The following is a 42,328-nucleotide window of genomic DNA, read 5'->3' as shown; positions in this document are numbered from 1 at the left end:
TCCCAGCAGCAGTGGTACACCCGCGACAGCTCCGTCGGCGGCTGGACCAACGGCGTCTGGAACATGACCTTCTCCGGTGTCGAAGGCGCCCCCGCCCAGGGCTTCCCCAACCCGCCCTACACCACCCTCAACACCACCCCCGTCTCACGCGAGAAGCCCTTCCTCTACCTCAACGGCGCCGAGTACAGGGTCTTCCTGCCGGAGCTGCGCACCAACGCGCGCGGCACCACCTGGGGCAACGGCACGCCCAGGGGCACGTCCCTGCCGCTCACCCAGTTCTATGTCGCGAAGCCCGGCGTCTCCGCGGCCACCCTCAACGAGGCGCTCGCGCAGGGGCTCAACCTGCTGTTCACGCCCGGCATCTACCACCTCAACCAGACCGTACGCGTCGAGCGCGCGAACGCGGTGGTCCTCGGCCTCGGCTACGCGACGCTCGTGCCCGACAACGGCGTGACGGCGATCAGGGTCGCCGATGTCGACGGGGTACGGCTCGCGGGCTTCCTGATCGACGCCGGTCCGGTGAACTCTCCGACGCTTCTGGAGGTCGGCCCGCAGGGCGCCTCCGCGAACCACTCCGCCAACCCCATCACCGTGCAGGACGTCTTCATCAGGATCGGCGGCGCCGGCCCCGGCAAGGCCACCACCAGCATGGTCGTGAACAGCCGGCACACCATCATCGACCACACCTGGGTCTGGCGCGCGGACCACGGCGACGGCGTGGGCTGGGAGACCAACCGGGCCGACTACGGCGTGATCGTCAACGGCGACGACGTGCTGGCGACCGGTCTGTTCGTCGAGCACTTCAACAAGTACGACGTCCAGTGGAACGGCCAGCGGGGCCGCACCATCTTCTTCCAGAACGAGAAGGCGTACGACGCCCCCAACCAGGCCGCCATCCAGAACGGCTCCATCAGGGGCTACGCCGCCTACAAGGTCGCCGACCACGTCACCACGCACGAGGGCTGGGGCCTGGGCAGCTACTGCTACTACAACGTCGACCCGTCCATCCGCCAGGCCCACGGCTTCGCCGCGCCCGTGGTCCCGGGTGTGAGGTTCCACGGCCTGCTCGTCGTCTCGCTCAGCGGCAACGGACAGTACGACCACGTCATCAACGCCATCGGCGGCGCCACCTCCGGCACGACGACGGTGCCCTCGACAGTGGTCTCCTTCCCCTGACACCGGTCGGCGCGCGCCGCGAGCGGTGCGGACCGCACCCCGTGCGGACCACACGCGGCGCGCGCCGTCACGGCGGACCCGCGCGGCGCCCGGACGGGGTGCCGGGCGGGGTGCCGGGCGGGTCCGCCATCCGTACGGTCCATCACCGCGCGCGGACGGCCGGGCGCGGGCGTGCAATGGACGGGTGACCGCGCCTCCGGACGACTGCCTCGCGCGCAACGAGTGGATCTGCGGCGACTACCTCTCCACCCGCCGCACCATCCTGTGGGACGCGGTGCTCCAGCATCTCCACCTGACCTTCCTCGCCATCCTGCTCGCGCTGGTCATCGCCGTCCCCCTGGCCCTGGCGGCCCGCCGCTGGAACTGGGCGGTCGGGCCCGTGCTCGGGATCACCACCATCCTCTACACCATCCCCTCGCTCGCGATGTTCTCCCTGCTGCTGCCGGTGTACGGACTGGCGGCCTCGCTTGTCGTCGCCGGGCTGGTCCTCTACTCGCTGACCCTGCTCGTACGCAACATCCTGGCCGGACTGCGCGCCGTACCCGAGGAGACCCGGCAGGCCGCCCGCGGGATGGGATACGGACCGGTCCGGCTGCTGCTCACCGTCGAACTGCCACTCGCCCTCCCCGCCGCCATGGCCGGGCTGCGGATCGCGACCGTCTCCGCCGTCTCCCTCGTGACCATCGGCGCGATCGTCGGCTACGGCGGGCTCGGCAATCTCATCTACGCCGGGATGAACACCTTCTTCAAGGCGCAGGTGCTCACCGCCTCCGTCCTCTGCGTGATCATCGCCGTCGCCGCCGATCTCCTGCTGCTCGGACTCCAGCGGCTGCTCACCCCCTGGGCGAGGGAGCGCCGCGCGTGAACACCCTCGCGGCGGCCTGGTCCTGGCTCACCAGCGCCTCGAACTGGTCGGGATCAGGCGGGGTCTGGAACCGGCTCGGCGAGCATCTCTTCCTCACCGTCGTCTGCCTGGTCATCAGCTGTGCGATCGCGCTGCCCGTCGCACTGGTCCTCGGCCATCTGGGCAGGGGAGGCGCGCTGGCCGTCAACATCTCCAATGTCGGCCGGGCCGTCCCGACCTTCGCCGTCCTCGTCCTGCTGCTGCTCACCCCGATCGGCACGCACGGCCAGTGGCCGACGATCATCGCGCTGGTGCTGTTCGCGATCCCCCCGCTCCTCACCAACGCCTATGTGGGGATGCGCGGGGTGGACCCAGATGTCGTCCAGGCCGCCCGCGGCATGGGGATGACGGGCGGTCAGCTGCTGTGGCGGGCCGAGGTGCCGCTCGCCCTGCCGCTGATCCTCACCGGCGTACGGATCGCCGCCGTCCAGCTGGTGGCGACCGCGACCATCGCGGCCCTGGTCGGCGGCGGCGGTCTCGGCCGGATCATCACCGCGGGCTTCAATCTCGCCGACACGCCCCAGGTGGTCGCGGGCGCGGTGCTCGTCGCCGTGTTCGCGCTGCTGGTGGAGGGGGTGTTCGAGCTGGTGCGACGGCTGGGGCCGCGATGGGTGAGGGGCGGGGGATGAGAGCGGCGCGTCGTACCGCCGCGGCCCTGGTCACCTCGTTCCTCCTGGCCGCCGCCTGTGCCACGGGACCGTCCCTGGAGAACCGGGGCGACGTCACCGCACCGCCCGGCGACAGCAAGCACCTGACCATCGGCTCCGCCGGCTTCACCGAGAGCGATCTGCTCGCCCAGATGTACGCGCTCCTGCTGAACCGCGCGGGGTACCACACCCGGATCCTCTCCGTCACCAACCGGGAGATCTACGAACCGGCCCTGGAGAGCGGCCAGATCGATGTCGTACCGGAGTACGCGGCGACCTTCGCCGACTGGCTGAACGCCAAGGTCCACGGCCCCGACGCGAAACCCGTCGGCTCACCCGACCTGGGCGCGACGATGAGGGCACTGCGCTCGCTCGCCGCGCCACGCGGGCTGACCGTCCTCGACCCGGGCCGCGCCGTCGACCAGAACGCCTTCGCCGTCGCGGCCTCCTACGCCCGGAAACACCGGCTCAGGACACTGAGCGACCTGGGACGATCCCGGCTGCCCGTCAGACTCGCCGCGGGCGACGAGTGCGTACGCCGCCCGTACTGCGAACCCGGGCTGAAGAAGACGTACGGCATCGACATCACCGGCATCGACCCCAAAGGTGTGGGGACGACCCCGGCGAAGCGGGCCGTGCAGAACGGTCAGGACCAGATGGTCCTGACCACGACCACCGACGCGACACTCGGCCAGTTCGGGCTGGTGCTCCTCGCCGACGACCGGCATCTCCAGAACGCCGACTACATCGTGCCCGTCGTCAACCGCGCGCGGGCCGGGAGCAAGGGCGTCACGACCGCCCTGGACAAGCTGAACACCGTGCTCACCACCAGGGATCTGGCCTCGATGAACCAGCAGGTGGACAGCTGGCGCCGGCTCCCCGAGGACGTCGCCCGCACCTATCTGGAGACGAAGGGACTGATTCCGGCGTCGCACTGAATCACCGGCGCGGGGACCGGCTCCGGGCGGGGACCCCGCGCAGCTCGACCGAGACGGCGGCCAGCGCCGGCGGCCCGGCCGCGAGCAGGGCGAGCGGCGGCAGCGCCCAGACGATCGCGGCGCAGAGCGCGAGAGCCACCGCGATCAGCAGGGACCCGGCCGGATCGGCGGCCGAGCGGCGCGCGGCGCCCCGTACGGCGGCGGGCCAGCTGCGGCGCGCCGCCGGGTGCGCGGCGGCCCGTACCCCCACGACCAGCGCCCCCGCCCCGACGACGGCCAGCGCGACCGAGACGGCGGTGGCCCCCGGCAGTCCGGCCCCGGCCAGCGCCAGATCCACCAGGATCAGCGCGCCGAGCCCGAGCGGCACCGTACCGGCGGCCAGGGTACGGGCGACGCCGTGCGCCCGGAGCGCGTCCCGGTACCGGCCGGCGGTCGCCGTCCGTTCCGTACGGGCGGAGTCCCGCAGGACGGAACAGCCGGCGGCCAGCGCGGCCGGCGCGGTGAGGAGCGGCAGGCTCGCCACCGTCGTGAACAGACCGACGGCGAGCATGTCGGCGAAGAGCGCGAAGCGCGGGCCGAACAGCTCTCCCGGCTCGCGGCGGCCGTACGGCGAGGACGCGGCAGGACGGGTACCCATGGCGCTCACCCCTTCAGTCCCGAGGTCGCCATGCCCTGCACCAGATAGCGCTGGAACGCGGCGAAGAAGAGCACGATCGGCAGCAGCGAGATCACCGACATCGCGAACATCGGGCCGAACGCCGACTGGCTCGACTGGTCCACGAAGTTCCGCAGGGCCAGGGTGATGGTGAACTTCTCCGGGTCGAAGAGATAGATCAGCTGGGTGAAGAAGTCGTTCCAGCTCCAGATGAACGTGAAGATCGCCGTGGTGATCAGCGCCGGCCGGGTCAGCGGCAGCACCACGGACCGGAAGGAGCGGAACGGCCCGCAGCCGTCGATCATCGCCGCCTCCTCCAGCTCGCGGGGCAGACCCCGCATGAACTGCACGATGAGGAAGACGAAGAACGCCTCCGTGGCCAGGAACTTCGGCAGTACCAGCGGCCAGTAGGTGTCCACCATGCCGAGCTGGTTGAAGATGATGTACTGCGGGATCAGCACCGCGTGGTGCGGCAGCATCATCGTGGCGACCATGAAGCCGAACATGACACCCCGCATCCGGAACCGCAGCCGGGCGAAGGCATACGCGGCCAGCGAGCAGGAGAGGACGTTGCCGAGCACCGAACCCGCCGAGATCAGCAGCGAGTTGGTGAGCAGCGTGGAGACCTCCACCCCGCTCACCCCGTCCAGGGCGGTGCTGTAATTGCCCCACTCCAGCCGGCTCGGCAGCAGCCTCAGACTGGTCAGGACCTCGTCGGCCGGCTTGAGCGAGGTGGCCAGCAGCCACACCAGCGGATAGAGCAGGACCAGCAGGATCAGACCGGCGGTCAGATGCAGGGCGATCCGGCGGCCGCGGTTGCCGGTACCGGTACCGGCACGGGTACGGGCGTTCCGCTTGCCGATGGCGGCGGTGGACATCAGGCCCCCTCGTTGGCGTAGAAGACCCAGGAGCGTGACGTCCTGAAGAGCACGATCGTCACCGCTCCGATCCCGAGCAGCAGCGCCCACGCCATGGCCGAGGCATAGCCCATGTGCGAGGCGGAGAAGCCGCGTTCGTACAGATAGAGCGTGTAGAACATGGTCGAGTCGGCGGGACCGCCCTTGCCCCCGCTGATCGCGAAGGCGGGGGTGAAGACCTGGAACGACTGGATGGTCTCCAGCACCAGATTGAAGAAGAGGACCGGGGAGAGCATGGGCAGGGTGACGGAGACGAACTGCCGCCACCGCCCGGCGCCGTCGAGCGCCGCCGCCTCGTAGAGATCCCCCGGTATCTGCTGGAGCCCGGCCAGGAAGATCACCATGGGCGCGCCGAACTGCCAGACGGCCAGCAGGGCGACCACGAGGACCGACAGATCGGGGTCGGCGACCCAGCCTCCGGTGTGGACGCCGATCCGGGAGAGCAGGTCGTCGACCGTACCGCCGTCGTTGTACAGCGCCCGCCACACCAGCGCGATCGACATACTGGCGCCGAGCAGGGACGGGGCGTAGAAGGCGGAGCGGTAGAAGCCCCTGCCGGAGCGCATGTTCTTCAGGAGCAGCGCGACGCCGAGGGCGAGGGCCAGCTTCAGCGGGACCGCCACCACCACGAAGACCAGTGTGGTGCCGGCCGAACGCCAGTAGCGGGGGTCCTCGAACAGCATGTCCGTGTAGTTGCGCAGCCCCACCCAGGTGGGGGCGTCGAAGAGGTTGTAGTCGGTGAAGGAGAGATAGAGCGAGACGGCCATCGGCGCGAGCGTGAGCAGCACGACGCCGAGGATCCAGGGGGAGAGGAAGACATAGGCGGGGCCCTGGCGTTCGCGGCGCGGCGCGCGCCGGGACGCGCGCCCGGTGGCCGGGGGCGGCGGGGGCGGGGAAGCGGTCCCGCGTGGATCACCGGTGAGGCTCATCGCAGCTCCCTCTCCGCCTCGGCGACGAACTCCCCGGCCGCCTCGGCGGGACTCTGCATGCCGTGGATCACCCGCTGGTAGACGCGGGTGAAGGAGACCTGGAGCACCACATCGCCCCGGGGCGGTGCCATCGGCGGCGGATCGACGCCGTACGCGGCGATCTTCCTGCCGTACTCGAAGACCTCCTTCTCGGGTCCGCGCAGGTCCTTGCCGATCGAGCGCGCGATGTCGCGGTTGGGCGGGGTGGAGCGGGTGACCCCGAGGATCTTCCCGGCTTCGGGGTCGTTGAGCAGGAAGTCCGTCAGCGCCGCCGCCTCCTCGGGGTGTTCCGTGTTGGCGCCCGCCCCGATCAGCACGCTGGGCTTGAAGTACTGTCCCGCCGTGCCGTCGACCGTGGGGACGGGCGCGAGACGCACCGTGTCGCCCATCAGCGGCGCGTAGCCGAGGAAGGGACCGTCCCAGGTGAAGTCGGTGGCGGCCAGACCGCGCCCCATCGGTCCGTCCTCGACCGCACCGCCGATCTGCGAGGTGTCCTTGGCGTGCGAGGCCGTGCCCTCCTCGCGCAGGCCGTTGGTGAACGTCCAGAACGCGGTGAGGTCCTCGGTGGTGAAGCCCAGCCGGTGCTGGGAGGCGTAGAGCTTCTTGCCGTGGCCGCGCAGCCAGTTCTCGAACGCGTCCTCGTTCACGCCGATATCGGTGAGGCCGGTGTACGGGCGTCCGTCCGGGCCCGTCAGCCCGAGGGCGCTGATCGCGCGGCCCGCTTCGGCCCACTCCTCCCAGGTCCAGCCGGGCTCCGGCGCCTTGAGGCCGGCCTTCGCGAACACCGCCGCGTCATAGGCGAATCCGGTGGAGCCCTGTCCCATCGGCAGCGCGTACTGGCCGGGTCCGTAGCGGCCGGTGGCGACCAGCCCCGGCTCCATCGTGCCGGTACGGAGCGTGCCGTCCTCGATGTACGGGGTGAGGTCGAGCAGGGTGCCGCTCCCCGCGTACTGGGAGATCTGGCGGTAGTCGAGCTGGGCGACATCGGGCAGATCGCCGCCCGCGGCCTGGGTGGCGAGTTTCTGGACGTATGCCTCGTAGCCGGCGAAGGACGTCCGTACCGTCACGCCCGGATGCCGTTTCTCGAAGAGGCGTACGGCCTCGTCGGTGCGCTGGGCGCGGCTCTCGTTGCCCCACCAGCTGAACGTGAGGGTGATCCCGCCGCCGTCGGACGGCCCTCCGCCGGAGCAGCCGGCCAGCAGCAGGACGAGCGCGGTGAACGCGGAGAGGGCCGCCAGGGCGTGTCCGTGAAGTGGCGCCGTCCGCCCGCAGGGCGAACCAGGCGGGACTTTACGGACACGCCCTGGGGCGGCGGTGCGGGGCGGGCCGGGCAGTCTCATGACCGTGCCTCCTGGGAACCGATTTCTGACATCGTTGTCGGAAAGCGCTTTCTCCGGGAAACCTAGGGTTAGCCCCAGGTGCCGGTCAAGAGGCGTTCCCCTTCGGCTCGTCGCCGGAGGGCGCGGTACGGTGCTTGAGGGCCGGTCAGGCGGCGGGCGGTCAGGGCGTCACAACCGCTCCGCCAGCCAGGCCAGTTGGATGGCCTCCTGGTACGGGCCGCCGCCCTCGTGGTCGTTGAAGTCGTACACCTCGATCGACTTGTCCTCGTGCGCGTAGGCGTTGAAGGCGCCGAAGACAGTGGACGGCGGGCAGGTCTCGTCCTCCAGGGCCACCGAGAACAGTGCCGGAGCCCGTCCGCGCGCCGCGAAGTGCACCCCGTCGAAGTAGCTGAGCGTCCGCCAGGCATCCGCCGTCCTGCCCCGGTAGGTCTTGAGGTAATGGCCCACCTCGCGGTACGGGTTGCGGTCGGTGATCGTCGTCGCGCGCGGGAAGTCGCAGAGGAACGGCACATCGGGCGCGATCGCCGCCAGATCCGGCACCAGCCCGCCCACCGCGAGCGTGATCCCGCCGCCCTGGCTCGTGCCCAGCGCCACCGTGCGCGAGGCGTCGGTGAGGGGATGGGAGCGTGCGGCCTCCACGGCGCGCACCGCGTCGGCGAAGAGCCGCCGGTAGTAGAACGCGTACGGGTCCTCGATGCCCCGGGTCAGAAAGCCGGGGTACGAGGAGGCGCTGCCCACCGGGTCGGGGGTGTCGCCGCCGTTCCAGGCGCCGCCCTGTCCCCGGGTGTCCATCACGAAGTGCGCGAAGCCGGCCGAGCCCCACAGCAGATGGGTGTGCGGCAGGCCGCGCCCGCCGCCGTAACCGAGGTACTGCACCACCACGGGCAGGGGCTCGGACGTGCCCGCGGGCAGGACGAACCAGCCCTTGACCGGGTGGCCGCCGAACCCGGCGAAGGTCACGTCGAACACGTCCAGCGTGGCGAGCGCCGTCGGGACGGGAACGAAGCGTGCGTCGAGCGCGTGGCCGCGTGTCTCGGTGAGGGTGGCGGCCCAGAAGCGGTCGAAGTCCTCGGGCTCCGGGGACCGGCTCCGGTAGCCGCGGAGTTCGTCGAGGGGCAGGTCGAACAGGGACATATAAGGCCACCTTGTCGAGGTGAGAGGGTCACGGGAGACGGAAGATCACACCGTACGACCGCGGGCGCCTGGGCAGAAGTCCCGGGCGGACGGCCGCGAAGGAGTCCGGAAGGAAGTCCGGAAAGAAGTCCGGCCCACCCTCTTGACCCCGATCGCCAGGAGGTTCACAGTGCTCGTTAATGCGCATTAGTAATGCGCATTAACGGTTCTTGAGGAGCATGAGGAGTAACCGGTGGACGAACCAAGGAAGCGTTCCCGGCCAGGCCGGGCCCCCGCACCGGCCGGGCGCACCGCGCGGCCGCGTCAGTCGGAGGTCGCCCGGCTGGCCGGGGTCTCGCAGGCCACGGTCTCGCTGGTGCTCGCGGGAAAGAAGCAGGGCGCCACGATCTCGGAGGAGACACGGCGCAAGGTGCTGGACGCGGCCCGCAGCCTCGGTTACGTCCCCGATCCGGCGGCCCGCAGGCTCGCGGCGGCGCGCAACGACCTGCTCGGTGTCTTCAGCTTCACCGCCACCTTCCCGACGGATGTGCAGCACTCGTACTACCCGTTCCTGGTCGGCGTCGAGCAGGAGGCCGCCGCGCGCGGCTACGACCTGGTGCTCTTCACCGGTTCGAGCACCGGCGGCGCGGGGGCCGCCGGGCCGGACGCCCTCAGCAGGGTGCGGCTGGCCGACGGCTGTCTCTTCCTCGGCCGCCACGCGCCGGCCGGGGAGCTGCGGCGGCTGGTCGCCGACGGCTTCCCCGTGGTCCATATCGGCCGCAGGGACGAGCTGGAGGGCCTGGCCTGGGTCGGCGCCGACTATGTCAGCGCCAGCCGTGAGGTGGTCGGCAGGCTCGCCGCGCTCGGCCACCGCGGGATCGTGCTCATCCGTGAGGACGACGACGCGCCCGCCTCCACCGACCGTGAACACGGCTTCCTCAAGGGGCTGGAGGCGGCCGGTCTGCCCGGCGGGCCCGCCGCCGTCTTCCGCTCGGCCGCCCCGGAGCGCGAACTGACCGCGGAGCGGCTGCGCGGATGGCTCGACGACGGTGTCACCGCCTTCGTCGCCGAGGAGACCGACACGGGCGGCGCCTGGCGCGCGCTGCGTACGGCCGTCCGTGACGCGGGGGTCGACTGCCCGCGCGAGGTCTCGCTCGCGCTGCTCGGCTCGCCGCCCCCGGACCTGGCGGACGGCCCGTGGCCCACCGGATTCGACATCCCCAGAACCCGTTTGGGAGCGGCGGCGGTCCGTCTGCTCGCCGCGCTCGTGGCGGGGGAGGAGGCCACGGAACCGCTGGTGTCCTGCGTCTTCAGGGCCGGTGCCACCGCCGGTCCGCCGCCCGCCCCGTAGGCCCTTTCCCCGTCCCGGGACCCCATAGCAACCCACCCCACCGCACCACACGCACCACACGGCACACCACAGCATCACAAGGAGATCCGTGATACCCGAACCGGACATTCTCATCGTCGGCGGCGGACTCGGCGGCGTGGCCGCGGCACTCGCCGCCTGCCGCGCCGGCCGCAGTGTCGTCCTCACCGAGGAGACCGACTGGATCGGCGGCCAGCTCACCTCACAGGCCGTCCCGCCGGACGAGCACCCCTGGGTCGAGCAGTTCGGCACCACCGCCTCGTACCGTCAGCTGCGCGAATCCATCAGGGACTTCTACCGCCAGTGGTACCCGATGCGGTCCGAGGCGCTCGCGCTCACCTCGCTCAACCCCGGCGCCGGACGGGTCAGCAAGCTCTGTCACGAGCCACGCGTCGCCCTCACCGTCATGGAATCCATGCTCGCCCCCCACCGGGCCTCCGGGCGACTGACCCTCCTCACCGAGCACCGGCCGGTCGCCGCCGAGGCGGCCGAGGACGACACCGTACGGAGCGTCACCGTCGAGAGTCTGCGCGACGGCCGCCGGCGTACGATCGCCGCGCGCTATGTCATCGACGCCACCGAGACCGGGGAACTCCTCGAACTCGCGGGCGTGGAGTACGCGGTGGGCGCGGAGGCCCGTGCCGAGTTCGACGAGCCGCACGCGCCCGAGACCGCCCAGCCGCTCAACCAGCAGGGCATCACCGTCTGTTTCGCGCTCTCGCACCACGAGGGCGAGGACCACACGATCGAGAAGCCCGCCGACTACGACTTCTGGCGCTCCTATCGCCCCGGTTTCTGGCCGGGGCCGCTGCTCGGCTTCCTCGCCCCCGACCCCCGCACGCTGGAGGCCGTGCCGCGTACCTTCGTACCCAACCCCGATCTCGACCCGCTCGATGTCACCGCCGACCAGAGCGCCGACGCGGGGGACAAGGAGCTGTGGGGCTTCCGCCGGATCCTCGCCCGCAAGCTGCACAGGGACGGTGCCTTCGACTCCGACATCACCCTGGTCAACTGGCCGCTCAACGACTACTGGCTGAAGCCGCTGATCGGCGGTGGCGCCGGGACCGCCGCCCAGGCGGTCGCCGGGGCACGGCAGTTGTCGCTCTCCCTGCTCTACTGGCTCCAGACCGAGGCGCCCCGCGCCGACGGCGGCACCGGCTTCCCCGGACTGCGTCCGCGCCCCGATGTCACCGGCACCCCCGACGGTCTCGCCAAGGCGCCGTACGTACGCGAGTCGCGCCGGATCAAGGCCGTCACCACCATCACCGAGCACGATGTCGCGATCGATCTGGTCGGTCCGTACGGCGGCACCCGCTACCGGGACTCTGTCGGTGTCGGCAACTACCGCATCGATCTGCACCCCTCCACCGGCGGCGACACCTATGTCGACATCGGTTCCGTGCCCTTCGAGATCCCGCTCGGCGCCCTCGTACCGCGCCGTGTCCGCAATCTGCTGCCCGCCGGGAAGAACATCGGCACCACCCACATCACCAACGGCTGCTACCGGCTCCACCCGGTGGAGTGGAACATCGGCGAGGTCGCCGGTGCCCTGGCCGCCCACTGTCTCGCCGAAGGCGTGGAACCGCACCAGGTCCAGTCCGAGGACAAGCGGTTCGACGCGTTCGCCGGAGTGCTCGACCGCGCCGGAATCCAGCGCAACTGGCCCGACGTGCGCGGCTACTGACGCGCGTCGTCGTCCATCCAGGCGGACGGGGACGGCCGGACGGAAGCAGCTCCACCTGTCTCCGCCCGGCCCACCGCCCGCGTACCGGTCCCGGCCGGCCGACCGCATCGGCCGGCCAGGACCCGCCCACCGTGCACAAGGAGGTGCCCATACCATGACCACCCACCGCATCCGCGTCGGCATCGACGTGGGCGGAACCTTCACCGACGCCGTGGCCGTCGACGCCACGACCCTCGAACTGCTGGGGCAGGTGAAGGTTCCCACCAGCCACCACCACGAGGACGGCGTCGCCCACGGCATCGTGGAAGCGCTCGGCCGACTGCTGGACCGTACCGGCCACGCCCCTGAGGACGTCGCCTTCCTGGCCCACGGCACGACCCAGGCTACCAACGCCCTGCTGGAGGGCGACGTGGCCACCGTCGGACTGATCGGCATCGGCTCGGGTCCCGGCGCCGCGCTCACCCGCAGGCTCGCCGCCCTCGGCAAACTCGAACTCACCCCCGGCAAGCGGCTCCCGCTCCACTACGCGCATGTGCCCGACCCCGACGACACCGCCGCCGTACGGAGCGCGGTCGACGACGTCATCCGCGAGGGGGCCGAAGTCCTGGTCGCCACGCAGCCGTTCAGCGTGGACCGGCCCGAGGGCGAGGACGCCGTACTCGACGCCGCCCGCGGCCGGGGCCTGCCGCTGACCGCCGCACACGAGATCACCTCGCTCTACGGGCTGCACAAGCGGACCCGTACCGCCGTGGTCAACGCGGCGATCCTGCCCCGGATGCTCGCCACGGCCGATCTGGTCGACGCCTCCATCACCAAGGCGGGCGTCAGCGCACCACTGATGGTGATGCGCTGCGACGGCGGTGTGATGTCCCTGGACGAGATGCGCCGCAGACCCCTGCTCACCGTGCTGTCGGGACCCGCCGCGGGAGTGGCGGGCGCCCTGATGCGGGAGCGGATCAGCGAGGGCCTGTTCCTGGAGACCGGCGGCACCTCCACCGACATCAGTGTCGTACGGCGCGGCAAGGTCGCCGTACGCCACGCCACCATCCTCGGCAGGACGTCCTATCTCTCCGCGCTGGACGTCAGGACGGTGGGGGTCGGCGGCGGCTCGATGGTGCGGATCGGGGGCGGGAAGGTCACCACGGTGGGCCCGCGCAGCGCGCATATCGCCGGGCTGCCGTACGCCTGCTTCGCCACCCTCGACGAGCTGCGCGACGCGACCCTCGCCACCGTCAGCCCGATGGACGACGATCCGGCCGACTACGTGGTGCTCGACGCGGCGGGCGGCCGGTTCGCGCTCACCATGACCTGCGCCGCGAACGCCCTGGGGCGCGTCCCGGAAGGGGACTTCGCCCGCTGCGACCAGGAGGTGGCGCGAACGGCGCTCGCCCCGCTCGCGGCCGCGCTGGGCACCGACGTGGCGACAGCCGCCGCCCGTGTCCTGGACGCGGGAACCGGCCAGGTGAAATCCGTGGTGGACGCCATGATCCGTGACTACCGGCTCGACAAGGACACCGCCGTCCTGGTCGGCGGGGGCGGCGGCGCCGCGTCCGTCACCCCGCATCTGGCCGCGGTCTCCGGCCAGGAAGGCAGGATCGCCCGGCACAGCGAGGTGATCAGCCCCATCGGGGTCGCGCTCGCCCTGGTCCGTGAACAGATCGAACGGATCATCCCGGGCGCGGGCCAGGAACAGATCCTCGCCGTACGCGCCGAGGCCGAGCGCGCCGTCATCGCCCAGGGCGCGGCGGCCGACGGCGTCGAGGTCGAGGTCACCGTCGACCCGCAGACCCACACCGTCCGCGCGGTCGCCACCGGCGCCACCGAACTGCGCGCCCAGGACCGCGCCCACCGCGCCGACGCCGACGAACGGCTGCGTGCCGCCGCCGCCAGCCTCAAGACCGGGCCGGCGGAGGTACGGATCCTGGCGGACACCCCGTCCCACACCGTCTACGGCACCGAAGTGCGCCGCCGGTTCCGCGCCACCCGCCATCCCGTGCGGGTCGTCGACGCCGACGGCGTCGTACGGCTCCACGCGCCGGACGCCCGGGTCGAGACCACCACCGCCGGCCGCGCCCCCGAGGTACTGGCCGGGCTGGTGGGCGAGGCCACCTCGTACGGCGACGGCGGCGTCCGTGCCCCCGCCCTGCGTCTTCTCATCGGCGCCAGGATCGCCGACCTCTCCGGGGTCCTGGACCCGCAGCCACTGCTGGCCCTCGCCCGCGGCGAACTCCGCGCCCGCGCCGCCGACGAACCGGTCATCGCCGTGCTGGAGGTCCGGACATGACGCGCACGGTCACCACCGGACGGGCCGTCCGCGAACTGGCGGAACTCGACGATATCGAGTTCGCCGTACGCCTTCTCGCCGCCACCCCCACCCACGAGGGCCGCGATCCGCGGCTGCTGCGCCAATGGGCTCACGCCGCCGAGGAGTTCGGCGCGGGGCTCGACCCCGCGCCGTGCACGGCCCGGATCGTCGAACGCGACGGTGGCCTGGAGCGCGGGCTCATCGCGCGCTACACCTCCCGGCCCCCGGCCGTCGAGCTGTACACCGACACCCTCGCCGCCGCCGAGGAGCTCGTCGACCGGCTCGGCTGGCGCGACTGGTACCCCGTCGGATCCGTACGCGCCGCCGCCCTCGCCCATGAGGCCGTCCACCAGCGACTGCACCACGGACCGGCCAAGGCCGCTCTGCGCCGCTCCCTCGGCCATGCCGTGCTGCGCCTCGGCCGCCGCACGGTGTACGGCCATGTCGCGGGCGCCGACGAGATCGCCGCCCATGCCCACGCCCGCGCGGTCTGCGGGCTGGGCCGCAGCCCGCTGGTGCTGACCGCCGCGCTCGCTGCCACGGCCTCCCCGCACGGAGCCGTCACGGCCCACCCGCACGGAAGAGAGAAGTAACGCCATGGGCGTCGTCATTCTGCTGATCATGGCGGCCGGGGTGGCCGCGATGCTGAGCCGCAAACTCCCCACGGCCTTCGCGCTCGTCCTGCTGGCCGTGGCCATCGCGCTGGTCGCGGGCGCCCCGGCGACCGGCGAGAACAGTGTGCTGGACACGGTGCTCCAGGAGGGCGCCCCGGCGCTCGCCGCCACCATGATCGCGATCCTGCTGGGTTCCTGGCTCGGCAGGCTGCTCGACGAGACCGGGATCGCGGGCACGCTCGTCCGTAAGATCGTCGAATTCGGCGGCGACCGGCCGGTGGTGGTCGCCCTCGGCGTGCTGGCCGTCTCCACCCTGGTCGGTACCGTCACGGGCTCGGCGCCGGCCGCGATGCTCGCCGGGATCATCGGCATCCCCGCGATGATCGCCGTCGGCATCCCGAAGGTCACCGCCGCGGGCACGATCCTGATGGGCATCGCCGCCGGCATGCCCTTCGAACTGCCCATCTGGCAGTTCTTCTCCAGCGCGCTGGAACTGCCCGTCCCGACCGTACGCGGCTTCATGATCAAACTGTTTCCGTTCGCGCTCGCCGCGGCCGTCCTGTTCGTCCTCATCGAGACCCGCCGCAGGGGCGTCGAGCACGCCTGGTCCCTCAAGTCCGTCCCGGAGAAGCCGCTCTCACGCCGTCAGCGGCTCGGTGACGCGCCCTGGTACGCGCTGCTCACCCCGGCCGTGCCCCTGATCCTCGCGCTCGGCCTCGATGTGGCCATCGTGCCCTCGCTGCTGGCGGGCGTGATCTACGCACTGGTCACCACGACCCGGCCGGGCGAGATGAGCAAGCGGCTGCTGCGCACGCTCTACGGCGGCTTCGAGATCGCCGCCGCGCCGATCGTCCTGTTCATCGCCATCGGGATCCTGCTGGCCGCGGTGAAGCTGCCGGGCGCGGTGGAGGCGCTGGAACCGCTGGTGAAGGCGGTGAGCCCGCAGAACCCCGTGCTGTTCGTCCTCGTCTTCACCCTGCTGGTACCGCTCTGCCTCTACCGGGGCCCGCTCAACGTGTTCGGCCTCGGCGCGGGCATCGCCGGGGTGCTCATCGCCGCCGGGATCTACCCGGCCGTGGCCGTGCTCGGCCTCGCCACCTCGTACAACCAGGTCTTCGGTGTGGCCGACCCGACCAGCACCCAGACGGTGTGGAGCGCGCAGTACGCGGGCGTCACCCCGCAGCAGGTGATGGCGCGCACGCTGCCGTACGTCTGGCTCGTCGCGCTCGGCGGCTTCACCGTGACCGCCGCGACGTACCTCTGACGACCCCATGCTCCTGACACTCCTGGGACGGAGAACCCCATGACCGAGCCGCAGAACCCGAGCCGCCGTATCCTCCTGCGCGGCGCCGTCGCCACCTCGGCCGTACTGGCGGCGGGCGTCGGGACCGCGCCGGGCGCCGTCGCGGCCCCCGGCGGATTCCCCGACTACCGTTATGTCAAGACCCTGCTGACGCCCTCTCAGCTGAGGTACAACCCCACCGGCGAGATCATCTTCCCGTGCATCCGGGGGACCGCGGGCCGGATCGCGGGCGCGCTGGGCCGCTACTACCTCTACTACGCGCCGCACGACGCGCCCGGCGGTATCTGCCTGGCCTACGGCGACTCCCTGGAAGGCCCGTTCACGGAGTACCCGGCCAATCCGCTGGTCTCCCGCACCTGGCAGCCCCACTACTCCGTCAGCCATGTCTCGTCCCCGCATGTCCTGTGGAACGAGGACGCCAAGGAGATGTGGCTCTACTTCCACGGGGAGAACACCACCACGCGGCTCGCCCGCTCCAAGGACGGCATCACCTTCACCTACGACAAGGTGGTCCTGTCGACCTCGATGATGCCCGCCGGGTCCACGGAGACCTCGTACGCACGGGTCTTCGCACATGATCTGCCGTCGAAGAACGCCCGCTACGTCATGCTCTTCATGCTCAACAACACCACCAACCACCGTGACATCGCCTGGGGCTGGTCACCGGACGGCCGGAACTGGACCTTCGACCAGACACCGCTCGTACGCCACTCGGACGTCGGCGCGGTCAATGTCGGCGGCCCGCATCTGCTGACCGGGAACGGCAGTGCGTATGTGGTCTACAACAAGGACAAGGAGAGCGGCGGCGACCTCATGATCACGGAGGTCGGCAACGACTTCACGCGCCGAAAGCACCTCGGCGTCTTCTACAACTCCGGCGCCGGCGCCCCGGACAACGGCCGCAGCGCCGCTCCGAGCTTCGGTACGCAGGGCGGAATGCCCTACATGGTCTACGAGGCGGGGGAGCGGCTCGCGGGATCGATCGCCGTCGCCCGCGGCTAGCGCGCGGTGGTACGGGACCCGGCCGCCGCGGCCCGGTCCCGTACCACCGGACACCGCTCAGGCGTCCGACACCGAGTCGAAGTCGACCTCGTCGCGCCCGATGCCCTGGGCGTCCGCGTCCACCGAGCGGCGCAGCGCCTCATGCAGCTTCGCCGGGGTCAGCACCCCGGCGAAGCGCGGCCCTTCCAGCACCGCCACCCACCCCGCGTCATGCTGGAGCATCTCGCTGAACGCCTGCTTCAGCGGGGAACCGAGGGGTACCCACGCCTCCATCCGGCGGGCGAGGTCGCCGACCGAGCCCCGCTCCCCGGCGTGCGCCAGCGCGTCGGCGGAGACCCAGCCGTGCAGTTCGCCGTCCCCGTTCAGCACCACCGCCCAGCGGGCCCGCTGGGCGCGCATCCGCGCCGCCGCGTCCCGGGCCGGCTCGTCGGTCCTCGCGACCGGCGGCTGCTCGAGGTCGGCCGGCTCGACGGCGGTCACCGAGAGCCGTTTCAACCCCCGGTCCGCGCCCACGAAGCGGGCCACATAGGGCGTGGCGGGGGTGCCGAGGATCGCGCCCGGCCTGTCGTACTGCTCGATACGGCCCTCTCCGTACACCGCGATACGGTCCCCCATCCGTACCGCCTCCTCGATGTCGTGCGTCACCATCAGCACCGTCTTGCGCACCGTCGCCTGGAGCTTCAGGAACTCGTTCTGCAGCCGCTCGCGCACCACCGGGTCCACCGCGCCGAACGGCTCGTCCATCAGCAGCACCGGGGGATCGGCGGCCAGAGCGCGCGCCACGCCCACCCGCTGGCGCTGCCCGCCCGACAACTGCGCCGGGTAGCGCGGACCGTACGTCGCCGGGTCGAGCCCCACCAGGTCGAGCAGTTCCGCCGCCCGTTCGCGGGCCCTGGCCTTCTTCCAGCCGATCAGGGCGGGCACGGTCGCGGTGTTGTCGAGGACCGTCCGGTGCGGGAAGAGCCCCACCTCCTGGATGACATAGCCGATCCGGCGGCGCAACCGGACCGGGTCGACCCCCGAGATGTCCCGGCCGTCCACGAGGATACGGCCCGAGGTGGGCTCGATCAGCCGGTTCACCATCATCATCGTGGTCGTCTTGCCACAGCCGGAAGGGCCCACCAGCGTCACCAGTTCGCCCTCGTCGACATCGAAGGAGAGCTCGTCAACGGCGGCCGTTCCGTCCGGGTAGACCTTGCTGACCTGCTCGAACCGGATCATGACCTCACGCTAGGAGCGGGCGGGCCGCCGCGCGCGCGGGCCGGGACTGTCCGGGGAACCGCGTACCCGCCGCACCGCGCTGAACGGAGACGCTCCCGTGGCCGTACAGCTCGTCACACGGCGGGAGCGGTCCCGGGCGGGGTGGTCTCGCCGGCCCGTGGCCCGTGTGCTGAACTGTCCGGCGTGACCGCCCCGGAAGGGGCGAGCGAGAACAGGAGCACCCTTGACCAGCTACCGGCAGCCCGGCGTCGTCCTCACCGACCACCGCTTCACGGTCCCGCTGGACCACAGCGATCCGTCGGGGGAGCGGATCGAGCTGTTCGCCCGCGAAGTCGTCGCGAGCGCACGGGCGGAGGCCGATCTGCCCTGGCTGGTGTACCTGGAGGGCGGTCCCGGTTTCGGCGCGCGCCGGTTCATCGGCCGGCAGGCGTGGCTCGGCCGCGCTCTGAAGGAGTTCCGGGTGCTCCTCCTCGACCAGCGAGGGACCGGTCTCTCCACCCCCGTCAACCGGCAGACCCTGCCCCTGCACGGCGATGCGCGGGGGCAGGCCGACTATCTCGCGCACTTCCGCGCCGACTCGATCGTGCGGGACTGCGAGACGATACGTCCGCTGCTGACCGGCGGCGCCCCGTGGACCGTGCTCGGCCAGAGCTTCGGCGGCTTCTGCGCCACCCATTACCTCTCCACCGCACCCGAGGGCCTGGAGACCGTGCTGATCACCGGCGGGCTGCCCTCCCTCGACGCCACGCCCGACGAGGTCTACCGCGCCGCGTACCCCCGGATCGCGCGCAAGGTGGAGGCGTTCTACGCCCGCTATCCGCAGGACATCGGCGTGGCCCGCCGGATCGCGAGGTATCTGGCCGAGCACCGGCCCGTACTTCCCACCGGCTACGTCCTGACGCCCGAGGCGTTCCAGTCCCTGGGGATCATGCTCGGCGGCGGGGACGGCGGCCATCAGCTGCACTATCTGCTGGAGAACGCCTTCGTCCGTACGCCGAAGGGCCCGGCGCTCTCCGACGCGTTCCAGGAGAGCGTGGCCACCGCCCTCTCGTTCGCCGGGCATCCGCTCTACGCCGTGCTCCACGAGGCGATCTACGGCCAGGACGGCCGGCCGACCCAGTGGGCCGCCGAGCGGGTGCGCGGTGAGTTCGCGCGGTTCGACTCGGCCAAGACCCTCGCCGGGGAAGGGCCGTTGTACTTCACGGGGGAGTCCATCCACCCCTGGCACTTCGACTCCGACCCCGCGCTGCGCCCGCTGCGCGAGGTCGCCGAGCTGGTCGCGGCCCGTACCGACTGGAGCCCGCTCTACGACCCCGCCCGGCTGGCCGCCAACGAGGTGCCGGTCGCCGCGGCCGTCTACCACGACGACATGTACGTCGACACGGAACACTCCCTGCGCACCGCGCGCGCGATCCGCGGGCTGCGGACGTGGGTGACGGACGAGTACGAGCACGACGGAGTGCGGGCGGGCGGCCCGCACGTCCTGGACCGGCTGCTCGCGCTCGTACGGGACGAGGGGTGAGGCGCGGGGACCCCTCACGGTCCGGCCCCCCGGACTCACCGAGCGGATGCCGGGCGCCGGGTGGACAATGGCCCGCAGGGGACCGGCGCCCTGCCACGTGCGAAGCCGGAGCGAGCGGGTGGATCCCGAACGCGGGAGGTGGTTGGCATGCTGCTGCCGGACAGACATCTGGTGGCCGATCTGCTGGCCCGGTACCGGGCCTGGGAACGGCTGGTGCTCGCCGATCCGCTCGACGAGGAGACACGCGGACGGTTCGAGGACGTGGCGTACACCCTCTGTGTGCTGATGGGACAGCGCACCGCACGTGAGGCGATCTGGCAGGCGGAGGCGTATCTGCGCAGGATCAGGCCCGTTCCGCTGTTCCCGGACGGAACGACGTCCGTCGCGCCGGGAGTCAAGCCGTAGAGCCGCGGAGGACCTGATCACCGCCACCGCCACCGCCGCCGTCGCGGACCGGCAAGTCCTGTTGCCGGACCGGCAATCGATGATGCAATGGGCCCATGGATGACGACGACGCCCGGCTCGAAGAAGTACTGAACGAAGTGGGTCCCCGGCTGCGCAAGATCCGGCAGGAACGGGGCGCCACACTGAGCGCGCTCTCCGAGGCCACCGGAATCTCCGTGAGCACCCTCTCGCGGCTGGAGGCGGGCCGTCGCCGCCCCAGCCTCGAACTGCTGCTGCCCATCGCCCGCGCCCATCAGGTCCCGCTCGACGAACTGGTCGGCGCGCCGCATGTCGGCGATCCCCGGGTGCGCGCCAAGCCGATCGTGTACCGCAACCGTACGATGCTGCCGCTCACCCGTCAGCCGGGCGGGCTGCGGGCGTACAAGGTCATCATCCAGCCCTCGCCGGACGACGACGACCGCGAACTGCGGACGCATGAGGGGTACGAGTGGCTCTATGTGCTGGCGGGCCGGCTGCGGCTGCGGCTCGGTGAGCACGACGTGGTGCTCGGCGCGGGGGAGGCGGCCGAGTTCGACACGCATGTACCGCACTGGTTCGGGTCGGCCGTGGACGCGCCGGTGGAGTTCCTGAGCCTGTTCGGGCCGCAGGGCGAGCGGATGCATGTGAGGGCACGGCCGAAGGTGTCCTGAGGGGCGGTTTCCAAGCCGATTCCGAGCGGACGCCGGGCGGTTTCCGAGCGGATTCCGAGGGAGGGTGCTTCCGGGCGGGATGTTCCCAGCGAGGCAAGCGACTGCTTAGTATGCGCACGAGTGCGGTACAGCCCATCGTGTGTGGAGGCCCCGAATGCAGGCATGGCGAGTGCACCGGAACGGCGAGCCCGGCGAGGTGATGCGGCTCGAAGAGGTGGCGCGTCCCGTGCCCGGCGAGGGACAGGTCCCGCTGCTGGTCCGGGCGGCGAACATCAACTTCCCGGACGCCCTCCTCTGCCGGGGGCAGTACCAGGTCAGGCCGCCGCTGCCCTTCACTCCGGGCGTGGAGATCTGCGGCGAGACGGAGGACGGGCGCCGGGTCATCGCCACACCGGCGCTTCCCCACGGCGGACTGGCGGAGTACGTGGTCGCCGACGCCGCCGCGCTGCTGCCCGCGCCCGAGGCGCTGGACGACGCCGAGGTGGCGGCCCTGCACGTCGGGTATCAGACGGGCTGGTTCGGACTGCACCGGCGGGCGCGGCTCCAGCCCGGGGAAACGCTCCTCGTCCACGCGGCGTCCGGCGGCGTCGGCAGCGCGGCCGTACAGCTCGGAAAGGCGGCCGGGGCCACCGTCATCGGTGTCGTCGGGGGCCAGGACAAGGCGCGGGTGGCCCGGGAGCTGGGCTGCGACCTGGTGATCGACCGCCGTGCGGACGACCTCGTCGGCGCGGTCAAGGAGGCCACCGGCGGCAGGGGCGCGGATGTCGTCTACGACCCGGTGGGCGGCGACGCCTTCACCAAGTCCACCAAGTGCGTGGCCTTCGAGGGACGGATCGTGGTCGTGGGCTTCGCCAGCGGCGCGATCTCCACCGCCGCCCTCAATCACGCGCTGGTGAAGAACTACTCGATCATGGGCCTGCACTGGGGCCTCTACAACACCAAGGACCCGGCGGCGGTGGCCCGTTGCCACCGGGAGCTGACCGGACTCGCCACCCGGGGCGCGATCAAGCCGCTCATCAGCGAGCGGGTCGCCATGAAGGACGCGGCCGACGCGGTCCAGCGGGTCGCCGACGGCATCACCACCGGACGCGTGGTCGTCCTCCCCGAGGGCGGTTCCCGATGACGGGCGCCGCCGAACTGCGCTCTCTGACCAGGGAGTTGCTGGCCGCCCGGCCACCGGCCACCACCGACCGCACCGACTTCCTCAAGGCGCGCTTCGACGCGGGACTCGCCTGGGTGCACTACCCGGCCGGGCTCGGCGGGCTCGGCGCGCCGCGCTCCCTCCAGGCCGTCGTGGACGCCGAGCTGGCCGCGGCGGGCGCCCCCGACAACGACCCGCGCCGGATCGGCATCGGCCTCGGCATGGCCGCGCCGACCATCCTCCGCTACGGCACCCAGGAGCAGAAGGAACGCTTCCTGCGGCCTCTGTGGGTCGGTGAGGAAGTGTGGTGCCAGCTGTTCAGCGAGCCGGGCGCCGGCTCCGACCTGGCCGCGCTCGGGACCCGCGCGGTGCGCGACAGTGACTCCGCCTCCGGCGACTGGATCGTCAACGGGCAGAAGGTGTGGACCTCCAGCGCCCATGTCGCCCGCTGGGCCATCCTCATCGCCCGTACCGATCCCGGTCTGCCCAAGCACCGGGGCATCAGCTACTTCCTCTGCGATATGACCGACCCGGGTGTCGAGGTACGGCCGCTGCGCCAGATCACCGGCGAGGCCGAGTTCAACGAGGTCTTCCTGACCGGCGTACGCATCCCCGACGCGCACCGCCTCGGCGGAATCGGCGACGGCTGGAAGGTCGCCCAGACCACCCTGATGAACGAGCGCGTCTCCATCGGCGGCGCCCGGCTGCCCCGTGAGGGCGGCATGATCGGTACGGTCGCCCGCACCTGGCGCGAGCGGCCCGAGCTGCGCACCCATGAGCTGCGCCAGCGGCTGCTCACCCTCTGGGTGGAGGCGGAGGTCGCGCGGCTGACCGCGGAACGGCTGCGTCAGCAGCTCGTCGCCGGGCAACCGGGCCCCGAGGGCAGCGGGATGAAGCTCGCCTTCGCCCGGCTCAACCAGGAGATCAGCGGTCTGGAGGTGGAACTCCTCGGGGAGGAGGGCCTGTTGTACTCCGACTGGACCATGCGCAGGCCGGAGCTGGTCGACTTCACCGGACGGGACGCCGGTTACCGCTATCTGCGCGCGAAGGGCAACTCCATCGAGGGCGGTACCAGCGAGGTGCTGCTGAACATCGTCGCGGAGCGCGTGCTCGGCCTGCCCTCGGAACCGCGCAACGACAAGGACGTCGCCTGGAAGGACCTGGCCCGATGACCGACGCTTCCCCCGATCTGCTCTACTCGGACACCGAGGACGATCTGCGCGCGGCCGTACGGTCGTTGCTCACCGACCGCGCCGATGTACCGGCGGCGCTCCTGCGCGCCGAAGCGGGCGATCCGTACGATCCCGAGCTGTGGACCTCGCTCTCCGCCGGGATCGGCGCGTCCGGGCTGCTCGTCCCGGAGAAGCTCGGCGGCCAGGGCGCGAGCCATCGCGAGGCGGCGGTCGTACTGGAAGAGCTGGGCCGCGCCGTCACGGCCGCGCCGTATCTCACCAGCTCCGTGGTGGCGACCGGGACACTGCTCGCCTGCGACGGGGAGAGCACCGGGAACACGGATGTCGCGGGCCTGCTCACCGCGCTCGCCCACGGCCACCGGGTCGCGGTGCTCGCGGTGCCGCTGTCCACCGCCCCGGACGGGCCGCTCCCCGCCGGCGCGGCAACGGTGAGCGGAGTCGCCGACGCCGTACGCGCCGATGTCCTGCTCGTGGTGCGTCACGACGGGCTGTACGCGGTCGAGACGGCCTCGCCCGGGGTGACCGTCGAACCGCTCACCCCGCTCGATCTGACCCGCCCGCTCGCCGCGGTCACCGTCGACCCCGCCGCCGGGATCCGGCTCGCCGGGGCGCCCGCGGCGCAGGCCGCCGTACGCCGCGGACTGCTGGCCGGGGCGGGGCTGCTCGCCTCCGAGCAACTCGGTGTCGCCGAGTGGTGTCTGGAGGAGACCGTCCGGCACACCCGCGAGCGCACGCAGTTCAACCGGCCGATCGGGTCCTTCCAGGCGCTCAAGCACCGGATGGCGCAGCTGTGGCTGGAGGTCGTCTCGGCCCGCGCGGCGGCCCGCAACGCCGCCGACGCGCTGGCCACCGGCAGCCCGGAGGCCCCGCTCGCCGTGGCTCTCGCGCAGGCGTACTGCGGGCGGGTCGCGGTCCACGCGGCCGAGGAGTGCGTCCAGTTGCACGGCGGGATCGGGATGACCTGGGAGCATCCCGCGCATCTGTATCTCAAGCGTGCCAAGTCCGATGAGATCGCCTTCGGTTCGCGGGGGAGGCACCAGGAGACGCTGGCCGCGCTCGTCGATCTGCCCGGACCCCGGTAGCCCGCGTCTGGACAAGCACCCCTTTACGTGCTGTTTAATTGCGAATCGATCGCAATAACAGATGATCTTCAATAGGGGTGGACGCATGACGGCCCGATCGATACGCGGCACGGCCGCCGCGGTGCTGGCCGGAGCACTGGCCCTCACCGCGGCGGCCTGCTCGAACCCGGGCGGCTCGGGCACGGGCGGCGGGGCGAAGGACTCGGTGGTCGTCGGTATCGCCTACGAACCCGACAGCCTCAGCCCGCTCCTCGGCTACGGCAAGGACGGCAACTCCAAGATCTTCGACGGGCTGCTCGCGTACGACGGCGAGATGCGGCTCAGGCCCGCGCTCGCCACCGCCCTGCCGACGGTGAGCGACGACGGGCTGACCTACACCTACCGGCTGCGCGAGGGGGTGAAGTTCAGCGACGGCAAGCCCTTCGGCGCCAAGGACGTCGTCTTCACCTACCGCACCATCCTGGACGAGAAGACGAACAACCCGTCCAGGACCGAGCTGGACGCCGTCAAGGACATCACCGCCCGGGGCGAGCACACCGTCGTCTTCACCCTGAAGTACCCCTACGCGCCGTTCGACCGGCGGACCGTCCTGCCCATCGCGCCCGCGCACATCGCGGGCGAACAGGACGTCAACACCGGCCCGTTCACCACGAAGCCCGTCGGCACCGGCCCCTATCTCCTCACCGGCTGGTCGAAGGGCGAGAAGATCAGCTTCAAGGCCAACCCGGACTACTGGGGCGGCGCGCCCGAGGTGAAGAGGTTCACCATGGCGATCATCAAGGACGACGACGTCCGCGCCACCAGGCTGCGGGCCGGCGAACTCGACGGCGCGATCCTGCCGCCCAACCTCGCCAAGGGATTCGCCGAGGACAGCGGCCGCGAGACCTACGACGCCACGACCTACGACTACCGCACCGTCACCCTGCCGACCCACCACAAGGTCACCGGCGACACCGCGGTCCGCCGGGCCCTCGACATCGCCGTCGACCGCGAGACCATGGTCGACCGGATCCTCGAAGGCGCGGGCAAGCCTGCCTACGGCCCGGTCCCCACCGGCAGCGAATGGTTCGCCCGCGGCACCGAACGCCGCTACGACCTCGAAGGGGCCCGGCGCATCCTGGACGAGGCGGGCTGGAAGCCCGGCAAGGACGGCGTCCGCGTCAAGGACGGGGTGCGCGCCGCCTTCCCGCTCTGGTACCTCACCGGCGACAAGCTCCGCCAGGAACACGCCCTCGCCTACGCCTCCGACGCCAAGAAGGCGGGCATCGACATCACGACCCAGGCGGGCACCTGGGAGGTCATCGAACCGCGGATGAGGCAGGACGCGGTCCTGGCCGGCGGCGGCTCGCCCGGCGACCCGGACTTCGACCAGTACACCCTGCTCAAGTCCACGCTCGCGGGCGACGGCTTCAACAACATGGCGTGGTACGACAACCCGGCCGTCGACCGGGCCCTCGACGCGGGCCGCGAGAGCGGTGAACCGGCCGCCCGCAAGACCGCGTACGACACCGTCCAGCGCGAACTGGTGAAGAACCCCGGGTACACCTTCCTCACCCATATCGACCACCTCTACGTGGTGAACGACCGCTGGGACGGGCTCTCCACCCAGACCGAGCCGCACGACCACGGTCTCGCGTCCGGCCCCTGGTGGAACATCGAGGACTGGACGCCGAAGAAATGAGCCGCCGCCTCCCCTGGGGGGCGATGGGACGGATGGCGGGGCGGCGGCTGCTGTTCGCCGCCCCGGTCCTCCTCGTGGTGACCTTCGGCGTGTTCGCCGTCGCCGCGGCCTCGCCCTTCGACCCCGTGAAGGCCTACGCGGGCACCGCGGGCCTCACCGCCTCGCAGGAGAACCTCGACCAGCTCCGGGTCAACCTCGGAGTGGATCAGCCACTCGTCCACCGCTGGTGGAACTGGCTGACCCACGCGCTCGCCGGTGACCTCGGGGACTCCTCCGTACTGCGCGCGCCCGTCTCCGCCGTGATCGGCGAGCGGATCGGCTGGTCCGCGCTGCTCGCCGTCACCGCGTTCGCCGTCGCCGTCCTGCTCGGCACCGCCCTCGGCGTGCTCGCCGCGCGCAGGCCCGGTGGCCCGCTCGACCGCTGCGCGGGCTCGGCGGCGTACATGCTGGAGGCCGCACCCGCCTTCTGGCTCGGGCTCCTCGCGATCTGGTTCTTCGCGGTCACGCTCGGCGTGCTCCCGGCGGGCGGGCTCACGGACGCGGCGAGCGACACCGTCACCTTCGGGCAGGTCGCGTCGCATCTGGTGCTGCCCGCCGCCGTGCTGGGCATCTCCCAGCTGCCCTGGTTCTTCCTCTACGTACGCCAGGGGGTCACCGACGCGCTCGCCGAGGACCCCGTACGCGGTGCCCGCGCCCGCGGGCTGAGCGAACGCACCGTACTGCTCGGCCACGCCCTGCGCTCCGGCATGCTGCCGATGCTCACCCTCATCGGCTCCCGGGTGCCCGAACTCATCACCGGCGCGCTGCTCGTCGAGACGGTCTTCAGCTGGCCCGGAATCGCCGCCGCCACCGTGCAGGCGGCCACCTCCGTGGACTTCGCGCTGCTCGCCGCCCTCACGGTGCTCGCCACCGCCGCCGTGCTGATCGGGAACCTGCTCTCCGATCTGCTCTACGGACTCGCCGACCCGAGAGTGGGCTTCGATGGCTGACACCACCACCGGCCGGGACACCACCACCGGCCGGGACACCACCACCGGCCGGGACACCACCACCGGCCGGGACACCACCACCGGCCCGGACACCGGCACCGGCCCGGACAACGGCACGCCGGTCTGGCGCTCGCACGGGCGCACCCGCCGCTCGACGCGCACGGTCCGCGTCCGTGTCTCGGGCTCCATCGTGGCGGCCGTGGCGCTCGCCGTACTCGTCGTCCCGCTGCTCGTCCCCCTCGACCAGCAGGCCGTCGACCTCGCCAGAAAGCTCCAGGCGCCGTCCCTGGCACACCCGTTCGGCACGGACGACGTCGGCCGCGATCTGCTGCTGCGCTGCGTCTACGGACTGCGCGTCTCGCTGCTCGTCGGACTCGTCGCGGCGCTCGTCGCCACCGTGATCGGTACGGCGGTCGGCGCGGCGGCGGCGGCCTTCGGCGGCTGGACGGACCGGATCGTCATGCGGCTCGTGGACACCTTCTCGTCCGTACCGCATCTGCTGCTCGGCATCTTCATCGTCGCCATGTTCCGGCCGGGCGTGTGGCCGGTGATCGTGTCCGTGGCACTCACCCACTGGCTCTCCACCGCCCGCATAGTCCGCTCGGAAGTGCTCTCGCTGCGCGCGCGCCCGTATATCGACGCGGCCATCTCGGGCGGCGCGTCACGCCGGCGCGTCATCGGCCGCCATCTCCTGCCGGGCGTCATGCCGCAGGCCGGACTCGCCGCCGTACTGATGGTGCCGCACGCGATGTGGCACGAATCCGCGCTCTCGTTCCTCGGGCTCGGCCTGCCCAGCCATCAGGCGAGTCTCGGCAACCTGGTGCAGACCGCGCGCGGTTCACTGCTGGCGGGTGACTGGTGGCCGACGCTCTTCCCCGGACTGTTCCTGATCGTCCCGACCCTCGCACTCGCGGGTCTCGCCGGCGCCTGGCGGGAACGGATCAATCCGCGCCGCCGATCGGAGCTGATGCTGTGAACACGCCGTCCCCGGCCCTCCCGCGGACCGGTCCCGCCGAGTCCGTGGAGCCCGTCGAGCCCTTGCGCTCCGCCGGCCCGGCGGCTTCCGCGAGGCCTGACGAGCCGGCGCCGCCCGTGCTCTCCGTACGCGGGCTCGGCGTCCGCTTCCGGATGCGCGGCGGCCGGCACATCGCCGCCGTCACCGACGCCGGCTTCGATCTCGCGGCGGGGGAGTGCCTCGCCCTCGTCGGTGAGAGCGGCTGCGGAAAGTCCGTCCTCGCCTCCGCCCTGCTCGGACTCCTGCCCGGCAACGCGCAGACCACCGGCTCCGCCGTCCTCGACGGCATCGACCTGCTCGCCGCCGACGAGCGCACGCTCGCGCGGACGGTACGGGGACGGCGTGTCGGCCTCGTACCGCAGAGCCCGGCGGCCCATCTCACGCCCGTGCGTACGGTACGGGCCCAACTGGAGGAGACCGTCAGGGAACTGACCGGCACGCGCGGACGGGAACTCCACCGGGCCGCCGAGGCCGCCGCCGACCGCGCGGCCTTTCCCGCCGGCCATCTCGACCGCTATCCGCACGAACTCTCCGGCGGTCTCGCCCAGCGCGCCGCGACCGCGCTCGCCCTGATCGGCGACGCCCCGCTGCTGCTGGCCGACGAACCGACCACCGGACTCGACCGCGATCTCGTGAACCGTACGGCCGACGAACTGCGCCGGCACGCCGACGAGGGCCGCGCCCTGCTGATGATCACCCACGATCTGGCCGCGGCCGAGCGGATCGCCGACCGCGTCGCCGTGATGTACGCCGGACGGATCGTCGAACTCGCCGACGCGCGGAGGTTCTTCGGGGAGCCGGGACCGCGTCACCCCTATGCGCGCGGACTGCTGAACGCCTTGCCGGAACGCGCGTTCATCCCCATCCCCGGGCTGCCCCCGGAGCTGGGCGAGCTGCCGGCCGGCTGCGCGTTCGCGCCCCGCTGCGAGCGCGCCACCGATCTCTGCGCCACACCACCGCGCTTCACGGAAGGGCTCGCCTGCCACCACGCCCGGGAGAGCACCGACGAAAGACCGGAAGGGCGATCCGAGGAGCGACCTGGAGAGAGCCCTCACGAGCGACCCGACGAGAGCGCCGAGGAGACCGTCCGTGCTTGAACTCCGCTCCATCACCGCCGGATACGAGCGGCGCGCCCCCGTCGTACGGAACGCCTCCCTGACCCTCGCGCCCGGCGCGTCGCTCGGGCTGCTCGGCCCCAGCGGCTGCGGCAAGTCCACCCTCGCCAGGGTCGCGGCGCTGCTGCACCGGCCCGACGCGGGCACGGTCACCGTCGACGGCCAACGGGTGGCCGGCTGGCGCCATCGGGCACCGCGCGAGCAGCGGACCGCGATCGGCGTGGTCTTCCAGCAGCCACGGCTGTCGGCGGATCCCCGGCTGCGGCTCAGCGAGTTGATCGCCGAACCGTTGCGCGCCACCGGCCGCCGGACGGATCTCGCCTCGCGCGTCGGCGAGCTGGCCCGCACGGTCGGACTCACCGGTGAACTGCTGGGCCGCCGCCCGCACGAGGTCAGCGACGGCCAGCTGCAACGCGCCTGTCTGGCCCGCGCGCTGGTGCTGCGTCCGCGCTGGCTGGTCTGCGACGAGATGACCGCGATGCTCGACGCCTCCACCACGGCCGCGCTGGTCGCCGTCGTGGAGGAGTACCGGCGCGAGCACGGCGCCGGCCTCCTCGCCGTCGGCCACGACCGCGTGCTGCTGGAGCGCTGGTGCGACCGTACGGTCCGCTGGACGGAGATCGCCGGTACCGGCTGAAGCGCGGATGGCGGGTCGGCGAACTCTGCGTAGGACGATACCGGCCGGGCCATGACAGGGCGGATACTCGCCAGGACCGAGCCCACAGCCGAGCCCACAGTCGAGCCCACAGCCGAGTTCACAACTGAGCCGACACCCGAGCCGACACCCGAGCACACCCGGACATATCCGAGCCCGCATCCGCCCGACCGAGCACCCCTCGCGCCCCACCGCACCCTCGCGCCCCAACGCGTCCCCCGGAGGCATCATGGCCCTCACCACCCGCCGCAGAGCCGTCAGTACGCTCGCCGCCGCACTCGCGGGAGCCGTCGCGGCACCCGCGTACGCGCAGGCGGCCTCGCGGACCGAGCGCGGCGACAACGGCCCCCGGCCGCTGCGCCAGGCTCACGCCCACAACGATTATCTGCACCCCCGCCCGCTGCTCGACGCCCTGTCGCACGGCTTCACCAGCGTGGAAGCCGATGTCTTCCTGGTCGACGGCGAGTTGCTGGTCGCCCACGAGGCCACCGAACTCGACCCCTCCCGCACCCTCCGCGGGCTCTACCTCGATCCCCTCCTGGCACGGGTGCGGGCCAACCACGGCTCCGTATACCGGGGTTACCACCGGCCGGTGCAGCTGCTCATCGACATCAAGGCGGACGGCGTCGCCGCCTACGCGGAGCTGCACCGCCAACTGACCCGCTACCGCTCGATACTGAGCCGCTACGCCAACGGGTCGGTGCGCGCGGGCGCGGTCACCCCCGTCATCTCCGGCGACCGCGCGGCCCGTGCTCCGATGGAGGCACAGCGCGTACGGTACGCCTTCTACGACGGTCGGCTCGATGACCTCGGGACGGCGGCCCCGGCCTCCTTCGTCCCGCTCATCAGCGGCAATTGGACCCAGAGCTTCAGCTGGCAGGGCGTGGGCGCGTTCCCCGCCGCCGAGCGCGCGGAGCTGCGTCGTGTCGTCGACACCGCGCACGCGCACGGTCAGCGGGTGCGCTTCTGGAGCACGCCCGATCTGCCGGGGCCCGCGCGGGACGCCGTCTGGACCGAGTTGCTGGCTGCCGGGGTCGATCACCTCAATTCGGATGACCTTGCGGGCCTCGAACGCTTCCTCCGCCGGCACCGTTCGTAGCGCGTGGCGGGTGGCCCCGAGGGCAACCACCCGTACGGCGGACACGCCAGTCGGCCTACCCGGCCTCCTCCTCCGCCACACTGGCGGCCGAAAGCCGCGATCCGGTGCGGCGGAGGAGGTTCTCGATGGCTATTTCGATCTCAGTGATTCTGCTTCTGGTGATCCTCGCGGTGGTCTTCCTGCGCAATGGGGGACTGAAGTTCTCACACGCGACGGTCTGCGTCCTGCTCGGGTTCTTCCTCGCGGGCACGAGCATGGCGCCGACCATCGCGAACGGGATCTCCACCACGGCAGGCGTGGTCAGCGGCCTCCGCCCCTGACCGGTCCGCCCGCGTCTCCCGGGGCCTATGTCCCCACCAGCCGCGACCTGATGAGGAAGCGCACCCCCTCGGGCGCCTCCAGGGAGAACCCGCTGCCGCGTCCCTTCACCACATCGACGATGAGCCGGGTGTGCCGCCACACCTCGTACTGGCTCACCGACATCCAGAAGGGCACCGGCTCGGCGACTCCCTCGATCTCCAGGGACTGGAGCAGGACGTCGGAGCCGCCGGTACGGAATTCACCGTCCGGGTAACACATCGGCGCGCTGCCGTCGCAGCAGCCGCCCGACTGGTGGAACATCAGCGGCCCGTGGTCCGCCCGCAGCCGTCGGAGGAGTTCGGCGGCCGCGGCGGTCACCTCGACGCGCGGCTCCGGCGGCTCGCGGGATTCCAGCGGTTCAGGGGAGTCCCGTGGTTCCACGGGCGCGCGTGGTTCTCGGGGGGAAGTCTGCTCGTCCCTCGTCTCTCCGCCGGCGTCGGTCATCGGTCCGCACCTCCAGGGACTCAGTCAACTCCCCTCGACGTTGCGAGACGGTTGCACGCGGACCGGATTCCGGTCCCGAGTATCGGACAGGCACCCGCGCGCCGCCACACGGCCGCGTCAGTCCCGTCGGAAGCCGGAAGCCGGAAGCCGGAAGCCGGAAGCCGGAAGCCGGACGGCGGCCTGTCATCCGGCGGTGCCGCAGTACTCGGCGTCCACCACCTGTCCCAGACCGGCGGTGGACCAGTCCCCGTTGAGGTTGACGGCGAACGAGTGGTCGCCGTCCTCGGTCGTCACCGCGAAGGAGAGCGAGCCGATCCAGCCGCCGCTGTGGCCCCAGAGCTGAGCCCCGCAGCCCGCCGTGAGCCGTTCGATGCCGAGACCGTAGCCGGAGTCGAAGACCGTCGTCTTCATCGCCTTCAACTGCTCCGGCGCCAGCAGCTCGCCGCGCAACAGGGCGCTGAAGAACCGGTTGAGATCGCCCGCGCTGGAGATCATGTCGCCCTCGGCCCAGGTCTGGGACGCGTTCTGGTGGGTGACGTCGTGGACCGTGGCCCCGGCGGAGTCCTCGCCGAGTTTCGAGTACGCCCGGCCGCTCGGCCCCGGCATCAGCGAGCTGTCGCCCGGCATGACGGTGGCGTGCAGCCGGAGCGGCTCGATGATCCGTGTGCGCACCTCGTGTTCATAGGTCCTTCTCGTGACCCGCTCCATGATCAGTGCGGCCAGCACATAGTTGGTGTTGGAGTACGCGTACCGGCTCCCGGGCGCGAAGGCCGGCGCGTGGGCCATGGCGGCGTCCACCGCCTCCTGCGGAGTCCTCGTCCTGTAGCGGTTCTTGAGGAAGCCGGGCACGATGTACTTCTCCGCGTACGCCGGGTCGTCGATGAAGTCGAAGACGCCGCTGGTGTGGTTGAGCAGCTGCCGTACGGTCATCCTCCGGCCGTCGTGGCCATGGCCCCGCACCACCCCGGGCAGCCAGGTCTCCACCGTGTCGTCGAGGTCGAGCCGTCCCTCCGACTCCAGTTGGAGCAGGACGGTCGCCACGAACGTCTTGGTGATGCTGGCGATGCGGAACCGGTCGTCGGCCCGGCGCGGCGCGCCGGTTCTGAGGTCGCCGACGCCCGCCGCCCCCTTCCAGACGCTGCCACCGGTCCGCGCCTGGCCCGCGACTCCGGGGATGCCGTCCCGCACGATGGCGTCCAGCGCCCGACGGGTCTCCTCGTGCCCCGTACGGCCCGCCGCGTGTCCGGCGCCGCTCGGTGACGCCTGGGCGGGGACCGTGAACGCGGTGGCTGCCAGCGCCGCCACCGCGAGGCCCACCACACCCGTACGCGTCCTGTGCCGTCGTGCCGCCATGTCAGCTCCTCATCGCCGTGGACCGCCTTCCCCGGGAAGAGACCCGGACAGGGAGGCAAGGGTTGAGAGCGCGATGGCGCGCGCCTCACCCGCGTGCGGTTCGCCCGGCTCTCCCGGGGCCACGGGGGCACCGGACCTGTCGAGGACGTACAGGCACGTGTTCTGGAGGCCGTGCCGATCGGCACCGACGTCCGTCCCGCCACGCCTCGATCGGGCCCAGGACACGGAAATCCATCGGCGCACCTCAGCGCTGTCGGAACGTCGGGTCGGAATCACGAGTCGGTGGAGGCGTGGAGCCCGCCTCGCCGAGCAGGTGTAACAGTCGGAAAGTTGTTCGGTTTCAACGATCTGGTGGTGAACAAACGGATACTGAACAATCGTCGTGATCGACAGGGGGTGGGCACGTGCCACGGGGAGAGACGCCGCTCGCGGCGGGGGACGGGGCACTTCTGCGGTTCGCCGCGGATCTCCGCCGATTGCGCGACGAGGCCGGAAAGCCGGCCTACCGGATTCTGTCGACCCGCGCGCACTACTCCATCGCCACACTCTCCGGGGCCGCGGCGGGCCGGCGGCTGCCGACGCTCGCGGTGACCCTGGCCTATGTGCGCGCCTGCGGTGGGGACGAGACGCGATGGGCGCGGCGCTGGCACGACGTCGCCGCCGAACTCGCCGCCGAGAGCGCCGCGGACGAGGACGAAGCCGCGACGGCGGACCGCGCGGAAGCGCCCTACGTGGGCCTGGCGGCCTTCCGGCCCGACGACTCCACGTGGTTCTTCGGCCGTGAGGCCCTGGTCGGCGAGGTGATGACGCGCCTGGCCACCCAGCGGTTCCTGGCGGTCTTCGGCGCCTCGGGGTCGGGCAAGTCCTCCCTGCTGGGCGCGGGCCTGCTGGCACGGTTACGAGCCGGGAACGACCGCTGCCAGGTGATCACGCTCACTCCGGGGCCGCATCCCCTGGAGGAGACCGCCATCCAGCTCGCCCATCCCGCCCGGTCCACCGCCGCCCGGCTCTACACGGAATTCACCGCGGACCCCGGCAATCTGCACCGGACGGTGCGTCAGATCGCCCTCCAGCGCGGCGACGACGGTGAAGTCGTGCTGGTGGTGGACCAGTTCGAAGAGGTCTTCACCGTCTGCCGCGGCCAGGAGGAGCGGAGCGGGTTCATCGCCGCGCTCGTCGCCGCGGCACGAGCGCCCAGCAGCCGCTGCCGAGTGGTGATCGCGGTACGCACCGACTTCTACCCGCACTGCGCGGAGTACGCGGAACTGGCCGCGGCGCTGCGCGACGCGCAGCTCACCGTCGGACCCATGAGCGCCGACGAGTTGCACCGCGCCATCGTGCGGCCCGCCGCCCAGGTGGGATGCCGGGTGGAGGGCCCCCTGCTCACGGCGCTGACGGCGCAGGCCCAGGGGCAGGTGGCGGTCCTGCCCCTGCTGTCGCACGCCCTGCTGGAGACCTGGCGCCGCCGGCGGGGCAATGTGCTGACACTGACCGGGTTCCAGGCGGCCGGCGGCATCGAGGGCTCGCTCGCACAGACGGCGGAGGCGTTCTACGCCGCACTCGACCCCGGCCGGCAGGCGGTCGCCCGTCACCTCTTCCTGCGCCTGACCGCCCTCGGCGAAGGCACGGAAGACACCAAACGCCGTATCACGCGCGCGGAACTGGACCCGGACGAGGACACCGCGGCGGTACTGGACCGGGCCGTCGCCGTACGTCTGATCACCCTCGACGGCGGGCGTCTGGAAGTCACGCACGAGGCGCTGATCCGCGGCTGGCCCCGGCTGCGCCGCTGGCTGGCCCAGGACCGGGAACGCCTGCGCGCCCACCGCCAGCTCACCGAGGCGGCCGGGACGTGGGAGTCACTCAACCGCGATCCCGGCGCGCTCTATCGCGGCACGCGTCTCGCCACGGCGGGGCAACTGGCGCGCGACGGTGACAGCGGGCTCACCGTACGGGAGCGCGCGTTCCTGGACGCCAGCCTGGCCGCCGAGGCCGCCGAAACCACCATCGCCCTGCGCCGGGCCCGGCGGCTGCGGCTCCTGGTCACCCTGCTCGCGGTCCTGCTGACCCTGACGACCGCGACCTCCGTCTACGCCGTCCGCGCGAACGAGGAGGTCACCCGGCAGCGCAACAGCGCGATCGCCGCGAACGCGGCGGAGGGAGCCACCGAACTCCTCCACAAGGATCCCGCCCTGGCCGTGCAGATCGGCCTGGCCGCACACCGGCTGGCCCCCACCACACACACGCGCGACAGCCTGGTCAGCACGCTCATGCCCTCCTGGGTGGGCCACTCCGGCGAGCTGGTCTCACTGGCGATCGGCCCGGACGGGTCGTTCCTGGCCACGGCCGGCGGCGACCGTACGGTACGGCTCTGGGACATCGGCGATCCCCGGAGGCCCGTCCAACTGGCCACGCTCGGCGTCTCCGGCACCTTCGTCCGCTCCGTCGCGATGCGGCGGGACGGGAAGATCCTGGCGACGGCCGGGGACGACCGGAGGGTCCGGCTGTGGGACATCTCCGCCCGGAAGCGGCCTGCGCTGCTGGCCACTCTCGACGGCCACACCGGCGCGGTACGCTCCCTGGCCTTCAGCTCCGACGGCCGCACCCTCGCCAGTTCCGGCGGCGACCGGACCGTACGCCTGTGGAACACCGGCGACCCGGAGCATCCCACGAGCCGGGCGACGCTCGGCGGACACCAGGACACGATCCGCTCCGTCGCCTTCAGCCCCGACGGCCGCACGCTGGCCACGGCCGACGACGACGAGACCGTGCAGCTGTGGGACACGGGCGATCTCGGCCGGCCCACGCGACTGTCGCGCTGGCGCGCGCACCGCATCACCGCGCTCTCGGTGGCTTTCGGCCCGCGCGGAGATGTCCTGGCCACCGCCGGGGGCGGGGACTCCGCGGTACGGCTGTGGGACATCGGGGACCGCGGGCACCCCCGGGAGCTGTCCGCTCTCACCGGCCACACCGATGTCGTGGGCGAGGTCGCGTTCAGTCCGGACGGCCGCGCGCTCGCCACCGGGAGCGATGACCGGACACTCCGGCTGTGGGACGTCACCGATCCACGGCGGCCCGCCGCCCGGACCATCCTCACGGGATACACCACGGCTCTCGGCGCGCTGCGTTTCGACCCGCGCGGCCGGGCCGTGGTGTCCGGAGCGTACGACGGTGCGATCCGCGTCCTGCCGGTCGACTTCCGCCCGCTCCTCGCGCGCGCGTGTGTGCCGCCGCGCGCCCCACGATCACCCGGGCGGCCTGGGACCGGTACCTGCCGGGCGTCTCCTACCGGCCGCCCTGCGGGGCTGAGGCCGCCGGGAGACCCTGAGCCGCTGGGAGACCCCTGAGGCCGCCAGGAGGCAGACCCAGGCGCCGGCCGGCCACCGAGAGCGGTGCGCCCGCGCGACGAGGACCGAACGCACGGCCGGGGGCCGGGGGTTGACTCCGGCGCCGGCTCAGCCGTGCGTGGCCGGCGTCGGTTCGTACGACCGCCGGGCCGATACCCTGACGAAGTGAATCGACCACAGCGGTCCGCCGGCGCGGTCATCGGGTCGGCGGTGGGTGACGCCCTCGGAGCTCCCTTCGAGTTCGGGCCGGCGGGAGCGTTCTCCGCGCGGTTCCCGGCGCCCGGGGCCGGCGGCGAGATGTGCGGAGGCGGCGGCTGGGATCCCGGCGAGGCCACGGACGACACGCAGATGGCGGTCCTGGTGGGGGAGTCGCTGCTGGAGCGAGGCGAACTGGATCCGCCGGACATCTTCGCCCGCTTCCAGCGATGGGCGGCGTCCGGCCCCAAGGACATCGGCCTCCAGACCGAGGACGTCCTCACCAACGGCATGCCCTGGGACCTGGCCGCCGGCGTTCACTTCCAGGTCAACCGGCGCGCGGCGGGCAACGGTTCCCTGATGCGCGCCGCCACTTCCGCCGTCCGCTTCGCCCGGGACGGGCAGCGGGCCACCATGGACGCCGCGCGGCGCATCGCGGCCCTGACCCATGGTGACCGCGCCGCCTGGGAAGGCACGGCCGTCTTTCACGCACTCATCCGGATCACCCTGGAGGGCGCCGAGCCTCTCGGCGCCCTCGCCGACGTCCTGGACCTCGTCCACCCGGACCACCGCGCGCGATACGCCACGGTCCTCGCCGCCGACTGGCACCCCGATCAGGCCACCGAGTTCAACGGCGCCGTCTGGCCCTGCTTGGGCTCCGCGGTCTGGGCCCTGCGCGCCACGGGCGGCTTCGAGGAGGCGCTGCGCGCCGCGATCGACCTCGGCGGTGACACGGACACCGTCGCGGCGGTCACGGGCGGGCTCGCGGGCGCGTACTACGGACTCGACGCGATCCCCGCCCGCTGGACCGCACCTCTGCACGTCCCCTTGCCCGGATCCGGCGGACGCGTGCTGCGACTGCCCCAACTGACCGAACTCGCACAGCGTCTCGCGGCCTGACCACCGTCGTGTCCCGCGCCGGCCCGGCGGCGGGGCGCGGATCAGCCCAGCGACTCCTCGATGAGACCGGCGGCCCGCGCGGTGCCGCCCTCTGCCCGTGCTCCGGCACGGAGCCGCGCCGAACGACGGCCGGCCTCCGGGTCGGCGACGAGTTCACGCAGAGCGGTCAGCAGGGTCTCGGCGGTGGCGTCCGCGGTGTCGACGCGACGGGCCACGCCCAGCTCGACGAGCCGGTCGGCGTTGGTGAACTGCTCGGCGCCCTGCGGGACGGCGATCATCGGGACGCCGACGAGCAGCCCTTCCCCGCTGCCGCCCATCCCCGCGTGGGTGATGAACGCGTCGGCCTGCTCCAGAATCGCCAACTGAGGCACCCAGGAGCGCACTTCGACATTGGCCGGGATGTCGCCGAGGTCCCGCGGGTCGGTGTACTTCCCGATCTGGAGGACGACATGCCAGCCGGGCAGGCCGCCGTAGGCCGCCAGGCACTGGCGGTAGAACTCCGGCCCGTGGGTGTACGCCGAACCCAGCGAGATCAGCAGCGCGGACGTCGTCCGTACCGATTTCCCGTCAGGTTTCCCGTCGGTGACGTCGATCCGCAGCGCGGGCCCCGCTCGGCATGGTGTGATCATGGCACCGGATCGAACACCCGATCCCCGTCGATACCGATACGCACCCCGCGAGGACATGTTCGTCATGCCACTGCCCGCCGACCCGGCCGTTCTCCATCCGATGCCCGATCAGCCACGCGTGGTGCTGCTCCGACCGCTGGTGAAGTCGCCGCTGATCGAGGTCGGGGAGTACTCCTACTACGACGACCCGGACGACCCGACGGCGTTCGAGACACAGAACGTGCTGTACCACTACGGCCCGGAGAGGCTGGTCATCGGCAAGTTCTGCGCACTGGGCACGGGCGTCCGGTTCATCATGAACGGTGCCAACCACCGCATGGACGGCCCGTCGACCTTCCCCTTCCCCACCATGGGCGGCTCGTGGGCCGAACACTTCGACCTGCTCACCGGCCTGCCGGGACGCGGTGACACCGTCGTCGGGAACGACGTGTGGTTCGGCTACCGCACGACGGTGATGCCCGGCGTACGGATCGGAAACGGCGCGATCATCGGCTCGGGCGCCGTGGTCACCACGGACGTGCCCGACTACGGGATCGTCGGCGGAAACCCGGCTCGGCTCATCCGTACCCGCTACAACGACGAGGACGTGGCCCGGCTGCTGTCGGTGGCCTGGTGGGACTGGCCGGCGGAACACATCACCGAGCATGTACGGACGATCATGTCGGGCAGCGTCGCCGACCTTGAGGCCGCCGCACCGGAGGCCCCTCGCGTGTGACCCGGTGACCGGTCCGGCCGGGCGCCGGGTTCGTTAGGATCTCCCACTCCCGTCCGTTGGAGGATGCCATGAGCGAACGAGCCGTTCACACCGTCGAAGTGCCTCTGGGTGACGGCAGTGACGAGACGATCCGGGTGCAGATCCGTGAAGTGGACGAAGCCCTCGTCCGAGTCGGGCGCGGCAGTCGCTCCGTGGCGCGGGCCGAGCGGTCGTTCGGCCAGATGCTGGACACCGTACGGCCCGTGGCGGAGAGCTTCGTCGGGCGGCTGCGGGGGATGGCGAACGCGCCGGACGAGATCACGCTGGAGTTCGGTGTGTCGCTGTCGGCCGAGGCCGATGTCGTCATCGCCAGTACGGCCACGGCCGCGAACTTCTCCGTGAGTCTGACCTGGAACCGAAGCGACGAGGCGGCCCCGACGCCCGTCGCCCCACAGGGGAGTTGACCGGCGCGGAGCGCGGCGCGGTCATGGGGACCGGTGCGCGAGGGCCTCCAGCGCGGCGACCGCCTCGGCGGCGCGTTCGTACGGTACGAAGAGGTGGTCGTGGTGGAAACCGGCGACCACGTTGCAGCTCAGGCCGATATCGGCGAGTTCCCGGGCGACGGCGGCGGTGAGGCCGACCGCCTCCAGGGCGGAGTGGACGCGCAACGTGATCCAGCCGGCCACGTAGTCGTACGGCAGTCCGACCGTATCGGCGTCCTCCAGCCGTACCACCAGCGTGAGGCCCTCCTGCTCGGCGACCGTGACCACGGGGGTGACACCGGCGGGCACACCACCCTCTTCGGCGGTGGTGAACACATAGCGGCCCGGGTTGAGTCGCGGCCGCATACCGCTCAGCAGTTTCCGCAGATCACTTTCACCGGTCATGCCCGGCAGACTACGCGCGGATCCGGTACGGCGAGCCGCGCGGGTACCGCGCGGCGGCCCGTCCGGCGGGCGCGGCCGGCCCTCCCCGGCCGGCCGCACCCCCTCCGGAATCCCGGCTACGTCGCGCGCGGCGGCGCCGCTCCCGGCACGGCGGCCGGCACGCAGGTCACCACGGTACGGAAGACCTCCCTGCCGTTCTGCGTCCCTGCCACTCGGAGCCGGTCCCTGCCCAGCAGGTCCGGCTTGTCCGGTGCGACATCGATCGAGACCGGGGCGTCGAACTCGACGTACCGCGAGAAGACGGTGTCGAAGTCGAGCGGGACCACCGGGCCCCGCTCGCCGAACTCGGCCCGGACGGCCTGGGACACGGCCTCCAGGAGGACCATCCCGGGGATGTGGTCGTGCGGGTGGTCGTAGAGAGTCGAGTGCGTGGTGTCCGTGCGCAACTGCCAGTGGTGCGCGGTGCCGGTCGGTGCGATGACGACATCCCTGACGTCATCACGGCCCACCAGATCGGGAGCGGCGGGCGGCGCCGGGGGCAGGGCGTTGGCGAAGGCCCGTCCGGCGTCCGCGTACTCCCTGCGCAGCCGGCGGTAGATGCCCGGCGGGTGCGTGGTGTAACGGATCTCGCCGGTGCCCAAGTGCTCACCGGCGACGGTGGAGTTGATGTACGCGGTCAGATGCACCGAGCCGCCGCGGCGGCGCGTGACCGTGGTGTGCGTGATCCTCAGCTCCGCGATCACCGGCCCCGACCGCGGGCGTAACGCGGCCGGAACGACGGCGGTCCTGGCGTACTCCCAGCCCAGTCGGTGATCGAGCGGGATGTCATGGACCGTGTGGGAGAGCAGGGCGAGCCCCTGCCGGATGCATTCGGTGAGGAGCAGAGGGCTGGCGGCACCCCCGGGGAGTGTGTAGAAAGAGTGCGTGTGAGGCCACCGCAGGGTAACGATCTGGGTCTCGGGGGAGACGTTGCGCCAGTCGCGGACCAGGATCTCCTCGGTCGCGGACTTGCGTACGTACCCCTTGAGCGCGGGTTCGGGTGCGAGTGTGGACGGTGCTGAGCGGATGGTGTTGCAGGCCATGCGACTTCTCCCCCTTGGATGTCGCTGGAACTGGAACGTCAACACGTGCCGGCGGGCCGGCTTGCGGTGTCACGTGTTGGCTTGAATCAGCTGCCGCATCATAAAATAGAGAGCATTCTTTTCTTTGTCGAGGCTTTACTGAGTATGGTGGGGAACAATCAGTTGACGGGACGGAGCCTGAAGCAGGAACGGGCGTTGCGCACCAGGGCCGCTCTGGTACGGGCCGGGGCGGAGGTCTTCGCCGAGTCCGGATTCGCCGGTGCGAGTGTCGCCAAGATCGCCCACCGCGCCGGACTCACACTGGGCGCGATGTACTTCCACTTCCCGAGCAAGGAAGAGCTGGCTCGCGAGATAGTCCGCAGCCAGCCCGACCTGGTGGTGCCGCCGATCGAGTCCAGGGGAATCCAGCACGCCATCGACGTCACGCTCACCTGGGGCCGTCAACTGGTCGATGATCCCGTGCTGTTGGCGGGAGCCCGGCTGGTGATGGACCAGGAGCACTTCATCGACCCGGACGAGAACTCGCACCAGCAGTGGGTGCGGGTGATGACCGAGGATCTCGTCGACGCCGGGCGCAGACGAGAACTGAGGGTGGGTGTCCAGATCGACGCGGTGGCCCGCCTCATCGTCTACGCGTGTACCGGCGCGCAGATGCACGCGAGCCTGGAGAGCGGGCGACGTGATCTGCGCCAGCGCATCGAGGAGATCTGGCACTGCGTCCTGCCGGCGATCGCGGTGCCCAGTGTCATGAAGCGCCTGGAGTTCGGCGAGGCCCGCGCGAGCGCCACACCCACGCGAACCGCCTCCCCTTAGGCTCCTTCCGGAACTCTTTCCGGCTTGATTCATTCTGCATACGAATTCCTGCGTACGGGGGGACGAGTGTCACTCACAGGCAAGACAGTCATGGTCACCGGGGCGTCCAGTGGCATCGGAGAGGCGGCGGCGCGGCTGCTCGCGGCGGAAGGCGCGGCGGTCGTGCTCATGGCGCGGCGCGAGGAGCGGCTCCGTGAGATCACCGGAGAGATCAACGACGCGGGCGGGCGGGCCGTCGCGGCACCGGGTGACGTACGGTCCGCCGCCGACGTCGAGCGCGCCGTGGCGCTCGCCGTGGACCGGTTCGACTCGCTCGACGGGGCGTTCAACAACGCGGGCTGGGGCTCGCTCGGCACTCCGCTGCACGAGATGGACGAGGCCGAATACGACCGGATCATGGACACCAACGTGCGCGGGGTCTGGAACTGCCTCCGCCAGCAGATCCCCGTGATGCTGCGCCAGGGGTCCGGCGGCTCGATCGTCAACACCTCCAGTACGGCAGGGCTGTTCGCCACCGGAGCGGCGGCCCCGTACGTCGCCGCCAAGCACGCGGTGGCCGGGCTGACCAAGGCCGCCGCGGCCGAGTACGGCGGCCGGGGGATCAGGGTCAACGCGCTGATGGTGGGTGCCACCAGGACCGAGCTGATGGACGAGGCCATCAGCGTGCTGCCCCAGCTGGAAGAACTCAGCGTCGGCCGGGCCATCCAGCGCAGGCTCGCCGATCCCCAGGAGATCGCGCAGGCCGTGGTGTGGCTGTGCGGCGACCGATCCTCGTTCGTGACGGGCGCTTCCGTGCCCGTGGACGGTGGCTGCAGCGCCGTGTGAGATCCGCGCCCCCGTTCTTCCCCTCCCTGTGCGTACGTCCTCGATGTGCGCACAGGG

38 protein-coding genes and 2 pseudogenes are annotated in these 42,328 nt (G+C 71.7%); 29 read left to right on the top strand and 11 right to left on the bottom strand.

Translation table 11 applies throughout. The features are described 5' to 3' along the window. From ACZ7LS_RS36045 to ACZ7LS_RS36030, 4 genes and pseudogenes are all read left to right on the top strand, one after another. Window positions 1–1,176, top strand: a pseudogene (locus tag ACZ7LS_RS36045) (coagulation factor 5/8 type domain-containing protein); the annotation flags it as partial. Window positions 1,177–1,360: 184 nt separating this feature from the next. After that, window positions 1,361–2,041 (top strand): ABC transporter permease, encoded by a 681-nt coding sequence (locus ACZ7LS_RS36040; RefSeq protein ID WP_382516641.1) that lies wholly within the window; start codon window positions 1,361–1,363, stop codon window positions 2,039–2,041. Further along, a complete protein-coding gene (locus tag ACZ7LS_RS36035; protein ID WP_382516644.1) occupies window positions 2,038–2,709 on the top strand; it encodes an ABC transporter permease in 672 nt (223 codons plus the stop codon). The genes ACZ7LS_RS36040 and ACZ7LS_RS36035 overlap by 4 nt, the downstream gene beginning before the upstream one ends. Then, entirely contained in the window at window positions 2,706–3,665 is a 960-nt protein-coding gene (locus ACZ7LS_RS36030; protein ID WP_382874403.1) for an ABC transporter substrate-binding protein, read from the top strand. The genes ACZ7LS_RS36035 and ACZ7LS_RS36030 overlap by 4 nt, the downstream gene beginning before the upstream one ends. A gap of 1 nt (window position 3,666) precedes the next feature. Here ACZ7LS_RS36030 and ACZ7LS_RS36025 read toward each other — a convergent pair whose 3' ends face one another. From ACZ7LS_RS36025 to ACZ7LS_RS36005, 5 genes are all read right to left on the bottom strand, one after another. Beyond that, on the bottom strand, window positions 3,667–4,302 hold the full coding sequence (locus tag ACZ7LS_RS36025) for a hypothetical protein (RefSeq protein WP_382516650.1): 636 nt from the start codon (window positions 4,300–4,302) through the stop codon (window positions 3,667–3,669). 5 nt (window positions 4,303–4,307) lie between these two features. Then, a complete protein-coding gene (locus tag ACZ7LS_RS36020; RefSeq protein WP_382516653.1) occupies window positions 4,308–5,198 on the bottom strand; it encodes a carbohydrate ABC transporter permease in 891 nt (296 codons plus the stop codon). Then, window positions 5,198–6,166: a carbohydrate ABC transporter permease gene (locus ACZ7LS_RS36015; protein ID WP_382673359.1), complete on the bottom strand. Its 969-nt coding sequence runs from the start codon at window positions 6,164–6,166 to the stop codon at window positions 5,198–5,200. The genes ACZ7LS_RS36020 and ACZ7LS_RS36015 overlap by 1 nt, the downstream gene beginning before the upstream one ends. After that, the gene (locus tag ACZ7LS_RS36010) at window positions 6,163–7,539 is read right to left on the bottom strand and encodes an ABC transporter substrate-binding protein (RefSeq protein ID WP_385134821.1); all 1,377 of its coding nucleotides are present in this window, start codon (window positions 7,537–7,539) and stop codon (window positions 6,163–6,165) included. The genes ACZ7LS_RS36015 and ACZ7LS_RS36010 overlap by 4 nt, the downstream gene beginning before the upstream one ends. Window positions 7,540–7,713: 174 nt before the next feature. Then, the gene (locus ACZ7LS_RS36005) at window positions 7,714–8,679 is read right to left on the bottom strand and encodes an acetylxylan esterase (RefSeq protein ID WP_385134817.1); all 966 of its coding nucleotides are present in this window, start codon (window positions 8,677–8,679) and stop codon (window positions 7,714–7,716) included. Window positions 8,680–8,911: 232 nt separating this feature from the next. Between ACZ7LS_RS36005 and ACZ7LS_RS36000 the strand changes: the two genes are divergently transcribed. From ACZ7LS_RS36000 to ACZ7LS_RS35975, 6 genes are all read left to right on the top strand, one after another. Next, window positions 8,912–10,009, top strand: a complete 1,098-nt coding sequence (locus ACZ7LS_RS36000; RefSeq protein WP_382874393.1) for a LacI family DNA-binding transcriptional regulator — start codon at window positions 8,912–8,914, stop codon at window positions 10,007–10,009. 88 nt (window positions 10,010–10,097) lie between these two features. Next, window positions 10,098–11,711 carry an FAD-dependent oxidoreductase gene (locus ACZ7LS_RS35995; protein WP_385134815.1) on the top strand — a complete coding sequence of 538 codons (1,614 nt, stop codon included), beginning with the start codon at window positions 10,098–10,100 and terminating at the stop codon, window positions 11,709–11,711. A 154-nt stretch (window positions 11,712–11,865) separates the two neighbouring features. After that, a complete protein-coding gene (locus ACZ7LS_RS35990) occupies window positions 11,866–13,995 on the top strand; it encodes a hydantoinase/oxoprolinase family protein (protein WP_385134813.1) in 2,130 nt (709 codons plus the stop codon). After that, complete coding sequence (locus ACZ7LS_RS35985) at window positions 13,992–14,609, top strand: hypothetical protein (protein WP_382516671.1); 618 nt, start codon at window positions 13,992–13,994, stop codon at window positions 14,607–14,609. The genes ACZ7LS_RS35990 and ACZ7LS_RS35985 overlap by 4 nt, the downstream gene beginning before the upstream one ends. Before the next feature lie 4 nt (window positions 14,610–14,613). Further along, window positions 14,614–15,894: a TRAP transporter large permease gene (locus tag ACZ7LS_RS35980; RefSeq protein ID WP_382970818.1), complete on the top strand. Its 1,281-nt coding sequence runs from the start codon at window positions 14,614–14,616 to the stop codon at window positions 15,892–15,894. A gap of 39 nt (window positions 15,895–15,933) precedes the next feature. Then, on the top strand, window positions 15,934–16,935 hold the full coding sequence (locus ACZ7LS_RS35975; RefSeq protein WP_385134811.1) for a glycoside hydrolase family protein: 1,002 nt from the start codon (window positions 15,934–15,936) through the stop codon (window positions 16,933–16,935). A 57-nt stretch (window positions 16,936–16,992) separates the two neighbouring features. Here ACZ7LS_RS35975 and ACZ7LS_RS35970 read toward each other — a convergent pair whose 3' ends face one another. Continuing rightward, window positions 16,993–18,156: an ABC transporter ATP-binding protein gene (locus ACZ7LS_RS35970; RefSeq protein ID WP_382516678.1), complete on the bottom strand. Its 1,164-nt coding sequence runs from the start codon at window positions 18,154–18,156 to the stop codon at window positions 16,993–16,995. Between the two features lie 223 nt (window positions 18,157–18,379). Between ACZ7LS_RS35970 and ACZ7LS_RS35965 the strand changes: the two genes are divergently transcribed. From ACZ7LS_RS35965 to ACZ7LS_RS35905, 13 genes are all read left to right on the top strand, one after another. Beyond that, window positions 18,380–19,678: an alpha/beta fold hydrolase gene (locus ACZ7LS_RS35965; RefSeq protein WP_385134809.1), complete on the top strand. Its 1,299-nt coding sequence runs from the start codon at window positions 18,380–18,382 to the stop codon at window positions 19,676–19,678. A gap of 147 nt (window positions 19,679–19,825) precedes the next feature. Beyond that, entirely contained in the window at window positions 19,826–20,083 is a 258-nt protein-coding gene (locus ACZ7LS_RS35960) for a DUF5133 domain-containing protein (protein ID WP_382516684.1), read from the top strand. 95 nt (window positions 20,084–20,178) lie between these two features. Next, entirely contained in the window at window positions 20,179–20,772 is a 594-nt protein-coding gene (locus ACZ7LS_RS35955) for a helix-turn-helix domain-containing protein (protein ID WP_382516687.1), read from the top strand. 154 nt (window positions 20,773–20,926) lie between these two features. Further along, on the top strand, window positions 20,927–21,895 hold the full coding sequence (locus tag ACZ7LS_RS35950) for an NADPH:quinone oxidoreductase family protein (protein WP_382516690.1): 969 nt from the start codon (window positions 20,927–20,929) through the stop codon (window positions 21,893–21,895). Then, window positions 21,892–23,085 carry an acyl-CoA dehydrogenase family protein gene (locus ACZ7LS_RS35945; RefSeq protein ID WP_385134806.1) on the top strand — a complete coding sequence of 398 codons (1,194 nt, stop codon included), beginning with the start codon at window positions 21,892–21,894 and terminating at the stop codon, window positions 23,083–23,085. Before ACZ7LS_RS35950 ends, ACZ7LS_RS35945 begins: the two co-directional genes overlap by 4 nt. Further along, window positions 23,082–24,188: an acyl-CoA dehydrogenase family protein gene (locus tag ACZ7LS_RS35940; protein WP_382516696.1), complete on the top strand. Its 1,107-nt coding sequence runs from the start codon at window positions 23,082–23,084 to the stop codon at window positions 24,186–24,188. The genes ACZ7LS_RS35945 and ACZ7LS_RS35940 overlap by 4 nt, the downstream gene beginning before the upstream one ends. Before the next feature lie 85 nt (window positions 24,189–24,273). Beyond that, entirely contained in the window at window positions 24,274–25,869 is a 1,596-nt protein-coding gene (locus tag ACZ7LS_RS35935) for an ABC transporter substrate-binding protein (RefSeq protein WP_382970822.1), read from the top strand. Beyond that, window positions 25,866–26,858: an ABC transporter permease gene (locus ACZ7LS_RS35930; protein ID WP_385134804.1), complete on the top strand. Its 993-nt coding sequence runs from the start codon at window positions 25,866–25,868 to the stop codon at window positions 26,856–26,858. Before ACZ7LS_RS35935 ends, ACZ7LS_RS35930 begins: the two co-directional genes overlap by 4 nt. Next, on the top strand, window positions 26,851–27,834 hold the full coding sequence (locus ACZ7LS_RS35925) for an ABC transporter permease (protein ID WP_385134802.1): 984 nt from the start codon (window positions 26,851–26,853) through the stop codon (window positions 27,832–27,834). Before ACZ7LS_RS35930 ends, ACZ7LS_RS35925 begins: the two co-directional genes overlap by 8 nt. Next, window positions 27,831–28,970 carry an ABC transporter ATP-binding protein gene (locus tag ACZ7LS_RS35920; protein WP_385134801.1) on the top strand — a complete coding sequence of 380 codons (1,140 nt, stop codon included), beginning with the start codon at window positions 27,831–27,833 and terminating at the stop codon, window positions 28,968–28,970. The genes ACZ7LS_RS35925 and ACZ7LS_RS35920 overlap by 4 nt, the downstream gene beginning before the upstream one ends. After that, the gene (locus ACZ7LS_RS35915; protein ID WP_382516711.1) at window positions 28,963–29,625 is read left to right on the top strand and encodes an ABC transporter ATP-binding protein; all 663 of its coding nucleotides are present in this window, start codon (window positions 28,963–28,965) and stop codon (window positions 29,623–29,625) included. Before ACZ7LS_RS35920 ends, ACZ7LS_RS35915 begins: the two co-directional genes overlap by 8 nt. Before the next feature lie 247 nt (window positions 29,626–29,872). Further along, on the top strand, window positions 29,873–30,742 hold the full coding sequence (locus ACZ7LS_RS35910; RefSeq protein WP_385134799.1) for a phosphatidylinositol-specific phospholipase C/glycerophosphodiester phosphodiesterase family protein: 870 nt from the start codon (window positions 29,873–29,875) through the stop codon (window positions 30,740–30,742). Window positions 30,743–30,867: 125 nt separating this feature from the next. Further along, a complete protein-coding gene (locus tag ACZ7LS_RS35905) occupies window positions 30,868–31,062 on the top strand; it encodes a hypothetical protein (protein WP_129767873.1) in 195 nt (64 codons plus the stop codon). Between the two features lie 25 nt (window positions 31,063–31,087). Here the strand turns inward: ACZ7LS_RS35905 and ACZ7LS_RS35900 are convergent, their stop codons facing one another. Together ACZ7LS_RS35900 and ACZ7LS_RS35895 are read right to left on the bottom strand one after the other, a co-directional pair. Beyond that, entirely contained in the window at window positions 31,088–31,456 is a 369-nt protein-coding gene (locus ACZ7LS_RS35900; RefSeq protein WP_382516896.1) for a DUF779 domain-containing protein, read from the bottom strand. A gap of 273 nt (window positions 31,457–31,729) precedes the next feature. Then, complete coding sequence (locus tag ACZ7LS_RS35895; protein WP_385134797.1) at window positions 31,730–32,899, bottom strand: serine hydrolase domain-containing protein; 1,170 nt, start codon at window positions 32,897–32,899, stop codon at window positions 31,730–31,732. A gap of 404 nt (window positions 32,900–33,303) precedes the next feature. Here ACZ7LS_RS35895 and ACZ7LS_RS35890 point away from each other — a divergent pair, with 404 nt between their 5' ends. Both ACZ7LS_RS35890 and ACZ7LS_RS35885 read left to right on the top strand, forming a co-directional pair. Further along, a complete protein-coding gene (locus ACZ7LS_RS35890; RefSeq protein WP_385134795.1) occupies window positions 33,304–36,246 on the top strand; it encodes a WD40 repeat domain-containing protein in 2,943 nt (980 codons plus the stop codon). Window positions 36,247–36,411: 165 nt separating this feature from the next. Then, a complete protein-coding gene (locus ACZ7LS_RS35885) occupies window positions 36,412–37,341 on the top strand; it encodes an ADP-ribosylglycohydrolase family protein (protein ID WP_382516723.1) in 930 nt (309 codons plus the stop codon). Between the two features lie 41 nt (window positions 37,342–37,382). On the opposite strand, the pseudogene ACZ7LS_RS35880 reads toward ACZ7LS_RS35885, so the two are convergent. Then, a pseudogene (locus tag ACZ7LS_RS35880) lies at window positions 37,383–37,877 on the bottom strand (nucleotide disphospho-sugar-binding domain-containing protein); the annotation flags it as partial. 157 nt (window positions 37,878–38,034) lie between these two features. Here ACZ7LS_RS35880 and ACZ7LS_RS35875 point away from each other — a divergent pair. Both ACZ7LS_RS35875 and ACZ7LS_RS35870 read left to right on the top strand, forming a co-directional pair. Beyond that, window positions 38,035–38,685: a CatB-related O-acetyltransferase gene (locus tag ACZ7LS_RS35875; RefSeq protein WP_382516899.1), complete on the top strand. Its 651-nt coding sequence runs from the start codon at window positions 38,035–38,037 to the stop codon at window positions 38,683–38,685. Window positions 38,686–38,753: 68 nt separating this feature from the next. Further along, window positions 38,754–39,128, top strand: a complete 375-nt coding sequence (locus ACZ7LS_RS35870; RefSeq protein ID WP_382516726.1) for a CU044_2847 family protein — start codon at window positions 38,754–38,756, stop codon at window positions 39,126–39,128. A 21-nt stretch (window positions 39,129–39,149) separates the two neighbouring features. Here ACZ7LS_RS35870 and ACZ7LS_RS35865 read toward each other — a convergent pair whose 3' ends face one another. Both ACZ7LS_RS35865 and ACZ7LS_RS35860 read right to left on the bottom strand, forming a co-directional pair. After that, a complete protein-coding gene (locus ACZ7LS_RS35865; protein WP_382673414.1) occupies window positions 39,150–39,551 on the bottom strand; it encodes an ACT domain-containing protein in 402 nt (133 codons plus the stop codon). 116 nt (window positions 39,552–39,667) lie between these two features. Beyond that, window positions 39,668–40,633, bottom strand: coding sequence for a ScbA/BarX family gamma-butyrolactone biosynthesis protein (locus ACZ7LS_RS35860; RefSeq protein WP_382516732.1), 966 nt, complete (start codon window positions 40,631–40,633; stop codon window positions 39,668–39,670). A gap of 162 nt (window positions 40,634–40,795) precedes the next feature. Here ACZ7LS_RS35860 and ACZ7LS_RS35855 point away from each other — a divergent pair, with 162 nt between their 5' ends. Together ACZ7LS_RS35855 and ACZ7LS_RS35850 are read left to right on the top strand one after the other, a co-directional pair. Beyond that, window positions 40,796–41,446, top strand: coding sequence for a ScbR family autoregulator-binding transcription factor (locus tag ACZ7LS_RS35855; protein ID WP_382516735.1), 651 nt, complete (start codon window positions 40,796–40,798; stop codon window positions 41,444–41,446). Window positions 41,447–41,512: 66 nt separating this feature from the next. After that, complete coding sequence (locus ACZ7LS_RS35850; RefSeq protein WP_382516738.1) at window positions 41,513–42,271, top strand: SDR family NAD(P)-dependent oxidoreductase; 759 nt, start codon at window positions 41,513–41,515, stop codon at window positions 42,269–42,271. Window positions 42,272–42,328 lie beyond the last annotated feature (57 nt).

Source organism: Streptomyces sp. NPDC039430 (genome assembly GCF_055639435.1).
Note: the sequence above shows the minus strand (reverse complement) of the source record. Positions and strands in the feature narration are given on the sequence as shown.

Excerpts from the sequence above, each read along its gene's own strand:
- ACZ7LS_RS36030 (WP_382874403.1), top strand. The coding sequence starts at position 2,706 with ATGAGAGCGGCGCGTCGTACCGCCGCGGCCCTGGTCACCTCGTTCCTC.
- ACZ7LS_RS36025 (WP_382516650.1), bottom strand. The coding sequence starts at position 4,302 with ATGGGTACCCGTCCTGCCGCGTCCTCGCCGTACGGCCGCCGCGAGCCG.
- ACZ7LS_RS36020 (WP_382516653.1), bottom strand. The coding sequence starts at position 5,198 with ATGTCCACCGCCGCCATCGGCAAGCGGAACGCCCGTACCCGTGCCGGT.
- ACZ7LS_RS36015 (WP_382673359.1), bottom strand. The coding sequence starts at position 6,166 with ATGAGCCTCACCGGTGATCCACGCGGGACCGCTTCCCCGCCCCCGCCG.
- ACZ7LS_RS36005 (WP_385134817.1), bottom strand. The coding sequence starts at position 8,679 with ATGTCCCTGTTCGACCTGCCCCTCGACGAACTCCGCGGCTACCGGAGC.
- ACZ7LS_RS35990 (WP_385134813.1), top strand. The coding sequence starts at position 11,866 with ATGACCACCCACCGCATCCGCGTCGGCATCGACGTGGGCGGAACCTTC.
- ACZ7LS_RS35985 (WP_382516671.1), top strand. The coding sequence starts at position 13,992 with ATGACGCGCACGGTCACCACCGGACGGGCCGTCCGCGAACTGGCGGAA.
- ACZ7LS_RS35980 (WP_382970818.1), top strand. The coding sequence starts at position 14,614 with ATGGGCGTCGTCATTCTGCTGATCATGGCGGCCGGGGTGGCCGCGATG.
- ACZ7LS_RS35975 (WP_385134811.1), top strand. The coding sequence starts at position 15,934 with ATGACCGAGCCGCAGAACCCGAGCCGCCGTATCCTCCTGCGCGGCGCC.
- ACZ7LS_RS35970 (WP_382516678.1), bottom strand. The coding sequence starts at position 18,156 with ATGATCCGGTTCGAGCAGGTCAGCAAGGTCTACCCGGACGGAACGGCC.
- ACZ7LS_RS35960 (WP_382516684.1), top strand. The coding sequence starts at position 19,826 with ATGCTGCTGCCGGACAGACATCTGGTGGCCGATCTGCTGGCCCGGTAC.
- ACZ7LS_RS35955 (WP_382516687.1), top strand. The coding sequence starts at position 20,179 with ATGGATGACGACGACGCCCGGCTCGAAGAAGTACTGAACGAAGTGGGT.
- ACZ7LS_RS35950 (WP_382516690.1), top strand. The coding sequence starts at position 20,927 with ATGCAGGCATGGCGAGTGCACCGGAACGGCGAGCCCGGCGAGGTGATG.
- ACZ7LS_RS35945 (WP_385134806.1), top strand. The coding sequence starts at position 21,892 with ATGACGGGCGCCGCCGAACTGCGCTCTCTGACCAGGGAGTTGCTGGCC.
- ACZ7LS_RS35940 (WP_382516696.1), top strand. The coding sequence starts at position 23,082 with ATGACCGACGCTTCCCCCGATCTGCTCTACTCGGACACCGAGGACGAT.
- ACZ7LS_RS35935 (WP_382970822.1), top strand. The coding sequence starts at position 24,274 with ATGACGGCCCGATCGATACGCGGCACGGCCGCCGCGGTGCTGGCCGGA.
- ACZ7LS_RS35930 (WP_385134804.1), top strand. The coding sequence starts at position 25,866 with ATGAGCCGCCGCCTCCCCTGGGGGGCGATGGGACGGATGGCGGGGCGG.
- ACZ7LS_RS35925 (WP_385134802.1), top strand. The coding sequence starts at position 26,851 with ATGGCTGACACCACCACCGGCCGGGACACCACCACCGGCCGGGACACC.
- ACZ7LS_RS35910 (WP_385134799.1), top strand. The coding sequence starts at position 29,873 with ATGGCCCTCACCACCCGCCGCAGAGCCGTCAGTACGCTCGCCGCCGCA.
- ACZ7LS_RS35905 (WP_129767873.1), top strand. The coding sequence starts at position 30,868 with ATGGCTATTTCGATCTCAGTGATTCTGCTTCTGGTGATCCTCGCGGTG.
- ACZ7LS_RS35895 (WP_385134797.1), bottom strand. The coding sequence starts at position 32,899 with ATGGCGGCACGACGGCACAGGACGCGTACGGGTGTGGTGGGCCTCGCG.
- ACZ7LS_RS35875 (WP_382516899.1), top strand. The coding sequence starts at position 38,035 with ATGCCACTGCCCGCCGACCCGGCCGTTCTCCATCCGATGCCCGATCAG.
- ACZ7LS_RS35870 (WP_382516726.1), top strand. The coding sequence starts at position 38,754 with ATGAGCGAACGAGCCGTTCACACCGTCGAAGTGCCTCTGGGTGACGGC.
- ACZ7LS_RS35865 (WP_382673414.1), bottom strand. The coding sequence starts at position 39,551 with ATGACCGGTGAAAGTGATCTGCGGAAACTGCTGAGCGGTATGCGGCCG.
- ACZ7LS_RS35860 (WP_382516732.1), bottom strand. The coding sequence starts at position 40,633 with ATGGCCTGCAACACCATCCGCTCAGCACCGTCCACACTCGCACCCGAA.